Raw genomic sequence first — 49,523 nt, 5'->3', positions numbered from 1 at the left:
TCCGTTCCCCACATTGCTGAGCGGCAAAGTGTGCTTCGCTAAGGATTCAGGCAATTCGATATGGCCGAGAATTGACTTTTCAGAGCCAGCATTATCTGAGATAATAGGCATTTAGATGCGATATATGAGTGCTTCGATTCAGAAAGCGGTTTGGGTGGCATCCCTCCTGGCTGCGGGACAGGTCGTTGTTGTGGCACAACCGGCGTTAACGCCTCCGGATGCGGCGGCCGCAACCAATGTCCTGGGGCCAAAGATCCAATTTGCAACCCCGATATATGATTTTGGCAGGGTCAGGGCCGGCGAGCCGGTCAAGTACACCTACGTGTTCACGAACACCGGCGACGCGCTGCTGATCCTCAACAGTGTGCAGCCGCAGTGTGGCTGCACCGCAGCGGGTGAGTGGACCCGGCAAGTGGAGCCCGGCAAGACCGGCAACATCCCGATCCAGTTCAACACCACCGGCTACAACGGGCAGTCTCTCAAACAGGTGACCGTGCAATGCAATGTCACCAACCAGCCCACGGTGTTCCTGCAAATCAAAGGGACGATCTACAAGGCGATTGACCTGAATCCGCCCCTGGCCGTGCTCAACGTGTTGCCGGATACGGAGAAGGTTTCCGTGATGGTCACGATCACGAACAATACCGGCGAACCGCTGCTGCTCTCTCCGCCGGAGAGCAATAACCGCATGTTCGCCACCGAGCTTGCCACCAATACTCCGGGCAAGAGCTACCAACTGAAGATTACGACGGTGCCCCCGCTGTCCATGGGGAGTGTGCAGGGCCAGATCAGTCTGCGGACGGGCTGGACGAACCCGCCGACGCTGAGCGTCCCGGTCGTGGCAAACGTGCAGCCGGCCATCGTGGTGGTTCCTTCGTACATCACGCTGGCTCCGGGACCGTTGGCAAACGCGTTAACCAACTCTGTCTCGATCAGGAACCAAAGCACCAATGCCGTGCTTTTGACCGAGCCGACCGTGAACGTCCAGGGTGTGGAAGCCGAGATAAAGGAAATGCAGCCCGGCAAGGCTTTTGCCGCGCTGGTGGCCTTCCCGCAAGGATTCGAGCTGCCTCCGGGCCAGCAGGTCGAGCTGAGGGTCAAGACAAGTCACCCGAGGTTCCCGGTGCTCAAGGTGCCCATCATGCAGATGCCGCGCCCGGCGGTGCCGCCCGGGCCGGTTGCGCCGGCGGTGAGGCCGGCCCCTCCGACGGTGGGCAACCCGCCGTCCAGACCGGCTCCGCCGCCGTTGCCGTCGCCAGCCGGCCGCTAGTGAAAAGTGTCTTGCAGGAAGGCGCGCTGGTGGCAGTGATCGGCGCGGCCCTGGCCTTTGCCGCCAACGGTCTCTCGCCGCGCGGCCTTGAGCTCGCCAGGAACTACTTCCCCGGCACGAAACTGTCCTTGCAGCCTGCCGCCGGGACGAATGTGGCGGGGACTGCCGGCACCGGCACCAACTCCCCCCTGGAGATCCTGGCCGCGCGCCTCCGGGAACACGGCCTGCAACTGGCCAACAGCAATCAAGTAACGCAGCTTTTTCACGACCCCCGCCGGGAACGGGATGAGGTCATCTTTATTGATGCCCGGGACGAGGCGAACTACCGGGCCGGCCATATTCCGGGCGCTTACCTCTTCGACCGGTTCCACCCGGAGAATCACCTGGCCGGCGTGATCGCCGTTTGCCTGACCGCGCAGCAGATCATCTTCTACTGCAACGGCGGGGATTGCGACGACAGCGAGCATGCGGCGATCATGCTGCGGGACAGCATCGACCTGCCGCAGGAGAAGGTGTTTGTGTATGGCGGCGGCTTCTTCGAATGGATCACGAACGGGCTGCCGGTCGAGATCGGGCCGCGCAACAGCGGCCAGTTCACCAATGTGACCCACACCGCGGTTCCCGCCGCCGGCGAGGGCTCGAAACGATGAGCGCCAGTCACGCCACCGACCAGCGCAAGCCCTGGCGGATCGCTGCCCTCCTGGGGAGATGGCTGTTGGGCGGGCTGTTCATCTGCCTGGGCTTGATCAACGTCGTCCACGGGGCTGAGTTCCTGATTTTTGTGCGCCAGCAGCTGCGGGTGACGGACCCGGTGCTGTCGAGCCTGTTCGCACAAATTGCGCCGTGGCTGCAAGTGCTCTATGGGCTGCTGGTGTTGAGCGGCATCGCGCGGAATGCCGCCGCCGTGATCGCCCGCTGGTGGCTGGGCATCCTGTTTATCTTCATGGGTTTGAACAAGGCGTTTCCGCACCCGGAGGCCTTTCTGAAGCTGGTGCGGCAATACGACATGGTGGCCAACCCATTCCTGCTGAACGCGATCGGGGCGGCGCTGCCGTGGTTTGAAGTCTATTGCGGGGCGCTCTTGTTGCTGGGGGTAGCCGTCCGGGGAGCCGCGCTGAACGTGGTGGCAATGCTGGTGCCTTTCACACTCATCGTGCTGAAACGGGCGCTGGCCATTGCCGCGACCACAGGCATTCCCTTCTGCGCGGTGAAGTTCGATTGCGGTTGCGGCGCGGGTGAGGTCTTCATCTGCCACAAGCTGGTCGAGAATACGGTTTTGCTCCTGCTCTCGGTCTGGCTCTTGGCCGGACATGGCCGGAAGTTTTCCCTGCGATTCAGCCTGGTTCGGGAGAAGGAAGAGCCCGTTGGGAAGGTCGGGTGAGTTGTCTTGCGGTCGGCCGGGGAGCGGGAACCCTTCAGCCAATCACGATCAGGTGCATGGATTCGGGCAGGTTGGCGGCGACACGGGTCACGACGTTTCCCTTCAGGAGATTGACCAGGGCGGCCCGGCGGCTGCCGCCGAGCACGACGGTGTCCACGCCGAAGGTCGCCGCAATGTCAATGATGGTGTCCGCCGGAGAGTCGCTGACGCTGTAGAGCTTGTTGACCTTCAACCCGCCCGCCTCGGATTCCAGCCGGGTAAACAGCACCCTGGCGTCGGGGTCTTCCTGCCAGTTGCTGACCATGGCAATGTTCACGGCGACTTCCCGGACGTAGAGCACGAGCAAATGCGCGCCGCGCACCCGGGCTTCCTCCAGGGCAAACTGCAGGGCCGGAGTCCAGCCGCGGGCGGCGACGAGTATAGATTGGCCGATGAACTGGCCCGCGGCGGGGCTGGGGACGGGCGGGGACGCGCGAGCCGGCACGGCGGGGGCTTCCGGATGCAGAAAATGGCCGCGCGCGAACTGGCGAACGCTGAAGCCCACAACCAACACGACGACCACGAAAATCAAGGCGTGGCTCTTGCTCAAGGCGATCGTGATCCAGATCGCCGCCAGCAGCAGAAGGGTCAGCTTCATCACCAGGCGCTCGCGGCCGCTCAAAGGGAGCGTCCGGGCGAAGGCGCAACTGCCGATATCGAGGATGATGGCGCCGACCACGCCGATGGCGTAAAGGCTGGCCAGGGCCTCGACCGAGTCGTTGAGGTCCAGCACGATGACGGGCAGGATGGTGGCGGCAATCAGCGCCACCCAAGGGACGCCGAAGCGGTTGAGTTGGGTGAAGGTGGCGGGCAACTCGCGGTCGTGGGCCATGACGAAAAGCAGGGAGACCATGCCGCCGATGGCGGTGTTGACGGCCGAGAGCAGCAACAGGGCGAATACCCAGCCGACCACTTTGCCAAACCCGGGCCCGACGAAGATCTCGCCCATAAACCGGAGCATGTCTTCCTTGTGTTCCCGCAACTGGGCTTCCTCCACCGGCAGGCACATGGCCAGCACGCTGAGGCAGGCGGTGGCGAGGACCACCTCGATCATGACGACGGTGACGGCGCGCCGCGAGGTGACGCGCACGGACGGCTTGTCCAGGGTGGCGTCCGGGTCCAACTGCATGACGCCGGTGCTGCTGGCGGCGGCTTCGACGCCGGAGAGGGCGAGGATCATGCCCACAAAAGCCACCCAGTTGGGCAGCAACCCGCCTGTCGGCGGGCGCGCCTGGAAATTGCCCAGGTGCGGCAGACCACCAATGATGAGGATCAGGACGATGGCGAACACCGGCAGCGCCAGCCAGATGGCCATGCTGCCCGTGTGTTTGGGGCCGAAGAAATTAATCGCGCCCATGAGGAAGATGGCGGTAATGGCCCATTTCTTGGCGGCGACTTGGTCGAAGCCAAGATAATGAAAGGCGTCCAGGCAACTGAGCGACGCCGTGACAATGAAGTCGGCCAGCAACAGCAATCCGCCCACCATGGCCAACCGGCGGGAGTGAATGCCGGCCGCGGTATAGACTCCGCCACCGGTCGCAAAGCACCGGCAGACCCAAATGTAATTGATGCCGACAAGGCCGGTGACCAGGCAAACGGCCAGCAAGTGCGGCAGGGCAGTAAAGCCGACGAGCAGGACTCCCAGCCCGATGACGTAAGCTTTGCTGGTGCCCCAATCACCGTAGAGCAGTGCCGCCGCACGCACCCAGCCCACATTCCGTGGGCGTCCTATGGTGCTGATGTCCATGTCGCTGGATTAACACCTCCGCGTAAACCCGCATTCATCATCGGCTTCCATACCAATGGCTTCTCCCGGTGGCAAGCTTGTTCTGGCGGGAGTTAGGCGGTGGCGCCTGCTTCGGTTCTCATTTGGTCCGCATTCGCGCTTTACTAGCAATGAAGGATCGGCTTAAATCCAGTTGCCAGAAGGCAAAAGCGGGGCACAACTGCCTCGCGGCAGACGACGCAAAAGGTGAGCGCAAAGAAACAGATCATCAAAGTGCTGGTAACGGACGATCACCCGGTGGTTCGCAAGGGATTGCAGTCCTTCCTCAGCAAGCAGGGGCATATTCGGGTTGTCGGTGAGGCCGCTGACGGGGATGAAGCATTACGCAAATCGCGCGAGCTGAAGCCGGATGTCGTGCTGATGGACATTTCGATGCCGGGCATGGATGGTTTGACCGTCACCCAGGTGCTGCGCAAGGAAGCGCCGCGAATTAAAGTGCTGGTGCTTTCGGTGCACCGAAACAAAGAGGCCATATTCCGCGTCATCCAGGCCGGGGCGCATGGGTATGTCTCCAAGGAGGCGCCCCCGGAGCATGTGGTCAAGGCCATTGACTCGGTGCATGGGGGTGAACCTTATTTCCCTGAGGAAACCGCGCGTGCCGTGCTCAATGAATTTGTGGCCGGGGGCGGCAAGAAGGAGCCCTTTTCGCAGCTTACCGACCGCGAGCGCGAGGTCCTGGTTCTGATCGCCGAGGGCAAGAGCAACAAGGAGATTGCCGACAAATTGGGAATTGGCGTTCGCACGATCGAGACCCATCGGGAGCGAATCATGCGCCGGCTCAACATTCACTCGGTGGCCGGCCTCACCAAATACGCCATCGCCAACGGGTTGGTCTCGCTCGAAGAAGGCCCTCCAGCGCCCCGGGCTCCGGGCCATTAGAGGCAAGCCGCCAGGCGCTCGCGGCGCCGGGCGCTGTGGTCCAATCTCCGCAAGGGTCAATGGGCCATCTCCAGGGCTTCGGCTTGCCCTGTCCCGATCCCTTTGCCACACTGAGCGCACATGCGTGAAAGGTTTCGGGCGTGGACTGAGAGACTGGAGACCTTCCTCCTGGAAGTGATTGTCGAAGAGCGGCGCGGGACGCGCGAATCGCTTGTTCGGGGCCTGCTCTATGCCTGCTCGAAGCTCTTCCAGGCGGCCATCAAGACCCGCCGGTTCCTTTACAACGTGCGCATCCTGCGCGACACCACACTGGGCGTGCAGGTCATTGCGGTCGGCAACCTGACCGTCGGCGGCACCGGGAAGACCCCGGTCGTGGAGAAATTCGCCCGCGAACTCCGCGATCAGGGCCGCAACGTTGCCATCCTCTCCCGCGGCTACCGCTCCAAGCCGGCCCCGGTCTATGAAAGGCTGCTCAACCGGCTCTTCTTCCGGAGCGACACCACCCCGCCACGCGTGGTGTCGGACGGAAAATCCCTGCTGCTCGATTCCGAAATGGCGGGCGACGAGCCATACATGCTGGCCTCGAACCTGAAGGACGTGGTCGTTTTGGTGGACAAGGATCGCGTCAAGAGCGGCCGTTACGCCATCGAGAAGTTTGGCTGCGACACCCTCCTGCTCGACGATGGTTATCAGTACTGGAAGCTCCGCGGCCGGCGGCTGGACATCGTGCTGGTTGACCACCAGCAGCCCTTCGGCACCGAGCGGCTGCTGCCGCGCGGCACTTTGCGCGAACCGCCCGACCACCTGGCCCGCGCCAGCACCATCCTCATCACCAAGAGCAATGGCGACACCGCCGAGCTGCGCCGGCGCATCGCCCGGTTCAATCCGGGCGCCGGCATCATCGAATGCATCCATCATCCACTTTACCTGGAGGACGTGTTCAGCGGGGAGCGCCTGCGCCTCGAAACGTTGAAAGGGCGCAAGGTCGCCTCGCTGAGCGGCATCGCGCAGCCCGAGAGCTTCGAGCAGAGCCTCGTTCAACTCGGCGCGGAGCTGGTCTATTCCAAGCGGTTTGCGGACCACCACCGGTTCACGCAGCAGGAGGTGCTCAACACCATCAACCGCAGCAAGAAACGGCAGGCCGAGATGATTGTCACCACGCAAAAGGACGCGGTGCGCTTCCCGAAGATTGACCGGCGGGACTTGCAGATTTGCTTCATGCGCGTCGAGATCAAGATCTTGCGGGGCGCGGACGACTTTCAGGACTGCGTGCGCAAAATTTGCTTCCGGTGACCATGGAAACGCTGCTTTATGTTCTGGTCCGCGCCCTGGTGGCCTTGCTTCAGGTGCTGCCGCTCACCTGGGTGGCGCGCCTGGGGCGCGGCGGTGGCGCGCTGGCCTTCTGGCTGGATCGGCGCCACCGGCGCGTCACGCTGCGCAACCTGACCATGTGTTTTGGCGCGGAGAAATCCCGCGCCGAAATCCGGGAACTGGCGCGAGAGAACTTCCGGCGCATCGGCGAGAATTACGCCTGCGCCATCAAGACGGCGGCCATGAGTTTCGAAGAGCTGCGCGCACGGGTGGAGTTTGCCGGCAACCCCCGCATACTGGCGCCTCCTGCCGACCGGAAGCCGCAGAGCGTCGTCGCCGCTATCGGGCATTTCGGGAACTTTGAGCTCTACGCCCGCTTTGGCCAGTTTGCCCCCGCTTATCAATGCGCCACCACCTACCGCGGGCTCCGCCAGCCTTCCCTCAACCGTCTGCTGCAATCCCTGCGCGAGCGTTCCGGCTGTGTCTTCTTCGAGCGCCGTTTCGACGCCCCCGCGCTGAAGGCGTTCATGAACCAACCGGGCATCATGCTGGGACTCCTTTCCGACCAGTCAAGCGGCGCGTTGCGCGTGCCGTTTTTGGGGCGCGACTGCGCCACGTCGGCAGCCCCGGCCATCTTCGCGCTGCGTTACCGTTGCGCGCTGATTACGGGTATTTGCTATCGAGTCGGCCTGGCCCGCTGGCACATCGAGGCGGGCGCCGAAATTCCCACTCACGAGAACGGCCGGCCCCGTTCCACCGCCGATATCATGCGCGACGTGAACCGCGCCTTCGAAGCCGCCGTGCGCCGCGATCCCGCCAACTGGTTCTGGGTCCACAGGCGATGGAAGCCGCCGCCTGCCAGCGCCCGGAAATCCGCGGTTCGCGAGTTGGAATCCACGCCGGCGGCCAACCATGGCGCCATGCCACGAAATGCCGGATAGCCGACTGCGCATATCGCTGTGCCGGACCATCCTCCATCCTCCACCCATTCTCCTGGCCGCGTTCTCATCCGCGGCGTCAATTGGCTTGGTGACGCGGTGATGACCACGCCTGCGTTGCAGCGCCTCCGCGAAGCGCTGCCCGAGGCGCACCTGGCCTTGCTCACACCGGACAAGCTCGCAGACCTTTGGCAGCATCATCCCAGCCTGAACGCGGTGATCCCTTTCTCCCCCGGCGAAAGCCCGTGGTCCGTCGCCCGCCGGCTGCGGGGTGGGGCGTTCCAAAGCGCATTAGTGCTCCCCAATTCGCATCGCTCCGCCTTTGAAGTTTGGCTGGCACGGATTCCCCAACGCATTGGTTACGCCCGGCCCTGGCGAAGCTGGCTGCTCACGCAACCAATCGCCCCGCGTCCCGGTCAGATGCGGATGCCCAAACGCTCCGTCAGCGAAGTAAACCGCCTGGTCCGAATGAGCGCGGGCAATCCGTCTGCTGCACGCCCCCGTTCGCCGCACCGCACCGCCCACCAGATTCACGATTACCTTCACCTGGCTGAGGCGTTGGGCGCGAGCCCGGAAGCACTCCCGCCGAAGCTGGAAGTCACCTCGGCGGAATTGCGACAGGCAGAGGCAATGTTCCTGTCGGAATGGCGGAAAAGAACGCCGAACTCCACTCCGGCTCAACCGCCAATTCTCCTTGGCCTGAATCCCGGCGCGGAATACGGCCCCGCCAAACGCTGGCCTTCGGAGAGCTTTGCCGCGGTCGCGCGTGCTATCGCGCAACAAACCCGACACTGCTTCTGGTTCGCTTTCGGTGGCCCGGGCGATACGCAGGTCTGCGAAGTTATCGCCCGGCTCGCCGGAGGAAGCGTGCTGAATCTCGCCGGGAAGACCTCCCTGCGCCAGCTCATGGCGTTGCTTAAACTCTGCCGCGTCGTGCTCACCAACGACACTGGCCCCATGCACGTTGCCGCCGCCCTCGGCACGCCGGTCGTGGTTCCTTTTGGCAGCACCTCGCCGGAGTTGACCGGGCCTGGTTTGCCGGAAGAGCCTCGCCATCGGTTGCTCAAGGCCACCGTGCCGTGCGCGCCTTGTTTCCGCCGTGCTTGTCCCATTGACTTCCGCTGCATGAACGGCATCACCCCAGACCGCGTTGCCGAATCCATCGCGCAGGTGCTTTCGCCAAGGTAGACCTCGCGAGGCGGTTGGATTTCGGCCCGGGGGGGCTGCGGTGTGTTTTGACTGGCGCCTTCCTCCACTTGCGTCCACCCCCTCGTTGCCGGATACTCATCACATGCCGTTGACTGTTACCCATCTCACCGACCGCTTGATGGCTTCGTACGCCAGCGCGGGCGGCATCAACCACCTGGACGGCAAGAACCTGCCCTCCAAACGCGCCATCGCGCTCGTAACCGCCGATCTGCTTCGGTTGCTCTTCCCCGGCTTCTTCGACGAGAAGCTGGTTCATTCCTCGGCGCTCCGGTCTTCCACCTCCCCGCTCATCGAGTCCGTCCTGCGCAGCCTGGAAGATGAAATCACCAAGAGCCTTGAATACAGCCCACCGCCCGAACTGCCCAGGAAGGGCCTGCGCCCGATTGCGCGCACCCTGACGCTCGAGTTTCTCGCCAGCCTGCCCCGCCTCCGCGAACTGCTCCAGACCGACACCGAAGCCGCCTACAACGGCGACCCGGCGGCCCTCAGCAAGGAGGAGGTAATTGTGGCCTATCCCTGCATCGAGGCCATCGCCGTGCAGCGCCTGGCGCATGAGTTGTATCTCAAGAACGTCTCACTCATTCCTCGCATTATGACTGAGTGGGCGCACACCCGCACAGGCATGGATTTGCATCCCGGCGCGCGAATTGGCTCCCACTTCTTCGTGGACCATTGCACCGGGACTGTTGTCGGAGAGACGACCATTCTCGGCAACCACGTCAAGATGTATCAGGGCGTGGGGCTGGTGGCGAAATCCCTGGCCGCCGGACAGCAACTTCGCGGCCAGAAGCGCCACCCCACCATCGAAGACAACGTGACTATTTATGCCGGCGCCACCATCATGGGCGGGGACACGGTGGTAGGTGAAGGCAGCACCATCGGGGCGAACGTCTTTCTCACCACCAGCGTCCCGCCGCATTCTCTGGTTGTCCAGGAAGAGGCCAACGTCAAAGTTATGCGCAAGAAAGACAAGACCCGTCCTCTCGAAGATTTCCACATCTGACGCCGGCGGCTGCGCTCCGCTAGAACCGGGTCAGACGTTCCAACTCCTGCACGCGCTTTTCAATCTCGGCCTGCGTTACTCGTGTTGTGTGCTGCAGGCCGAAGCCCTCGCAGCAGAACGAGGCCACCACACTCCCGTAAATCATCGCCCGCCGGATATGGCGATCAATTGGCCCCTTGGCCGCCGCCAGGTAACCCATCATGCCGCCCGCAAACGAATCCCCGGCTCCCGTCGGGTCCACCACGCGCTGCAGCGGATAGGCCGGGCAGATGAACATGCCTCGGGGACAGGACAACACCGAGCCATGCGAACCTTGCTTGATAACCACATATCGCGGTCCGAGTTGGTGGATCTGCTTGAACGCGGAGCGCATGTTATCTTCCCCGGTCAACTGCTGCGCCTCGCTGTCATTGAGCACGAACGCATCCACTCGCTTGAGCAGTTTCAACAGGTCTGGCCGGGCCACCTTGAGCCACAAATCCATGGTGTCGGCTGCCACGAACCGGGGGCGTTGCATCTGGTCCAACACGCGATGCTGCAAAGCGGGCGCGATGTTGGCCAGCAGCACGAACGGCGCCGCCTGATACGCCTTGGGCAGCTCCGGTTTGAAGTTCTCAAACACACCCAACTCGGTCAGCAACGTCCGCCGATTGTTCATGTTCGCCTCATATTCCCCCGACCAGTGGAAGGTCTTCCCCGGCACCCGCTGCAGACCCGCCAGGTCAATGCCGTGGCGCTCGTAAAGCCGTAGATAGCGCTGCGGGAAATCGTTTCCCACCACCCCGACCAATTTGACCGGAGCGAAGAAGCTGGCCGCCACGGAAGCATGGCTGGCTGAGCCGCCCAGCAGCCGGGGGTTCTCCGCCTTCGGGGTCTTGATGGAGTCCAGCGCGGTCGAACCGACAATCAACACACTCATATCAATGCAAGTCGCTTTCTCGTAGTGAACGGCGGAACCTAGTGAATCCCGCCGTCCGCGGCAATGTGTAAACACTCCTCTGCCGCGCCTGTCTTGGCGCCGCTGTGAGATAGAGCCAGCCAACTGGCCAACCTCCAGGGCGATGCTGCCTCTGCCCGTCCTCTATCGTCTGTCATCGCCGAGCAGGTCTTTGACCATCGCCCGCTCCTCCTTCAGTTCGTTAATGGTGATTTCAATTTTGGCGCGGCTGAAGTCGTTAATGGTCAGGCCCTGGACAACTTCCAATTCGTGGCCGTTGCTGTGGATGGGGAACGAACTGATGAGGCCCGGCTCGACGCCGTAGCTGCCGTCGGAGCAGATGCAGAGACTGTGCCAGTCGCTGGCGTGGGTCGGGTGAATGATCGAATAGACGGTGTCCACGATGGCCACCGCCGCGCTGGCGGCGCTTGAGGCTGAGCGGGCCTTAAGAATTGCCGCGCCGCGCTGCTGAACTGCGGTGATGAACTCTCCCTTCAGCCAGGCTTCATCGCTGATGACCTGCGTCACGGGCTTGCCCTTGATCTTGGCGTTGTGGAAATCGGGATACTGCGTCGAGGAATGGTTGCCCCAAATGCAGACGTTGGTGACGGTGGTCACGTCTAAGCCCGCCTTTTTGGCCAGTTGCGCCTTGGCGCGATTCTCGTCCAGTCGCGTCATGGCGAAGAAGCGGTCGCGGGGGATTTCGGGCGCGTTGTGCATGGTGATGAGGCAGTTGGTATTGCACGGATTGCCCACCACCAGGATGCGCACGTCCGCGGCGGCGTGCCGTTGCAGCGCCTGGCCCTGCACGACGAAGATCTTGGCGTTGACGCCCAGCAAGTCCTTGCGCTCCATGCCGGGCTTGCGCGGCGCAGCGCCGACCAGCAGCACCCAGTTGACCCCGCGGAACCCCTCCTCGAGACTGGAAGTGACCACGACGCCCTTGAGCAGCGGAAAGCCGCCGTCCTCCAACTCCATCGCCAGGCCCTGCAGCGCCGGTATAGCGGCGGGGACTTCAATCAGGTGCAGAATCAGCGGCTGGTGCGCGCCGAACATCGAGCCCGAAGCGATGCGGAACAAGAGGGCGTAACCAATCTGGCCGGCGGCACCGGTAACAGCAACGCGAATGGGTCTGTTCATAATTTCTTGTGCAGGTCGCCCGCAATATGCGTTGCTCTTGCCTTGGGCGCAAGCCCGGAAGCGGGCCGTTCGCGCAATGCCAGGAGGGGACTGATTCGGCTGTATGGGGTGATTACCCCATATGCGAGCGGACGGGTATGCCTACAATCGGAGGAGCAGTAGATGCAGCCATCTCCGACCTCAGTTATGCGAACAGTTGTACCACGCGCCGGCAGCGCTGGTGTATGCTCAAGGGCGCTCGGTCGGGGAACGGCATTGGCGTCGAAGACCGGCGGGCACAGCAATGCGCTGTTCTGGCAGGCCGAGGCGGTTTATGTTGGGGTGCGAATGCCGATGCAAAACGTGCAATGAGCAGGACAATCACCAGGGTTGCCAAGGTGGCCGCAGTGGCGGCGGCCGGCTGCCTGGGCTATCAAGCAAACGGGCCGAGCTTTCCTGACCAGGCGACCGCTTGGCCCTCGGCGAGCCTGGCGTTCGCCGCGGCGGTTGTGGCCGGACGCCGACAGCGCAAGACGGCAGAGCAGCGCGCGGCGGTCTTCTCCAGTTTGGGCCATCGCCTCGGTGCCGTCCGGACGCCGAAGGAAGCCGGAAGGATCATTCTGGAAGCGGCCGATGCGCTCTGGCAATGGGACGCGGGTGTGCTCGATTTGTGTTCGGCCGATGTGGCGTCCGTCACCCCCGTGCTTTGCCTGGACACGATCGACGGGCAGCGCATCGAGATTGCGCCGGAACCCGGCTCGTCGCGGCTCAGCGCGATTGCGCGGCGAGCGCTCGAACATGGTCCACAACTGATCTTGCGCCCCCCCCTGGCAACAGTTCCGCCGGATGTCTTTCCCTTCGGGGACCGGGCGCGTCCTTCGGCCTCGTTGATGTACGTTCCCGTGCGCAAGAACTCCCAGACCATTGGCATCCTGTCCCTTCAAAGCTACACGCCGAACGCCTATACGGAAGAGGACACGCGCACCCTGCAAGCGCTGGCGGACCATTGCGGCGGGGCGCTGGAACGGATTCGCGCCGAGGCCGCGCTGAGCGAGAGCAACGAGCGCCTGCGGATGGCGCTGACCTCCGGCAAAATGGGGACCTGGACGCGCGAATTGGTCCAGGGACGTATCTTGTTGTCCCCGGAAGTCGAAGCTATTTTCGGGCTGCGGCCCGGCGAGTTCCCGGGAACCGAGCAAGCGCTTTACGAACTCATCCACCCGGAGGACCGGGAGGTGATCCGCCAGGCTTTCGCCCGGTCCATTGAGATCCAGACCGATTACGAAGCGGAGTTTCGTTTTCTGCCGCGCGGCGGGCCGCCCGGCTGGATGCTTGGCCGCGGGCGCGCTTGTCGCGACGCCACCGGCAAGCCCATTCGCATGGTGGGCGTAGTTATTGACGTGACGGCCCGCAAAGTGGCGGAACAGGAAATTCGCGGACTCAATGCCGAGCTGGAGCGGCGGGTGCGGGAACGCACCGCGGAACTGGAGGCGACCAACCAGGAGCTGGAAGCCTTCGCCTATTCTGTTTCCCATGACCTTCGAGCGCCGCTCCGGGCCATTCGCGGATTCAGCGAGGTGCTGCTCGATCGCCACCTCGGCCAGCTGGATGAGGAGGGGCGGGACTTTCTGCGCCGCGCCTGCCATGCCAGCCAGCGGATGGACCGGCTGATCGAAGACCTGCTGAAGCTGTCGCGCGTCGGCCGGAGCGAGTTGCGCTGGCAAAGAGTCAATCTTAGCGCGCTGGCCGAGACGGTTGCCGCCGAGTTGCGGCGCGCCGAGCCAGGGCGCGCGGCGCAGTTTATCATTCAGCCGAACCTGCAGGCTGAGGGTGACGAACGCCTGTTGAAGGTCCTGCTGGACAACCTGCTGGGCAACGCGTGGAAGTTCACCAGGCAACAGCCCGGCGCCCGCATCGAATTCGGCGTCAGCCTCCAGCCGGAGCCGGCGTACTTCGTGCGGGACAATGGCGTCGGCTTCGACATGGCCCACGCCAGCAAGCTTTTTGGGGTCTTTCAGCGGCTCCACCCGGCCGGCGAGTTTCCCGGCACGGGCATTGGCCTGGCCACTGTGCAGCGGATCATCAAACGTCATCGTGGCCGCGTGTGGGCCACCGGGGTTGCCAACCAGGGCGCGACATTCTACTTTGTGCTTCCGGACACGCGAGATTTTGAACTGTGAACCAGCCAATCAAGGTATTGCTCATCGAAGATTCGGCTGACGACGCGGCACTGCTGAAGATCGAGCTGCAACGAGCCGGCTTTGCGCCGGTCTGGCACCGCGTGGAGACGCGCGAAGAGTTGGTGGCCGCGCTGGATCGGCAGGAATGGGACCTCATCATCGCTGACTACCGGCTGCCGCGCTTTGACGGTCTGGAGGCGATGACGCTGGTCAGAGAAAGGGGGCTGGACCTGCCGTTTATTGTCGTCTCGGGCTTCATTACCGAAGAGACGGCTGTGGCGGCCATGAAAGCGGGCGCGCATGACTACGTGATGAAGGACAAGCTGGCGCGGCTCGGCCCGGCGGTCGAGCGCGAGCTGCGCGACGCCCGGGTTCGGCGCGAGCGCCGGCGCTCGGAGCTGCAATTAAGGGCCCAGCACACCATCACTTTGATTCTGGCCACCACCGCCTCGCTCGACGAAGCGGTGCCGGCCATCGTGCAGGCACTGCTCGACAGCTTGCAAATGGATCTGGGAGCGCTCTGGACCGTGGATCCCCAGCAAGCGGTGCTCAAGCCCACCGTGCTGACTTTGAGCGCCCCGTCACCCGCGCTAAACACTTTCCTTGAAGAGAACCGCCGCCGGACGCTTCACTCCGGCGCAAGTCTGGCCGGGCGCGTGTGGGAGCAACGGCGGGCAATTTGGGTCGTTGACCTGGCTCAGGATACCGGGTTTCTCGTGCGCGACTCGGCGGCCCGGGCCGGGTTGCAGAGCGCCACCGCCTTTCCGATTCAAAGCGGGGGCAATTTCTTCGGCGTCCTGGAGTTCTTCGCGCTGCGCCGCCTGGAAGCCGACGTGGCGCTGCTCAACATGATGACCGCCATCAGCAGCGAGATCGGCCAGTTCCTGCAGCGGCGCAACGCGGAGGAAGCCTTGCGCCGCGCCCACGACGAACTGGAAACGCGTGTGCTGCAGCGCACCGCCGAGCTGAAGACTGCCAACGACCGGCTCGAGGCCGCGATCGCTGAGCGCCGGCGGCTTGAATTTGAGTTGCTGGAGATCACGGAGAAGGAGCGGCGGCGCATCGGCCTGGACCTGCACGATGATCTGGGCCAGCAACTATCCGGTCTGGCGCTCATGACCAAGGGGCTGGAACTCAAACTCGGCCGGCGGGGGGTTGCGGAAGCCGCGGATGCCGCCCGAATACATAAACTCGTCCAACAGGCCATGAGCCATGCACGTGACCTGGCTCAGGATCTGGCTACGCTGGACTTGAAGAGAGAGGATTTGACTGCTGCCCTGAAGGGCCTCGCCCGGCACGCTTCGGACCTGTTCAAGGTTTCCTGCGAGTTCAAGGCGGAGGGAACCATCCCGAACCTCGAGACAGACATTGCCAGTCAGCTGTACAAGATTGCCCAGGAAGCAGTGACCAATGCCATCAAACACGGCAAGGCCAAACAGGTCGGCATCGGCCTGGCCAACGGCGCCGCCGAAGTGGTTCTTACGATACATAACGACGGGCTGCCGTTTCCAAAGCTGCAGGGATCTTCCACGGGCATGGGGCTGCGCATTATGAACTATCGCGCGAACCTCATTGGCGCCTCGTTCGAAATCAAGGCCTCCGGCTCGCGGGGCACGCGCGTCATTTGCTCGGTGCCGATCGAGAAGAAGAAGTAATCAACCTGCGCTACTTGATGGCAGCCTTGCCCAGCGTCACGTACTGCGGCTCGGAGGAGAGGTTGAGCACGAGGTTACCCGCTTGATACCTTGGCGCCAGGGTCTCGTCATTCCTGTTAACCGCGGTCGGACTCGTATCCCCCTTGAGACGCAATGGGATGCTGACCGGGTGCTCTTCCTCCAGCGTCCAGGCTGCAAGCTTTTGGTCGCCCGCCTGATTCGTGCACAGCAGCGCGTAGTCTTTGTCACTGGCCAAGGTCAGTCTGCGCGCAATGCGATAGCCGGACAATTCACGAGTCAGGGTCTTGATGGCCACGTAGGCCGGTTTGGGGGCCAAGTCGGGCATTACCGTGCCGAAGTTGTGCTCGTTTTCGTTCGGGTCGGGGCCGTCGTTCTTCCAATCATACCAGATGGACAGGGGCACCCCGTTGAGCAAGTTGGAGAGCTGTTGCCGCGCCGCGAATGCCGCTTGCGTCTCCAGCGAGACGCCCTTCTTGTGCGTGGAGTATCCCCATTCGCCGCTGAGAATAGGCATTCGGTCCTTCCTGGCGGGCGGGGCGCAGGAGTCAATCAGGGCCCGCAATTTCTGGAAATCGCCGGTGGCTGTTTCCGGCGGCTGCTTGGGATCACGATAAGGATGCACGCTTACGGCATCCAGATGCTCCAGCACGCCAGACTTGAAGAAGGCTTCCAGGAACTCCCACGGGAACCCTGCTGAGGCGGGACCGATGATGGTTACCCGCGGATCAGCCTCACGCATAGCCTTGGCCGTGGCCAGCGCCAGTGTCGTGTATTGCTGCACATCGGGCTTGGGACTCCAGAAGTGGCCGTTGGGCTCGTTCCAGATTTCCCAGAGGACAGGGCGTCCCCGGAAATGTCTGGCCGCCGCAGCCGCCCAGCGCGCGAACGCCGCGACGCTTTCCGGGTGCTGGGGCGATGCGGTGGTTTTGTGCGGCTGTCCGGTAATCGGGTGCGGGCAGGCTACTTCCTCTTCGTATAGGGAGTGTGAGTAGTCGAGAATCAGGATGGCCCGCAAGCCGCGCTTCTCCAGGTTCGCCAGCAATTCCTCATAGCCGGCCCAGTTGTATTCCCCCTTGCGTGGTTCGATCGCCCCCCAGTGAAAGTCCATCCGCACGAATCTGAATCCCGCCGCCGCGATGAGGTCCAGGTCCGTCTCATGGCCGGTGACAAAATGAATGTTCACCCCGACCCCCGCTGGCAGAACCGGCTCTGGTATCCCCGCCGCGCCGACCAACAGCGGCAGCAGAGCCATTAGCCCGCACACCTTCAGTTTCATACCTCGCCACTCTTGCCGAAAGCAGACAAGTAGTCACTCGCAAAGCTCTACCTACCCGAAAGGGCGGAGTTGCAGCGCCTTGGTGAACGGCGACAAGCCCGCTCGAAACTACCGGTTACCCAGCACACCTCCTCTTGTGAACCTGGGCAAGCCTAAGACCTACACTTGGGACATAATGGCACATATGCTGTGCCACACTAGATGCAGTGTGTGCCATTTTGGCCCACATTACCATTTGCTAGTGTGGTGCTGTAGATGTGTAACATATTGTAAATAAATGATTTATGTTTATGGATTGGTAATGGCATGGCAAGAGCTATTAGGTCTTTCGACAACCAACAACGACAACAAGTAGAAAGGACTAAACTATGAACAGTCTGATAAGATGGAATAGACCGGAAATGACGGGATGGCCAGCGTTTGGGCGGTTGACCGATTTGCGGGATGAGATTGACCGTTTGTTTGATTCGCCTTTGGCCGAGGTGGCACGTTCAGCGCGCTTATTCAGTGGCTGGACGCCCCCGTTGGACCTGTACGAGGACAAGGACAGCCTGGTGGTCAAGGTGGAGCTGCCGGGAATGAAGCGGGAGGATATTGAAGTCTCGATGCACGAAGGCAGCCTGAGCATCTCCGGAGAGCGCAAGAGCGAGGAGAAGCACAAGGCAGACGATGTGTATCGGACGGAACGCTTCTTTGGGCGGTTCCAGAGGACAGTGGTTCTGCCATCGCCGGTGGCCGCCGACAAGGTCAAAGCGCAGTACAAGGATGGCATCCTGACCGTCACGTTGCCGAAGACGGAGGAAGCCAAACCGAAGCGGATTGACGTAAACGTGAACTAAGTGCCTTACCTGGCGGGTTCGCCCGCCGGGAAGGACTCAAAGAAAGGACTAATGAGATGAAAGCTACAGTTCAAACGGATCAACGGCCGAAAGTGGAACCCCGGCTGAAACCGGACTACGTGCTGCCAGAGGTGGACATCTTCGAGACCAAAGACGGCTATGTGGTGGAGGCGGAGATGCCGGGCGTAAGCAAGGACGGCTTGGAAATCACGCTGGAGGGGAATGAGATCTCGATTGTCGGTCACCGCAAGAACGACGTTGCGGCGGGCACCCCGCTGTTCCGCGAGCGCAGCCTGGCGGATTACCGGCGGGTATTCGAGATGGACCCGGCCATAGACACCAGCAAGATCGCCGCGAAGATGGACCAGGGTGTCCTGACACTGACATTGCCCAAGTCGGAGGAAGTCAAGCCGCGCCGGGTCAGGGTGGATTAACGCAGGATCTGGTAGAGGCTGGCGAAATCGTCAGTCCAGAGCGGGGCCTTGATCGAGTTGGTGCTGACGGTGCTGGCGGCATGGCGGATGCCGGGTGAGTTCATGACCTGGGTGTTGCGCGAGAGCAATGCCCAGGTCGAGCCGTACAGCCACCATTCTTCCTCGTTCTCCTCGTAGTCAATGGAGGCCAGTTGGTAGCCGAAGTGCCGGGCGAGGTTGCGGACCACCGGTTCAAGGTCCAGGTAGTGGTTGGAAATGTGCACGGCGATGACGCCGTTGGTGGCGAGGTGGCGCTCATATAGCTCGAAGGCCTCTTTGGTGAGCAGGTGGACGGGGATGGCATCGCTGCTGAATGCGTCGAGCACCAGCAGGTCGAAGTGCTGCGGCGGTTCCTGTTCCAGGCTCAGGCGGGCATCGCCGGGAGCAACCTCGACGCGGCCCGGGCATTTAGGCAGGTAACCAAACCACTGGTTGGCCACCTCCTGCACCTGCGGATTGATTTCATAAAAGCGCACGTAATCGCCGGCGCGGCTGAAGCCAGCCATTGTTCCAGTGCCCAGTCCCACCACGCCAATCCGTCGGCGACCGGGAGGCAGAGCATTGACGCAGAGCCCAATGCCGCTATCCGGTCCGTAGTAGCTGACGGGCATCATGGCCCGGTCCGGGGCGGCGAATTGCAGGCCATGCGTAATCCGCCCATGCTGGAGGAGGTAATAGTGGGAGTCGGGGTCGTCTTTCTCATGCTCGTAGACCGTCAGCACACCGTAGAAACTGCGGCACTGATAAACGCGGTCGTTGGTGGAGGCGTGGGCGTCTTTCCAGAGGATGGCGCCCAGTCCCATCACGCCGAGGAATAGCCAAGTGCAGGCCAGGAACCGCCAGTAACGGAAGCTCCTGAACTTCCGCCGCGCAATCCAGGAGGACACCAGCAACGCCAGCACCGTCCACATGGTGATGCGGATGCCGATGAAAAAGCCCTTGGGCGCGGCTTTGGAATGCCCCGCCAACTGCGCGAGGCCCCAATCCAGGCCGCCGAAGACAAGCAGCGTGAGGATGCACGTTAGCCAGCGCCATTCATTCCATCGGGCGCCTCGGACGTCGGGATTCAGAGGCGCCTCCCGGGCAGAGACGCAGATCAGGAGGAAGAGCAGCCCGCAGAGGAACAGGCCCCAGTGCAACTCGTAGTAGTCCGTGAACAGCCGTGGCGCGGCAATCGCGACGAATGCACCTCCCAAAGCGCCGCCCGCGGCGATCGTCAGGTAGTAGCCGGTGAGTTGGCGCGGGTCGGGCTTGAGCCGGTAGAGTTCGCCGTGACACACCATGCAGCACACAAAGAGCCCGGCGCAGTAGATTGCGACTTGCCTGGCAAGGGGCAGATCGCCACCGTTGTAGAGGGCCCAGCACAAGCCAGCTAGGGCGGCGACGAGTGCCAGCGTGAAGGGGAAACGCTTGTACCAGCGGGGGCTATCGAAGCAGATGATGAAGCTCAGGAGGTAGAGTGCCAGCGGGGCCACCCACAGAAAGGGGATCACCGCCACGTCCTGGCACAGTTTGTTAGTCACCGCCAACAGCAGTACGCAAGCGCAGGCGGGCAGCAGGAGCCAGAGGAGGTGGTTGAGGAGTGTGGGTTGAAAGTTGAGGGGGGGCGGCTGCGCGGTGCGTGGTGCGTGGTGCGTGGTGTCGGCCTCTGCCTTCTGCGTCTTTCCATCGGCCTTCCATACCCTTAGCGCGCAGAAGGCGCAGCACACCACGTAGATCACCAATCCCCAGCCCCACACGCTGGCTTGGGTGCATCGGGTGAACTGAATCTCGAAGAAGAACGGGTAGCTGACCAGGGCGAGCAGCGAGCCGACATTGGAAAGCGCATAGAGGCGGTAAGGCGACGCGCCGGGCCGGTCCCGGCTGAACCAGTGCTGAATGAGCGGTCCGGTGGCAGACAGCACGAAGTAGGGCAGCCCAAGATTCGCTGCCAACAGCACAAGGATTTGCAGCGTGGGATTGCCAGCGCCGCGCGGCTTCCAGGCATCGTCCGGCGTGATGGGCAGGAGCGCCAGGGCGGCGGCCAGCAAAGCGAGATGCACGGCGGCCTGCACGCGCGGTTTGCGGAGCCAGTGCGCCACAAAGTGAGCATAAGCGTAGCCGCCGAGCAGCAGCACCTGAAAGAACAGCATGCAGGTGGTCCAGACGCCCGGCCCGCCGCCGAACCAGGGCAGGATGTACTTGCCGATGAGCGGCTGCACCTGGAACAGCAGGAATGCCCCGGTGAAGATCGTCAGCGCGTAGGCGGCCATTGGCGGCAGGGTGGCAGAAGAGGCCACCGGTTTGAAGTGTTAAACCGGCAAGCCGAAAATGGGTGTGCCCGCCAAATACCAGTGCCGCAGCCAGCCAGGCTGAGAGTGGGGGTCTTACCGCCTCGGACGCTGCCAGCCGAGAAGCAAACTGCTTGGCGCGACGAGGCCAAGTGCCTCAATCCAATAACACAGCCCCCTCTACCTGGACCGAGTAGCCACCCCGGTGCGACCACGCTGTGACACCCGCTATTGCCCGGTGTGGTTCCCATGGGGCCCGACCCCCATGGGAACCACACCGGGGTCCCGCCGGATTGGCACCGTCCCATCGCCGTAATTGGCTTGGGCGTGGGGGGCCTCAGGCTTGGGGGCGGAGCGAGTCAACTGATACTGGCCAGGGAGATTACGGAAAGAGCCTCCTCAGCCAGCAAGAGGCTGATTGGGTCCACGGGAAAAGGGAGGAACTCCCTGAACCACGAGGATTTAACCACCGGCAGAACCACGCCGGCTTGCGCAAGAATTGTGCCAGGGGCGGTGGGGCTATGACTGGGCCAAGCATCAAGAGCTACTCAAGTCCATCATGACAGGCCGAGTGCGAAAGCCGCGGGTCTTGATGGCGGTGTAGATCAGGCCGAGCGCGCACCAGATGCCGCCAATGATCTTGGCGGGAGCAGGCAGGCTGAGCCATATCCAGAGGCAAAAGAGGAACGCAACGGCTGGCACCGCGAGGTCCGCGAGCCAGTTGCGTTTATGCCCCGGGGGCGGGCGGAGGCAGAAGGAGCGGATGACCGCGAGGTTGACGCCCATGAAGGCGAGGAACGCGCCGAAGTTGATCAGGGTGGCGGCTTTCTCATAATTGAGGGCGAGCGCGCCGATCAGGGCGAGCGCGCCGATGAGCCAGATGTTGAGCACCGGGTTGTCGCGGCGGTTGAGCCGGGCGAAGAAGCGCGGCAGGGCGCCGTCGCGCCCCATGCCGAACAGGACGCGCGCAGCGCCGACCTGCCCGGTGAGCGCGCTGCCCAGGCAAGCGACCGCCATCAGAATCGCCATCCCATTGAGCAGAAGGCGCCCGCCGACGAGGCCGCACACGTCGAAGAAGGCGGTTTCCGGGGTCTGGAAGGTCATGTAATCCGGCCAGACGCGCTGGGCCAGGTAAACCTGCGTGCCGACGCACAGGCCGATGATCAAGCAGACCAGCACCACCGCCAACGGCACGGTGCGCTTGGGCTCCTTGACATCCTCGGCCAGGGTGGTGATGCCGTCGAAGCCGATGTAGGTCAGGGCGGCCAGCGAGGTCGCCGTGCCGATGGCGCGCAGGTCGAAGGTCTGCGGATTGTAGAACGGCGCGGTGGAGAACAGCCCGCCCAGGCCCTGGTTGAGCCAGAGGTAGCGGACGGCGTCCACGACGAACACCGCTATGACCAGGAACATGACCCCAGTGAGAATCTGGTTGGTGTGGGCGGTCCATTTGATGCCGCGCACGTTGAGGAAGGTGGTCAGGGAGACGAGCAGGACGACCCAGAGCACGAACGCGGCGTGCGCGCCTGCCCAGGGCAGGCCCAAGGCCGTGGCCGCCTGGTCCGTCCAACCGGGGGCGAGGGTGTCCACCACCTTCTGGATGCTGATGGCGCCATAGACGACGCTGACGATGGGGATCACGAGGTAATCCAGGAACATGCACCACCCGGCGATGAATCCGCAGTGGGGATTGAGCCCGCGCCCGACATAGGTATATGCCGAACCGGCGGCCGGGTAGAGACCGGCCATCCGGCCGTAGCTCAGGGCCGTCAACATCATCGCCGCCAGCGCGATCAGGAGTGTCAGCGTGACATGGCCGGAGGATCGCTGCTCGGCGATCCCGAAGATGCCGACCGCGCCGACAGGCTGGATCAGGACGATGCCGTAGAAGACCAGGTCGCCGAGGCCAAGCACCCGACGCAGTTGGGGGGCGGCCGGTGAAGCGCCGCAGGCTGCGGGTTGAGCGGGGTTGGCCATGCTCATGTTCCTTGGGTGACAACAACCTTGAGGGACTCGGCGGTGGGATGCGCCGCCAGCGCAACGGCAGCGTCGGCTTGCTCGAGGGGGAACTGGTGTGTGATGAGCCGTTGCGCATCCACCTTTCGCGAGAAGACCAGTCGCGCCACCTCTGCTTGCAGCCGCAAATCGGCGGAATAGCTTCCAATGAGGTCCTTCTCATCCACGCACACAGTGGCGAGGTCCAACGACAGCTCGTCGCCGCGCCGCGTGTGGGAAAAGAGCAGGACCCGGCCCCCGCCTCGCACTAATGACTGGGCCTCGCGCACAACGGCGTTGGAAGGCACCGCGATCACGGCGGCGTCCAGCCCGCGGCCTTTGGTTTGGCGACGGACGATGGTTGACAGTTGCGAGTCTGCGGCTGACGGCGTAGCGCGCGCCAGCGAGGGGCGCTTTCGGACTTTGGATCCGGGGCAATACACGGCCGCAGCGCCGAACGCGCGCGCGATTCGCAGGCGTGGGGGAAGCAGATCGGTGGCCACCACGCGCATTCCCTGCAAGGCCAGCAGGCGTGTAAACAACAGGCCGATCGGCCCCTGTCCCGCCACCAGAACCGTGTCTCCCGCCAACAAGGCGAGCCGCCGGACGGCTTTGAGGACCGTGTTGACCGGTTCGAGCATCGCGCCGTCAAGGAAGGAGTTGCGGTCCGGGATCTTGACCACGCCCGGCAGGACAAACGGCATGACGCGCACGTATTCGGCATAGCCGCCGCCGGCCGGCTCGAAGCCCGCCGTGATCCCCGTGCGCTGGTACTGCTCGCACTGCGCGAAGGCTTGATGGCGGCAGGCATGGCATTCCAGGCAGGGCACATGATGATGCAACGCCACGCGATCGCCGGGCTTGAACTGCCGGACGCGGCGTCCGACACGAACGATCGTCCCCGCCGTTTCATGGCCAAAGATGCGCGGGGGCGGCACGGTGCCATACTGTATCTTCTTGATATCAGTCGGGCAGACTCCGCAGGCGGCCACCCGGACAAGCAACTCGCCCGGCCCGATGCGGGGCACGGGCACGGTCTCTACCCGCAGTTTGTTCGGTCCGCGATAAACCACCGCCCGCATGCTCTTTGGAATCACAAACATGGAGCGCATTGAGCCACAGGAAGCGCGGATTTCACAGACTAAAAGCGGCGCTTCGGGATTGTCTCCCGCCCGCCTTGAACTAGCATGACGGGATTGGCGATGCGACGCGACTGGCGAATCATGGCACTGCTGGCGGCTGCAACGGTGGCAGTCTTCTGGCAGGTCAGCCGACACGAGTTTGTTAACTTCGATGATCCGGCCTATGTCACCTACAACTCGGTGGTTCAACAGGGACTGACGTGGTCGGGCGTGAAGTGGGCCTTTGGGCAATTGCGCGGAGAGGCAACCTACTGGCATCCGGTGACCTGGTTGTCGCACATGCTGGATTGCCAGTTCTTCGGGATGAAGCCGGCAGGGCATCACCTGTCCAGCCTGTTTCTGCACACGCTCAACACCGTGCTGCTCTTCCTGGTGCTGCGCCGCATGACGGGGCGGCGCGCCCCCAGCGCGGTGGTGGCCGCCTTATTCGCGCTCCATCCGTTGCAAGTGGACTCGGTCGCCTGGGTCGCTGAGCGAAAGAATGTATTAAGCACCCTGTTTTTCCTGCTGACCGTCTGGGCGTATGCCAGGTATACGGAAGGGCGCAGGATGACCGCAGAAAGCAGAAGTCAGGCGCCGGGAGCCAGTCTTATGGATCCAGCGCGAGGCACCAGGGCTGCATCTACCATCCTGCATCCGTCGCCTGCCAGCTTCTACCTCCTCTCCCTCCTGTTCTTCGCCCTGGGCTTGATGAGCAAGCCGGCGCTGGTGCCGCTTCCATTCCTGTTGCTCTTGCTGGATTACTGGCCATTGCAACGTTTCCAACTCTCAACGCTCCAGCGCCTGGCCGTGGAGAAAGTCCCATTCCTAGTCCTGTCCGCCGCTTCGAGTTGGGTGACGATCCGCGGCCACGCGTCGCTCGGCGCGCTGGCCAGCGCCGACGAATTGCCGCTGCCCTTCCGGTTGGCGAACGCTGCCGTTGCATGTGCGCTTTATGTGCGCAAGCTGGTTTGGCCGCTGGACTTGAGCGTATTCTACCTGCACCCGGGCCGTTGGCCGACGTGGGCCGTCGTTGGCAGCGGCTTGCTCCTGCTTGGAGTCACAGCGCTGGTTGTTTGGCAAGCACGGCAGCGTCCGTATTTGATAGTAGGCTGGCTATGGTTTCTGGGAATGCTGACCCCCGTGATCGGCCTGGTGCAGGCGCACGTGCAGGCGATGGCTGACCGCTTCGCCTATCTGCCCGTCATAGGAATGTTCATTATGCTGGTGTGGGCGGCAGCGGACTGGACTGCGCTGCGAGGCCGGTGGCTCCGCGGTTATGGACTGACTGCGCTGGCTGGCCTGGTCCTCGCCGGGTGCGTGGTGGTAACTTGCCTGCAGTTGAGGCACTGGCGAAACAGCGTCACTCTCCTGCAGCGCGCCGTCCGGGTTGAACCGGCCAACTGCATCGCCCGTGTCATGTTGGGGAATGTCCTGTTTGAGCGGCGTCAACTCGACGACGCCCTGCGCCAGTATGAAATCGCTTTGCGCCTCCGGCCCGACTACGCGGAGGCCGGGTTGCGCGCCGGGGTCACCCTCACCGAGCTTGGCCGGCCGGGCGACGCCATTCCCCACCTGCAACGAGCTGTCCAGCTGGCCCCAGCCTGGCCTGAAGCACAGCGCCGCCTGGCCCTGGCACTGTCACGCCAAGGCCGGACCAGGGAGGCGAACGAAGCCTACCAGAAACTCGTAGCCCTCATGCCTGCCAACGCCCAAGGCCGCCGCGACCTGGCGGACATGCTGGCGGAGGGGCAGCAGTTTGCCGTTGCCATATACTACTACCGGGAGGCTATTCGCCTTAAGCCTGACTTCGCGGAAGCCATGAACAACCTGGCCATGCTCCGCGCTTCATGTTCGCAGGCCGAGTTCCGCAACGGGAATGAAGCCGTCCAGTTGGCCGAAGCCGCCTGCCGGTTAAGCGGGCGCCGCAATCCGAGCTTCCTTGGCACGCTGGCCGCCGCATACGCCGAGGCAGGCCGATTCCCCGACGCCGTGAAGACGATGCAGGAGGCTTTGGCCCTGTCCCGCGCGTCCGGTGCCAACGAACTCGTGCCGATCCAGATTCAGATGCTGCAACAATTCAGGTCGGTGAAACCATGGCGGTAGTGGTTATGGCCTTCGGCACAGGGCGATCCAATTGGTTGAAGAGAGGGGAGTGGCTGGTGTGTATCGGCGCCACGCTGGCCGCCGTTGGGCTGCACTTGGTTTATCTGACCCACGCCGGAGGACTTTGGCGCGATGAAACATCCAGTGTGAACCTCGCCACCATGCCAACCATCGGCCAGATGTGGGGGGCGTTGGACGTGCCCGTGCTGTTCCCAGCCATGATCCGTATCTGGTGCGCCCTTGGGTTGGGCGGAGGTGACATCAGCCTCAGGTTATTTGGTTTCCTTGTGGGCGTCGCGATTTTGGGAGCTTCGTGGCTGAACGCCCGTGTTATGGGACTGCGCATTCCGTTCATTGCGCTAGGCCTCCTGACGACCAACATTACTCTGTTGAGATGGGGCGATTCGCTACGAGCCTACGGGCCAGGCTCGCTGCTAATGCTGCTGACCTTGGGACAAATCTGGGCATTGATTAACCAACCCAATCGTCAACGATTTCTTCTGGCTAGTCTTCTGGCTGTCTTGAGTGTGCACTGCCTTTATCAGAATGCGATCCTGCTGGCGGCTGCTTGCGGCGCCGCCGGCGTGGTCTGTTTGTTGCGCAAGAAGCCGCGCACGGCGGGGTTGGCCATGGCTGTTGGCCTGGTGGCTGCAGTTTCTCTACTGCCATACGCCAGCCACTTCACCCAGTTCAGCAACGCCTACAAAGTGCTGAGAACGGGATTCAACGCTCAGATTGTCTGGTCAAGTCTCTCCAGTGGGATTGGTTCACCGCTATTATGGGAGCGATGGATCTGGCTCGGTTTGTTGGTAATGGTTGGCGCCCTCGGGATTGCCTCCCTCGATCATGGCTCCCGAACGCGCCGTGTGACTGCCGCTGATCTGACGTTGTTTGGGGCTGCAGCCACAGGAATAGCCGTGTTCGGCTTCTTCCTGTTCCTGGGGCTGGCCCAACTGCCGACCCAGCCTTGGTACTACCTGCCGCTCTTGACGTTTGTGGCAATGTGCATGGATGCTGCGCTGGCCCAATGGCTTGCGCGACGTCCAGCCTGGGGAGTGACGTTTGTCGGCCTGATCCTGTGCATATCTTTGCCTGCTGCCTTCGGTCAGGCTAAGCAGCGACAAACCAATGTTGACCTCATCGCGGGCTGGCTTCACACGCAGGCCAAGCCGAACGATCTGATTGCGGTCTATCCTTGGTTCAACGGAATCACGTTCAACCGCTATTACAAAGGAGACACGCCCTGGACTACGATTCCCACCCTCGCTGACTTTCGCGTTCATCGCTACGATCTAGTCAAAGAGAGACTTGCCGCCCAAGCCCCCATCCAGCCGGTTCTCGACCGGATTGCCCAAACCCGGGCTTCCGGCAACCGCATTTGGATCGTCGGGGAACTGCCCGCCTCCCAGCCCGGGGAAACCAGCGCACCCACCCTCCCTCCGGCCCCGGATGGCCCGTATGGGTGGTCCGACGTGCCCTATAATTACGTTTGGGGCCGACAGGTAAGGGCGTTCATAACCGCTCACGGGGGGCGGATGGAAAAGGTCTCCACCGGTTCAAGCGAAGAAGTTAGCATTTACGAGAAGCTCGTGTTGACGGTCGTAAGATAACGGTCTTTACACGAGCTGTTCAAACCTCTCCAGCCTGCCACCAGTCGGTAAGCCACTTTTCTGGTTCCGCGTGATACACCTTTGGCTGACTGCGCCACTGGAATCGAACTGTGCGGGCATGCAGTGCGTGGTGAGGTAAGATAAGTCGGCTGCGCTGCTCTGGCGTTAAACGGTCTTCGACCAGGGCCAGGTACAGGTCCTCGTCGCCCCCATACAGCTTGTCGCCTACGATCGGATAGCCGAGGTGCGCCAGATGAATCCGAATCTGGTGTTTCCGCCCCGTCAACGGCCGCACGAGCAAGAGGGTGAAGGGTAGTCTATCTCTGATAAAGTGTTGCTGAACCCAAAACTCGGTCTGTGCGGGAGCGCCATCTGCCCGCACACAGTCCTTAATCGCCACCCGGCTCTGCAGGTCCTTGCCGAGAGGCGCGGTGATGACGCCGCGCGCATCACGCACCTGACCGTGCACAATGGCCAGGTAGTCCTTCTCGACCTGCCGGCTTTCCCAGACCCGCCGCAGTTCACGCGCCGCGCCCAGGCCTTTGGCAAGCACCGTTACCCCGCTGGTCTCGCGGTCCAGCCGGTTCACCAGGTGCGGGTATGCCCCGGGCCCCAGATGCAGACGGGCACGGCCAATTAGACTTGAGTATTCGTCCGTCTTGGTGGGGTGACATACCAGGCCGGCGGGCTTGTTCACCACCAACAGTTCGCGGTCTTCGCAGATGATTTCGAATAACTTCTCCACGCTTGAAGCCTCTATCAGATCATGCCGGGCACCTGCCCAGGCGCAATCCTCATTGTTCAACCTCAAGCTGTTTCCCTTGATCAATTTCCGCACCCCGACATAATGCTCACGTTGACTGTGCCGGTGGTGCGGTCGAACTATAGAATGTGACTATTTCATTGATGCTGCGCATGCCTGCTCTTTGTCGCATCAAATTGGGAACAACTTTCCTGACCGCGTGCGCCCTGGTATTCTGTAATCCGTGTCAATCGTTGAATGAACCCATAGCCCCCAGAGTCCTAATTCCATGAAAACAAATCTGCCCGTATCCCGACGTCAATTCCTTCAAGCCTCCCTGCTGGCCGCCGCCGGCGCTTCCGCCTTTCCTACGATTGTGCCCTCATCGGTCCTGGGCGCCGACGCCCCCAGCAAGAAGATTCAGATCGGCCAGATCGGCTGCGGTCGCATCGCCCGCAGCATGGACCTCCCTGGCTTCCTTAAGCACGACGTCGCCCGTGTTGTTGGTCTCTGCGACCTGGACTCCAAGCGGCTCGAACAAGCGCGCGTCGCAATCGAGGAGGCTTACGCCAAGAAGGCCGGCAGCGACAAGGCGCTTGCCGTCAAGACCTACGGTGACTATCGCGACTTGATCAAAGACCCCCGGGTGGATGCCATCTCCGTCAGCACCCCGGAACATTGGCACGCGGAGACCGTTATCGCCGCAGCCCAGGCCGGCAAGGATGTCTACGTCCAAAAGCCGCTCACTATGACCCTTACCGAAGGGCGCGCGGTCAGCGACATCGTCCGCGCCAGGAAGCGCGCCTTCCAAATCGGCAGCCAGCAACGCTCGGAACCTCAGTTCCGCCTCGCCGTCGAGCTCGTCCGCAATGGCCGCATCGGCCAGCTTCGCACCGTCAAGGTCGGGCTCCCCACCGATCCCGCCGGCGGCAACCCACAGGAGATGCCTGTGCCCCCCAACCTCAACTACGACATGTGGCTGGGCTCCACCCCCAAGGTCCCTTACACCGAGGACCGCGTCCATCCGCAGAACAGCATCAAAGACCGCCCCGGCTGGCTCCGCATTGAAGCCTACAGCCTCGGCATGATCACCGGCTGGGGTGCCCACCACGTGGATATCGCCCATTGGGGCATGGGCGCCGAGTACACTGGCCCAATCCTGGTCGAAGGCAAAGCCGAGTTCCCCAAGCAAGGACTCTGGAATGTCCACGGTGCTTACCACATCGAAGCCAAATACGCTGACGGCGTGACCATGATCATTGACAACACATTCCCCGTCGGCGTCCGCTTCGAGGGGGCCGACGGCTGGATTTTCGTTACGCGCGGCGGCGGGCGGGTTACGGCCAGCGACCCCGTTAGCGCCTTCGGCAAGGCCCTGGATGCCAATGACCCCAAGATCCTCCGGTCCAAGATCGGCCCCAACGAATACCATACTCACGTAAGTTCCGATCATCACCTCGATTGGCTTACCAGCATCCAAACCCGTCAACCCGCTGCCACTCACCCGGAGGTGGCCCATCGCTCCACCAGCGCCTGCATTCTTGGCTGGATCGCTATGAAACTCGGCCGCAAGCTCCGCTGGGATCCTTCCAAGGAAGCCTTCGCCGGCGACGATGAGGCCAACACCATGATCTCCCGCACCCAGCGCGCCCCCTACGGTACCGACCGCCTGCTGAAGAAGACATAAGCCTTGTTCGCTGCACCGCACCTATCTCATGCAAACGCCCTCCCGCGGCTTCCGGACCTTGGACTTTGGACTTTGGACTCCTTCACCCCTCTGCTTCCTCTTCATGTGCGTCACCCTTGCCGCCGCCCCGGCCGCTGACGCCGTCCGTCTTGTCACGCTGGACCCCGGCCACTTCCACGCCGGGTTGGTCCAGAAGTCCATGTATCCGGAGGTCAGCCCGGTCGTGCACGTCTATGCGCCCGCCGGTCCCGAATTGCAGGACCACCTCAAGCGCATTGAGAGCTTCAACACCCGCGCCGACCAGCCTACACACTGGGAGGAGAAGGTTTTTGCCGGTCCAGATTACCTGGAGCGGATGCTCAGGGACAAAGCCGGCAATGTCGTGGTGCTGGCCGGCAACAACGCCCGCAAGACCGAATACATCCATCGCTCCGTTTCCAGCGGCTTCAACGTGCTCGCCGACAAGCCGATGGCCATTACTCCCGCTAATTTCAAACTGCTCCGCAAGGCCTTCGACCGCGCCGCCGCGAAGAAGGTCCTGCTCTACGACATCATGACCGAGCGTTACGAGATCACCAGCATGATTCAGCGCGAACTCGCTCGCATGCCGGAAGTGTTTGGGACGCTGCAGAAGGGCACGCCGGAGCAACCCGCGGTAGTTATCGAGAGTGTCCACCACTTCTTCAAGGAAGTCGCCGGCAAACCCCTCATCCGGCCTGCCTGGTTTTACGATGTGCGGCAGGAGGGCGAGTCCATCCCGGATGTCGGCACCCATCTGGTGGATGCTGTCCAATGGATCTGCTTTCCCGACCAGGCGCTGGATTGGCGCAAGGACATCAAGGTGCTCAGTGCCCGCCGCTGGTCCACCAAGCTTACGCCGGAGCAGTTCAAGCGCTCCACCGGCCTGGACCAGTACCCGGGCTATTTTAAGCAGGACATCGGTCCTGACGGCGCGCTGGAAGTGTACGCCAATGGCGAAGTTGGTTATGCTTTACGCGGTGTGCATGCAAAGGTCACAGCCTTGTGGCGATTCGAAGCCCCGCCCGGCACAGCCGACACCCACTCCGCCCTTTTGCGCGGCACCCGCTGCAACCTTGTCGTCCGGCAGGGCGCTGAGCAGAACTACAAACCTGCCCTCTACGCCGAAAACAAATCCGCGGCCACCGCCGCTCAATTCGAGCAAACCCTTCACGCCGCGGTTGCCAAGCTCAACGCCACCTGGCCGGGCGTGGACCTCAAACCCGCTGGCGCCTCCTGGGAAATAGTAATCGCTGACAAGTACCGCGTAAGCCACGAGCAGCATTTCGCGCAGGTAACCGAGAAGTTCCTGCGTTACCTGGCCGCAGGCAAGATGCCCGCCTGGGAAGTGCCCAACATGCTGGCCAAGTATTACACCACTACCGAGGTCCACCGGTTGAGCCACAGCCGGCACTGATCGGTTTGCGACCGAGCCGCCGGCCCCTATCGCCCCCCGCCATTTCACTCTTGACGAATCGGGCAGAATGTGCGACCGTGTGCGCGGATGAAGCCATCTCGCCAATACCGTTGGCAGCTGAAGCAGATCGCCCTCGGGCGCTGCGCTCGCTGCGGCGCCAAGCGCGCTCATTATTCTGTGTTATGTGATTCCTGTCACATCGGCGACCGTATTCGCCAGCAGGAGCGAACGGGGTCCCGGCCCTGGCAAAAAGGGAAGCGCGGCCGTCCGCCCAAAGTCGCGCTGCCTGCCAGGCGGCGGGCGCGGCGCTAGGCCCCGGCTGCCGACTTGTCATCGCGGCGCCGAGGCGTATCCTCGGTGCTGTGAATGGAAAGTGGCACAAGTGTTTGCCTTACGTCTTCCTGCTGATCGCGGCGTTGTCGCGCTGGCCGGGGCTGTTTCCGCCCAACTTCAGCGCGTTCTACGGCCTGGCCTTTTGCGCCGGCGCCTTCTTTCCGCGCCACGTCAAGTGGTGGTTCCCGCTGGGCACGCTGGTCGTCACCGATATCGCCCTGAGTTTCTACTACCAGTCCGTCAGCGTGATGCAGTTGGTCAACTACGCCGCCTTTGCGCTCATCATCCTGCTCGGCACGCGGTTCAGTCACCGGTCGCGGTTCTTGAGCCTGCTGGCGGGCGGTATCGTCGGCGCGATTCTCTTTTACCTGCTCACCAACACCGCCTCGTGGCTGTTTGACGCCGCGTACCCCAAAGACCTCGCTGGTTGGCTGCAGTCGCTGAGCATGGGGAGGCCCGGCTTTCCACCTACGATTGAGTTTTTCCGCAACACGCTGATGAGCGGGGGCCTGTTCACCGGCCTGTTTGCCGGCGCCCTTAAATTGACTCAGGCTTCCGAATCGGCTGAAGAGAAGGAGCCGGAGGAAGCCCCCGCGCAAGCTCCCGCGAGCGACGAAATCCCGGATGAGGGAAAGGCGTGAGGGCATGGCGCGTGTGGCATGTTGTGCGACTCAACGGGGCACGCCCGGCGAACGAAATGCGCACCCCCATCCACGCAGCTTGCGCTATGCGCCATGAGGATCGGCGTCCTTTCCGACACCCATAATTACCTCGACCGCCGCATCCCGCACCTGTTCGCGGGCGTGGACCACATTCTCCACGCAGGCGACATCGGTTTGCCGGCCATCCTGCTTGAATTGGAGCAGATCGCCCCGGTGACCGCCGTCGCGGGCAATACCGATGATCCGGGCTTCCACTACCGGTTGACCGAACTCATCGCCCTTGCCGGCCGCAAGTTCCTCATCCAGCACATCGTCAACCCGCATGCGCCTGCCGATCCCCTGCAAGCCCGGCTCGCGCGGGAGCGCCCGGACGTGGTGGTCTTCGGCCACACGCACAAGCAATTCTGCCAAACCCTTCACGGCACGCTGTTCTTCAACCCGGGCTACGCCGGCAAGTTGCGGTTTGGCCTCGATCGTTCTGTCGCCATCCTGCACTGCGACGGGAAGGCGGTCCGCGCGCATTATTTGCCGCTGTAGCAAAGCGCGGCGCAGCGTCCGGCGGCGGGTGCCTGCCACCTTCAGGCAGAGCTTGGCCCCGTGCTCCGGGCGGCGGCGAAATCGCGCGCTTTGCGCAAATCAACCTTCCCGGTGCCGAGGTAGGGAAGGGCGTCGAGGTGGAAGAACTGGTCCGGGCGAGGCTTCCAGAGGTTCGGCAGGTCGCACTGCGCCAGTTTCTCCAGGCAGGGTTGCAACTGCTCCGGCGAGAGCTTGTGCAGAACGATGAGGCGCTCACCTTTCTTCTCGTCGGGCACGCCGGTGACGATAAACGTTTGCTCGGTCACGCCGGCCAACTCGTGCAGCTTCTCTTCGATCTTGATGTGCGGGACCATCTCGCCGCCGATCTTGCTGAAACGGCTGAGCCGGTCGGTGATTTGCAGGAAGCCATCTTCGTCAATGGCCGCGATGTCGCCGGTGACATACCAGCCGTCGCGCAGCACCTCGGCGGTTTTGGCCGGGAGGCCAAGATAACCCTGCATGACATTAGGGCCTTGCACGAGCATCAATCCGGGCTGGCCGACCGGCAGACGCGTGGAAGTCTCCGGCTCGACGATGCACACGCTCACGCCGGGGAGCGGGTGGCCGATCTTCCCCCGCTTGGCGCCGACCTGCCGGAAGCCGGCGGAGCGGAAGTCGTGCGTGTTGACCGCCACCGCGGGACCGCATTCGGTGCAGCCGTAGCCTTCGAGCGGGCGGATGCCGAATTGTTCCTCGAATGCCGCCGCCAGCCGCTCGGGCAATTTCTCGGCGCCGGTCATCACCACGCGCAAGCTGCCGAAGTCGCCCGCCGCACAACTGCGCAGGTAGAGCTGCAGGAAGGTGGGCGTCGCCAACAGGAACGTCAGCGCGTGGTCCTTGACCAGCGGGCCGATGGCTTTGGCGTCGAGCGGGTTGGGGTGGTAGGCTACCCGCACCCCCAGCACGGCCGGCAGCCACAGCGTGCCCGTGAAGCCAAACGAATGGAAAAACGGCAGCACACCCACGAAGCCGTCGGTGCGGTTCAAACCAAACACCTGTTCAAGTTGCTCGATATTTGAGCCGATGTTGTAGTGGCTGAGCATCACGCCTTTCGGTTCGCCGGTGCTGCCACTGGAGAAGATCACCGTCGCCAAATCGTCCAGCGACGCCCGCTTCTTCCGCCCCAACGCACGCTCCAGCCAGCCGACCGGGAGCAACCAGGCCATGAACAGCGCGGCGAGCTTCTGCCCCGGTCTCCGACTCACCAATTCCTCCAGCAGCAGCGTTTCTCCGGGCACCTTGAGTTTCACCTTCTCGAGGAAAGCCCGCGACGTTAGCACGGTCTTGATGCCGCACTGCTTAATGCAGGAGCCCAGCGTTTCTTCGGACACGGTGTAGTTGAGGTTGACCGGCACCTTGCCCATGAGCAGCGCCGCGAAGTTGGCCAGCGCGCCTGGCGCCGACGGCGGCAACAGCAGCCCCACCATTTGCTGTCCCGCCCAGACTTTCCTGAGCCGCCGCGCCAGAAAGATGGTTCGCACGAGCACCGCGACGAAGCTCAACCTGGGTGAGGCCGCATCCGCCATCGCAGTTCGGAAGGGATGGTGCCGGGCCGTCCGGACGAATGCGCGGTGCAGCGGTTTGAGGTGTGCCTTGCGGCGTTCCCACGCCACGGCCATGAGTTCCTGCACGCGCTCCCGCACCTCGAATGGCGTGGCGGTATGCGGCAGGGCCTGGCCGAAGCACACCGTCACGCGATACGGAATCCGCCGCGGCAGCTTCCAGAGGAAGCGCCCCCGCTCGAAACTGAAGATGCTTCCCCACACGCCGTCCAGCGCCACCGGGATGATCGGCGCTTCGACGTCTTTCATAATGCGCTCGAAGCCGCGGCGGAAAGGCAGCAGGTGGCCGATGCGCGTGATTTGGCCTTCGGCGAAGATGCAGACCACCTCTCCGGCTTGGATCGCCTCGCTAGCCGTGCGCAGAGACTGGAGCATTTCGCGCGGGCGAAGCTCCGAGGAGATGGGGATGGCGCGCAGGATGCGCGCAAACGGCTTTACCCACGGCTGCTCGTAGATGCCCTTGAACATGATGAACCGCACATGCCGGTCGGTGGACGCCAGCAGCAGCAGCGCGTCCACCAGCGAAAGGTGGTTGCAGACAAACAGAGCACCGCCTTTGCCGGGAATGTTCTCGCGGCCATTGACCTGGATGCGATACACTGTCTGAGTCAGCAGCCACAGGACAAACCGCAGCAGCGCGTCCGGCAGCAGCCACACCAAGTACACCGTTGCCGCCAGCGTCATCAACGCGCCCATGACGAACACGCCGCGCGGCCCAAGCTGCAACCCCACCGCCAGCACCCAATACACCCCCGCCGCCACAAACAGCCCCGCCGACGACAACAGGTTCGCCGCCGCCAACATCGCTCCTTTCTCTCCTTTGGCCGGTCGATGCTGGAGGATCGCCGCGATGGGCACGATGAAGAAACCACCAAAGAAACCCAGCGCTGTCACTGTGGCCAGGATTTGCCCGAAGCTCAGCTCCGGGTGCCACAGCACCGCCGCAAACACCGTGATTCCCACCGACCCCAGCGGCACCAGTCCATACTCGATCTTCCCGCCCGACAGATATCCCGCCGCAAAACTCCCCACCCCGATCCCGATGGCCAGCCCCGTGAGCAGGTAGGTCGTGCGCATCTCGCCCAACTCCAGCACGTTGGCCCCGTAATCTATCACCCCCTGCTGCAGCAACTGCCCGATGAACCAGAAGTAGGTGTTCCCCAGGCAGGCCAGCCACAGCACCTTGTCCCGGCGCATCGCCTTCACTTGCTGGCAGAGGTCGCCCAGGAAGTTGGCCCGGAACACCTTGCGCGGATTTGCCGCCGGCAGCCGCGTGATGCCAAAGCTGCACGCCAGGCCGAGCACCGAGAAACCGATCAGCACCGCAGCGGACCAAACCTGCTGCCCTTTGAACTGGCTATAGAGCAGCCCTCCCGCGGCCATGCCGGTGATGATCGCGAGGAACGTCCCCAGCTCCAGGATCCCGTTGCCCCACGAAAGCCGCCGTTGTGGCAGCAACTCCGGCAGCAAGCCGTACTTCGACGGGCCAAAGAACGCGCTCTGGGCGCCCATCAGGAAAATCGCCGCCAGCCCCATCGGCAGGCTTCCCAGCCACAAGCCTCCCAACGCAAATGCCATGATGAGAATTTCCAGCAACTTCAAGCCGATCGTCACCGTCCGCTTGCTGAATCGATCCGCCAGGAAACCTCCCGCCATCGAGAACAATATGAACGGCAGCGAGAACAACCCCGCCGTCAGCGGCACCAGGGCGTTGTGCATCGCCGGCGCGAGCGCCATGTTCAGCCCCACGAACGTCACCACGATCTTAATTGCGTTGTCGTTGAACGCTCCCTGGAACTGCGTGACGATCAAACTCCAGAACCCCCGCAATGGCGGCTGGGGCGGTTCCGCGGCTCCCGCGCGATATTCCGGCTGGTCCATGGTCAGATCAAAGTGTCATGACAATTCTGCGCTGCCTCAATTTCAGCCGCAGGTTAACTCGTCCCGGGCGCCCCGGCCTAATTGATAAAAATGCGCGCGGCATCACTTCTATCGAACCCTTTCCCCCGGCCAACTTCACGACACGGACTTCCGTTCCTTTGCCGATGCTGCAAGCCTCCTGCCGGCGAGCCGCAGGCGAAGGCGGCGCCAAGCCTGGATTAAGAGACTTCCTCTCGGGGGCGCTTCCGGCTGGCCAACTGCCTGGCCAACCGGATAGCGGCCAGCATGCTGGAAGGGTTCGCTTTGCCCTGGCCGGCGATATCGTAGGCGGTGCCGTGATCGGGGGATGTGCGGATGAAGGGCAGGCCGAGAGTCCAGTTCACGCCCGACTCGAAGGCGACCATCTTGAGCGGGGCCAGGCCTTGATCGTGGTACATCGCCACCACGGCGTCGAACTCGCCTTTGAAAGCGTGGTAGAAGAGCGCGTCAGCGGCCAGTGGCCCCGTGACATCCATCTGCCGGCTGCGGGCTGCGTTGACGGCCGGGGTGATGGTGGTCTGCTCTTCCGTTCCCATTTCGCCTCCTTCACCCGCGTGCGGGTTCAGGCCGCAAACGGCGATGCGGGCGCGCGGCAGGCCGAGATCGCGGCAGGCTTGCGCCGCCAGTTCGATGACCATTTCGATCTTGGCTTTCGTCAGATGATCGGAGACGTGTTTGATCGGCAGGTGAGTCGTCGCCAGGGCGACGCGCAGCCAGCGGCCGCGATCGTCCTGCCCGAGCAACATCATGGCCGTGTGTTGGGTTCCGGCAAGCTGGGAGAGCATTTCAGTTTGCCCGACGAAAGTTTGTCCGGACCGCACGATTGCTTCCTTGTTTACCGGCGCGGTGACCAGCGCCGCCAACTCGCGGCGCAAACAGCGCTCCGCGCCTTCGCGGACCCAGGCGACGGCTGCCCGCGCGGCTGCCGGTGAGCCGGGAGCCGGATTTTCCGGCAGGACGTCCGGCAAGGGTTGGCAGAGGGCAAAACGGCCGGCCTGGCGCTGGGCGGCGCAAGGTTGCAGCGGAAGCTTCAGCCCGAGCTGCTCATTGAGGCGGAGCGTGTGGCGGGTGTCACCAATCAACAGATAACTTGTGTCGCCCTCCTGTGCGTCAAGCGCCAGGGCTTTGAGGGTAACTTCCGGGCCGATGCCTGTGATGTCACCCAGAGAAATGCCAATCCGCATTGCCAGTTGCGAGTTAAGGTCCAAGGGGCCGACGGGCGATTCCCTCAAACCCCGGTGATCCAATGGTTAGAAGCGCTTGATGAAGGTCTTCTTTTCGAGCCGGTCAACATACTGCTTTTCGAGGCGTCGTTGCTCCGCCGTCTGCAAGTCCTTTTCAATCTGCTCGCGCACCTCGGCCAGCGTCTTGAACCTGGCGGGGCGCTTATCTTCCACGAACATCAGGTAGAACTCGATTGGGGGCGGCAGGTTGGTGAGCGCCGAAGCGCCCTCCAGCCGGCGCTCCTCCACCATGGCGTGCTTTTTTAATGCCACATCCGCCTCGTAGCGGCGGGCCAACGTGGGCACGCCATTGTCGTATTGATAAACCCAGTGATTATCGCCGGCCGACCGGCCCAGCACTCCGCTGTACTGTCCCGCTTGCAGCGAAGCCGCGGTGTCGGCCAGGCGTTTGGTCAACCGCGATGGCTCCCACCAGCCCAAATCTCCGCCCTGGTTGCGCTGCGACCCCTCTGAATGAATCGTGGCCATCTCGGCAAAGGTGGCCCCTTGCTTGAGCTTCTGCAGGATGTCTTCTGCCAGTCTCTCGATTCGTGGGGCCTCGCTCTCGCTGGGACACCCCAGCACGATCATCCGCAGCTTGACCTCGTCTTCGACCTTGAACTCCTCACGGTGCGCCAGGTAGTAGGTTTCGATCCGGTGCGGGGAGACGATGATTTCGGATGAGACGTTCTTCTGGCGCAGATCGTTAATGATAAAGCGGTCGCGAAGTTGCTGCCGATACCGCTCCAGCGTGATGCCTTGCGCCTGCAGTGTGCGGATGAAAGATATGCGGCTGCCGCCGTGGCGCGAGCGGATTTCCGCTTCGATCGCCTGATCAACATTCTTGCGGATCAACTGTTCAATCTTGGCCATCTGATCGGGGTTGCCGAACATGGTCCTGAAATCGTGCAGGACCAACTGCCGTTGCAGCAATTCTTCCCGGCTGTCGGTGCGGGCAGCGATCACCTTCTGCTGAACCGTATCGGGCTGAAAGGAGTGTTGTTGCCGGATTAATTGCTCTGCCGGCAGCGAGAGGTTCATCACTTCGCCAAAGGTGATGGGGGAATCATGCACCACGGCCGTAATCCCGTTCACCATCGCGGACTCCGCGCGAAGGGACAGCGTGGAGGCGGCGACCGCCCCGGCGATCAGCATGGTCCAGATCACTCTCATCTGAAATTGGGCAGAGTGTAGGCCCCGGCTTTGAATCGGGTCAAGCCCGGCGCGCAGGAACTTCCGGGACAAACGCCCGGGCGGCGGCGGCCGCGCACTCAATCGGCCGCAGCCTGATTTCCGGCGGCGCCGCGTTTCAGCCAGACCATGAGAATCCCGATGTCCGAGGGAGATACCCCCGAGATGCGGGAAGCCTGGCCAAGCGTGGCTGGACGAATCTTCATCAACTTATGCCGCGCCTCGTTTCGCAGGCTGGGGACCTGGGTGTAATCGAATCCTTGCGGGATTTGCTTGTCCTCGAGGCCCTTGAGCCTGGCGACCTCGTTCTCCTGGCGGGCAATGTAGCCCTCATACTTGATGGCGATCTCCACACCTTGCATTACGTTATCTGATAACAATGTATTAGTATAAATGATATCAGTGTATCTGGTTCCTGGCTGGCGCAGCAACTGGGCAAGGGACTGTGAGTTGCGGTGCGTGCTGTGCAAGCGTGCGACTTCGGTTTCGATGGCCTCCTGTTTGGCTTTGAATTGGAGGTAATGGCGTTTTGGCAGCAGGCCAACTTCATAGCCCAGAGCGCAAAGGCGGGCATCGGCGTTATCCTGACGCAGGAGAAGGCGGTGCTCGGCACGGGAGGTGAACATACGGTAAGGCTCGGTGGTGCCCTTCGTCACCAGGTCATCAATCAGGACCCCGATGTAGGCTTGGTTTCTCCTGAGCACGATAGGATCGAGATTTCGGGTGCGCCGTGTTGCGTTTATCCCGGCCATCAATCCTTGAGCGGCTGCTTCTTCATATCCTGATGTGCCGTTGATCTGGCCAGCCAGGTAGAGGTTGTGACAGGCCTTAGTCTCAAGCGACGGGTAGAGTTGGGTTGGGTAGCAGAAGTCGTATTCTACGGCGTAGCCAGGGCGCAAAATCTCTGCATCCGCACAGCCGACCATTGTGCGGACCAACTCTACCTGAACATCGAATGGCAAGGAGGTGGAAAGCCCGTTAACGTAAATCTCGTCTGTGCTAATGCCTTCGGGCTCCAGGAATACCTGATGAAATTCCTTGTGCGCGAACCTGACGATTTTGTCTTCTATGGACGGGCAATAACGCGGGCCGATTCCTTGGATTGCCCCGGCGTAAAGTGGAGATCGGTGCAAATTGGCCCGGATTAGGTCGGCGGTTGCTTTGGTGGTGTGGGTGATGTGACATGGGAGTTGTCCGCCAAGGCGCTCCAGCACGGAATTGGGTGGGTATTCCTTGGAATGTTCCACGTGGAACGCGGAAATCTCTTCTGGGGGTTCCTCTGTGCGGGGTTCAATCTCCACGCTTTGTTCCACGTGGAACAAATCATCCTTCCAGTGAGTGAAGAAGGGTACTGGAGTGTCTCCGGGCTGCAATTCAGTTTGGGAGAAATCAATTGAACGACGGAGCAGGCGCGGTGGGGTGCCCGTCTTTAGTCGGCCAAGCTCCAGCCCTGCATCTCGCAAAGAATTCGACAAATCCTCCGCAGTCGCTTCTCCGGAACGTCCGCCATGTTGTTGATTCTGGCCGATGTGCATCAGGCCATTCAAGAATGTGCCCGTGGTGAGAATTACGGTGGTGCCGTGATACTGGACATCCAAGTTTGTCTGGACGCCGTAAGCCTGGCCGTCTTTATGGAGGAGCCTGGAACATTTGGCTTGCCTTAGATCGAGGTTCGGCTGCCGCTCGCAGACCCATTTCATCCTGAACTGATATGCCTTCTTGTCACACTGCGCGCGCGGTGCCCAGACAGCCGGTCCCTTCTTGCGGTTAAGGACTCGGAACTGTAATCCGGTTACGTCGGTCGTCTTGGCCATCTCGCCGCCGAGCGCATCAATCTCTCGGACCAGATGGCCTTTAGCGATGCCACCGATCGCGGGGTTGCAGGATAGTTGGCATACCGTATCCGCGTTTATCGTGAGCAGCAGTGTCTTGCAGTCCATCCTAGCTGCGGCTAGTGCAGCCTCAACTCCGGCATGGCCAGCCCCGACGACTATGACATCATAATGTTTCGGGAATACAAACATCTAACTTGGTGGATTCGATGAACGAGATCACACAAATTTTGTTTCGGTAACGTTAACTAAAGCTGTAGTGTGTGATTTCCAGCCAAATGAGCGCATTTATTGATGAAATTCACACCGTTTACATGATTACCTACCAGTATTATAAGCACAAATACGGTCAAAACACATACCTCTCATCTCCCAAATGACAACGCAAGCCAGCCTTGAATTCACAATACTCATTAGAATCACAAGAAATGAATATTCCGCGAACTACAACGTTACCGATTGAGACAAATTGATCAAACTAGCGGCTCTGTCACCCTTTTCTGAATCTATCCACAATGTGGAAATCCTCATGCGCATAGTCATTACAGCTTGTGTATCCCAGCTACCCGAACATGGTGCCAGTCTATTGGAACCCTGCCACTTCGAGGTCGGCCTGCAATTGCAAACATACAGTTCTGCGGTGCTGGTGCTGTTCACGAGTGATGTTCGCGTTTATCACTCCAATCCAAGTCCACAGCTGCATATGCACTTACGGCTATCGTGTTTACTACTGTAGTCATAGCTGGCACAAAGTAAAGCCGTCGCTTTTGCCTGACGGGGCGCTATTCTGTTGTAAGTGGACAAACGACAGCGACTTAGCTCCAGGAGTTTCCGAGATGTTACGTTTGTATCTACGGTGTGTATCTGGTGTGGATCCGGTGAGGATACGGTGTGTCTCGGGTGGAACACCCGACTTGGGCTGGCGGAGTGGTTGGGGTTCCCAAAAAAGAAGTTGTCCGGAGGCGGGAGGCATTCCATCATGCACACGAGTACAGCTAATGCCACATGAGTAACCAACTGGCCCTCCGCATCCTAAGGCACTTCTATCAAGAGCGGGTGTGTCGTGACTTGCGAGGCGGTTGGTTGGGGTGGAAGTCAGAGGTCCGATGGAAAGTTGTCCCTGACAGACCGAGGTCTCTTCTATGAGTTCCCACTCGGCATTGGTCAGCATTTTGGTGCCGGCATACAATGCGGCCCGCTATCTACCCCAGTTATGCGAGTCCATCCAGGCCCAGACCTACCCGCACTACGAGGTGCTCATCGGCAACGACGGCTCAACCGACGACACCGCCGCCGTGGCGGCTCCTTTCCTTCGCGACACGCGTTTTCGTCTGCTGCAATGGCAACCGAACCGGGGCCTGAACGTGGCGTGGGGCCTTTTGCTCTCCGCCATGAAAGGAGAATACTGGTGTTGCCCGGGGGCGGACGATGTGCTTCATCCTTCGTTCCTGGAGAGGCGGGTGGAGGTTATGGAGTCAAATCGTCAAGCCTGTCTGGTGCACGGTCCGCCGGAGTTGATTGACGAGTCCGGGAACCCCCCTCAGCGTGGCCCCGGCTTACTAGATCTCCCCACGCAACTCTGTCCGCCCCGCAGCCTGGAGGTGCTCTTGGAGCACAACGTCATCAACCAGCCATCCACGCTGGTGCGCGCCAGTGTGACCAGGCAGGTGCTTTCCTTCTACCGCTGGGAGTGGGCCTATTCGCCCGACTGGTTCCTCTGGGTTCTGCACGCGGCGACGGGTCTCGATTTGATATGGGACCCGCAGATTCTGATCAAATACCGGGTCCATTCCAGTTCGCTGAGTTGTGCGCCGGAAAAAGACTTCGTGCGCCGGGCTGAGGTGCGGTTGGTGCCAGTGGTGGCGTTGCGGACGGCAGCGCAGTTCTCACAGTGGGCCGCGAAGAGTTGGAGCTGGTGGGGACGGACTCTCTACCGGCGCTGGCTGCGGCAGGCGGCGGCGCTGAAGTGGAAGGGCGGGCTAAGGGACGAATGGCTGCAATTGGCCGCGCATGCGTACTACGGCGCAAGAGGAAGACGGGCTTCGCTTGGGATCGAGTTGGCGAGGCATGCGGTGGGATTATTGGCGGCGGATTTCAGGCACCGCCGCGCTCAGGGGCGGCAGCGATTCATCGTTTCCGGCTTGGCGCAGATCGAGGACCCGATATTCAGGTGATCTCGGAGCCAGCCTGCAGGGGCCGTGGTGGAAGACACAACTCAGGGAGATATTGGCCAATGCACGGTGCCGACATCGAAATGCGCACTGCGAGAAGGAGCGGGATTCATGCTTTCCGCTCAGAATCCCTAATTCCAAAATAAAGCCCCGCACTTTTACGGTCCCAGCGGATGGTCTTAAACCCGCGGCTTTCGATCAGTTCCGCGAAACTCTCGACAGGTTGTTGCCTCTCGGGATCTTCGTGGATCTCAGCCGCCACCGCCCCAAAACGCGCAAGTTCAGAAGCTGGAGTGTTGCGCACGATTTCCCACTCGGCTCCCTCGCAGTCCATCTTGAGCAGGTCGAACTGATCCGGTGTCTCGCGGAGCCATTCGCTGAGGGCAACGACTTCGATCGAACTGCCGATCGACGCCTGGTTGTCGGCGGGCGTGGCATAGATATTCGTGCCGCCGGGGCTGTGCTCGTCCAGCACCATGCGCGCTGTGCGAGACTTGCCGCCCACCGCCTTTGGAATGGCGCAGGCGCAACTACAACCGTTCTTGGCCAGGTTGAAGCGCAGCAAGCGGAAGGAATCAGGTTCAGGCTCAAAGCAGAATGCCTGCTTCAGGCGGACCTTTCGCGAAAGCCAGATCGTGGTGGCGCCGAGATTCGCGCCGATGTCCACCACGCGCAAGGCCCTGTCGGGCAGGAGTGGAAGCACGTCGCGGTAAGTCTCTTCCGCAAGGACCTCGCGCAGTACGAATAAGTCGGTTGAGGAGCCGGTCCTCGGGCGGCCCAGCAGCACGTAACTGTGGGAGTCTTTGCTGATCCTGTACGGAAAATATTCCATCTTGAGCAGGCCGAGTCTAAGGCCGGCAATCAGCCAGGGATTGTTGAAATGCTGCCGCAATCTCCAGAAGGCGGAGATGTGATGCAATTTCACGCTCAGCGTCGCAAGAATACTCATCAGTTGATTGGGCTCATTGTAAGGCTGGGGTGGAGCGGCACAAGCGACAACTGCTGCGCGCTGGGGGCCCGCTGGAGGAGGGGGACATTCTGGCATTCCGCCGCCGCGCCCGCGGGACAGGACTGGTGGTGGAAAAGGGTTGCGTGCGGGCTCGAACTTTGGTCTCCTGATTCGGCGAAATGGCGAATGCGATAAACATACCCAAGTCCCACCTGATCATGGGATTATCACTGCCGCTCGCGGTGCTGCTGGGCTATTTTGTGGCTGAGCCGATGGAGTTGGGCAGTTTGGCGGTGGTGGTCCTGGTGTTGGTAGTGCTGTCGCTCCCGCTAATGATGAAGTGGTATTACCCTATGCTGGTACTGGGCTGGAACGCGGCGTTCTGCCTGGCATTTCTACCCGGTCGAATTCCCATGTGGTCCTACATGGCGTTCATTGCTCTGCTGTTTGCTGTGTTGAGCCGGGCTGTCAGCCCCAATGCGCGGTTTGTCATTGAACCCTCGATAACCAAATCATTGCTGGCTCTGACAGCAGTGGTGGTCGTGACCGGCGTGAGCACTGGTGGATTCGGCGTTCTTACGTTAGGCGGTAACCAGTACGGCGGAAAGAAGTACTTCTTTTTCCTGGCGGCAGTCGCCGGGTATTTCGCCCTTACCAGCCGGCGCATCCCACTGGGGCGAGCCGCAGTGTATGTGGCCTTGTTTTTCCTTTCGGCTTTGACTTACGCGGTGAGTGAGTTTGCGGGCCTGGCCGGCCGACAGGTTGATTACTTATGGTTGTTTCTTGCACCTCAGACCTCGCTGAATTCGTTCGCGCAGGAAGCTCCGCTAAGTTTGTCTCCGACCCCGGTCCGGTTCTATGGGTTCTTTTTGGCGGGGGGGGCTGTTTGCAGCTACTTGCTCGCGCGCGTAGGCGTGCGCGGGTTGCTGGATGTGAGCCGGCCTTGGCGGCTGCTGCTGTTCGTGGTGGCGCTGGGCGCGGGTTTGTCATCCGGGTTTCGCTCCTTTGTTGTGCTGGCCGCGCTGACGTTTACGATCTTGTTTTTTTTGGAGGGGCTGCATCGCACCCGCTATTTGCCGGTGTTGCTGGGAGTGGTGCTCATGGGAGGTCTGCTCGTTTTGCCTCAAGCGCAGAAGCTTCCACTTATGGCACAGCGTGCGCTGAGTTTCCTGCCGGGCAAGTTCGACTATAGGGCAGAGGAAAGCGCTGCCACCACGGTCGAATGGCGTTTGACGATGTGGAAAGAACTCCTGCCCGAGGTGCCCAAACGCTTGTTCCGCGGCAAGGGTTGGGGATTTGATGCGCGTGAATTTTATACAGCGTATGACATTGGAGGCGGCCCCGAGATTCATACCGGAACGATACTCGTCGGGGACTATCACAATGGCCCGCTTTCGATCGCGATTCCCTTTGGCCTCTACGGAGTGCTTGCTTTCGCTTGGTTCCTGATCGCAGCGCTGCGAGTAATGTATCGCAACGCTAAATTCGGCGACCCGGCACTGCGTACTGTGAATCGGTTGTTGCTGGCGGCGTTCGCTGCCCAGGTAGTCTTCTTCATCTTCTTCTTCGGTGCGTTGCATTCGGACATGGCGATTTTTGCGGGCTTGTTGGGGCTAAGTGTAGCCCTGAATGGAGCGGGGGCGCCCGCTGCCCAGGTGGAGCAATCCGCTGCTGGCATGGAATTCAGTACGGAGTATATTAAGGCGTAACGCGCAACGGGCACGGCTGTTCAATGTCTAACGCATCGGCACTTTTTCGTTCGCTCCTCATCTATGGGCTTTGCCTGCCGCTGGCGGTGGTGCTGGGCTACTTGCTGGCCAATCCGTTGGACTTCACCACTGTCAGCGTGGTGGGGGTGGTGTTCTTCATCCTGATCCTTCCGCTGTTGTTGCGCTGGCACCACCCCTGGCTGATTGCCGCTTGGAATAGCACGGCGATGCTTTTCTTCATTCCAGGCAGGCCGCAGCTATGGATGGGGCTGGCCGCGGTCAGTCTTGGTATCTCCATCCTGCAATATACCCTCAATCGCAGGTTGACATTTCTCCAGGCTCCCACGATCACCCGTCCGCTCCTTTTCTTCACCGCCGTGGTCCTGATAACCGCGCGGTTGACGGGCGGCTTTGGAGCCAGGGTTTTTGGCGGGGACACTTACGGGGGCAGGCGATATTTCATGATTCTGGCGGCAGCCATAGGTTTTTTTGCCATCATTCACCGTCGGATTCCCCCGAAGAGGGCAGGGCTTTATGTGGCGCTGTTTTTCCTGGGGGCGGCGAGCATGGCTATAGCACATTTGCCCGGCAAGATCAGCCCGGCTTTTAATTTCGTGTTCCTGATATTTCCGGTGGCAAGCCTCTCCGCCTTTATGGATCAGAACAGTGTGATGGAGCAAACGTCGTCTGTCTTTCGGGGGTTCGGCATTTCCCAGCTCGGCGTGTCGCTCTATTGTCTAATGCTGGCCTGCTATGGCATCCGCGGAATTCTGTTGGCGGGAAAGCCCTGGCGACTGGGCGTATTTCTCGTGTCGGTCGTGTTGGGGATGGCTGGTGGTTACCGCACCACGGCTTTCTTGCTGCTGCTGACTTTTGCCGTGCTCTTCTATTTGGAGCGATTGCATCACACCCGGGTGTTCCTGCCCCTGATTCTCGTTCTGTTCACGTGCGGGGGACTAATCACTCTGCTTGCGCCGAGGCTGCCGTACCAGTTTCAGCGCTCGCTGGCATTCCTGCCACTGCCACTCGATCCCATGGTGCGGTATGATACCCAAGGGTCAACCGAATGGCGTTTGAAAATGTGGCGGGATTTGGTGCCTCAAATCCCGCGTTACCTAATTGTTGGCAAAGGCTACTCATTTAGCGGCAGAGAAGCGCAGCAGATCAGTCAAGGGGGTGCGGGAGCAGAGGGTGCAGAATTCGTTGGCGACTATCACAATGGGCCATTGTCAGTTCTTGTGCCCTTTGGCCTTTTCGGTGCAATCGCTTTCATCTGGCTCCTGGTCGCCGGGCTCCGGGTATTATACCAGAATTACCAGTTCGGCGATCCGGCATTCCATCAATATAATATCTTCCTATTCACCTTCTTCCTGGCAAAGGTCATAAGCTTCTTCCTTGTCTTTGGCTCGCTTTATTCAGATCTGCCTATGATTCTGGGCCTGCTGGCGCTGAGCATCAGTCTCAACGGCGGAGTTGCCAAGCCGGCGGTTGCGCCGCAACCCAAAGTCGTCTTCAACCGGTTCCGGCTGCGCCCCAGCATCCATCGGCCGATCAGCGCCTAATCCCGCGAGCCGCCGTGATTTCATTGTTCCGCGCTGATCAATGAGCTTACACAGCAATCCACTCTTCACCACCCATCGTTTGATCCACCGCGTGCCTGTGCGCCTTTGCTGGTCTGGAACCTGTCTTCCGCAATGAAGACTATGCCCGGGCCGATCCAACTCTCAGTGGTCACTCCGACGCTGAACAGCATCCGCACGATCCGCGAAACGTTGGCGAGCGTTGCTCGCCAAGACTATCCGCACGCGGAACACATCGTGGTGGATGGCGGCTCGACCGACGGCACCATAGAGGTGCTGCGAAACTGGCCCCGCTTACGCTGGATTTCTGAGAAGGACGAGGGCCACTACCATGCCATGAACAAGGGCATTCAAATGGCACAAGGCGACGCCGTGGGGATCCTTAATGCGGACGATTGCTACTGCGAGGGCATCCTTCGGAAGGTCGCTGCGGCCCTGGAGGCGAACGCGAAGTGGGACGCGCTGTTCGGTGACTTCATATTTGTGGATGGCGCCGGGCGCGAGATCTACCGGCGGCAGGAGGCTTGCTGGGATCCGCAAGTTGTGCGCTTCGGCTTCGGCATGGCCCTGCACCAGGCCCTGTTCGTGCGCAAAAAGACATATGACCGGCTGGGATTGTTGCGGCACAAAGACTTCAAGAATGCCTGCGACATGGAATTCCTGATGCGAATGGCGCAAGCCAAGTGCCGGGTCGGCCATATCCGGGAATACGTCGTTCTTTATCGCTACCACCAGTACGGCCAATCGGCCGACCAGCGGATCGTGGCCAACATGGGGCAGGAAACGGCCCGAATCCGGCGAGAATACGGCGTGCCGGGGGGGTGGAGGGGGCGGTTGTTGTTTCATTACGCGCGGGCCAAGCGGCAGGCGCAAAAGCTCCTGCTTCTGGGCAAGTGCGACCTGGTGCCCGGGCGCTGGCTTTTGCGCAAGCACATGCAGCAGCGGACGGAATTTTCCTCGAATATCGAGTTGGACAAGCTGTGAGTTATTGTCAGCTTCGCTTATGAAGAAACGTATCATTCGATTGCTTATCGCCCTGATTGTGCTGGTTATCCTAGCCGTTCTGGCGATTGGTTTGTTTTTGAATGCAGCCATCAAGCGCGGGGTCGAGACCATTGGCCCGAAGGTGACTAAAGTGGACATCAAGCTGCAATCGGTCAGCTTGTCCTTGCTGTCTGGTTCTGGTTCTATCAAGGGTCTCGTTGTTGGCAATCCCGAGGGGTTCCAGGAGCCGTCGGCGATCCGAGTCGGCACCGCAAGCCTCGCGCTCAAGCCGAGTTCCCTGCTTGCAGACAAGATAATCATTAGGTCCATCAAGGTTGACGGACCGGAGATCACCTACGAGACCACTCTAAGGACCAGTAACCTGGACAAGATCCTCGCAAACGTTGAGGAGGCCACCAGCCGCGGAAAGAAGGAATCGTCCAGGCCCCAGGAGCCCGCCCAACCGAAGAAAGCCAAGCCAGCCAAGAAACTCGAGGTGGGCGAGGTTATCATTACCGGCGGTAGGGTTCGCGGCAGTGTGACCGGTCTGGGTGGCATAACGACCCCCTTGCCGGACATCCGCCTAACGGACCTCGGCAAGGGTCCTGACGGTATTACCGCCAGCGAGTTGGCGCAAAAGGTGTTGGCGGCCATCAAGGAGGAGGCTGCCAAGGTTGTCTCCGGCGCGACAACCGACTTCGGCAAAGGCGCGGCGGCTGCCGCGATGGGCGCGGGCAGCAACACTGTCCGGCAAATCACCGACGGACTCCTTAGTCCGTTCAAGAAGAAGAAATAGGTTCTTCTCGGAAATCTGTGAAGAACCGAGAATTAACGTAAAGCGTTGATAGGGCTCCAGTCCCTGCCCTCCGCAGGCTACTCGTCAGGCACAAAAACGGCGCACACAGGCGCACCTATGGCGACACTCTGCCCGGTGGCACTCAGACCTCCACTTTCAGCGTCAACTCGGAACACGACGATGTTGTCCGAACCCTGATTCTCCGCCAGCAGCCACCGGCCCGTCGGGTCAATGGCGAAATGTCGTGGTGTTTTACCCTGCGTGAGCTGATGCTGCACGTAAGTCAACCTGCCACTATTCGTGTCGAATTCCCCAAGCACAATGCTGTCATGGCCGCGGTTCGAGCCATACACGAACCTTCCAGAGGGATGAACCTGCACACCCGCGCACGTGCTTTTGTCGGCGAAACCCTCCGGCAAAGTCGAGAGCGTTTGCGTCTCCTTTAGCTCGCCGCGTTTGGCGTCGTAGGCGAGCACGGTGAGCGTGGAAGCCAGCTCGTTGATCAGAAAGACGAAGCGGCCCGAGGGATGAAAGGCCAGATGGCGTGGCCCCGAGCCGGGTTTGATGGAGACAAAGGGCGGGTTGTTTGCAGCGAGCACGGCTTTGCGCGGGATCAGGCGATAAACAAGCACTTGGTCCAAACCAAGGTCGCAGGTAAGGGCGAACCGGTTGGCTGGATCGGCGGTGATGAAATGAGCGTGAGGCCCGGCCTGGCGCTGGGGGTTCACGCTCGACCCTTGGTGTTGAATGACCGTT

At 61.6% G+C, this 49,523-nt stretch carries 38 protein-coding genes; 23 read left to right on the top strand and 15 right to left on the bottom strand.

What is annotated here, in order from left to right; translation table 11 throughout:
• Nucleotides 1–124 precede the first annotated feature (124 nt).
• Genes P5205_18910 through P5205_18900 form a run of 3 tightly spaced genes read left to right on the top strand, consistent with a single transcriptional unit; the run spans nucleotide 125 to nucleotide 2,651 of the window.
• Nucleotides 125–1,270: a DUF1573 domain-containing protein gene (locus P5205_18910; GenBank protein ID HSA12434.1), complete on the top strand. Its 1,146-nt coding sequence runs from the start codon at nucleotides 125–127 to the stop codon at nucleotides 1,268–1,270.
• Nucleotides 1,270–1,920: a rhodanese-like domain-containing protein gene (locus tag P5205_18905; protein HSA12433.1), complete on the top strand. Its 651-nt coding sequence runs from the start codon at nucleotides 1,270–1,272 to the stop codon at nucleotides 1,918–1,920. Before P5205_18910 ends, P5205_18905 begins: the two co-directional genes overlap by 1 nt.
• Nucleotides 1,917–2,651 (top strand): DoxX family protein, encoded by a 735-nt coding sequence (locus P5205_18900; protein ID HSA12432.1) that lies wholly within the window; start codon nucleotides 1,917–1,919, stop codon nucleotides 2,649–2,651. The genes P5205_18905 and P5205_18900 overlap by 4 nt, the downstream gene beginning before the upstream one ends.
• 34 nt (nucleotides 2,652–2,685) lie before the next feature.
• Here the strand turns inward: P5205_18900 and P5205_18895 are convergent, their stop codons facing one another.
• On the bottom strand, nucleotides 2,686–4,437 hold the full coding sequence (locus P5205_18895) for an amino acid permease (protein ID HSA12431.1): 1,752 nt from the start codon (nucleotides 4,435–4,437) through the stop codon (nucleotides 2,686–2,688).
• 225 nt (nucleotides 4,438–4,662) lie between these two features.
• Between P5205_18895 and P5205_18890 the strand changes: the two genes are divergently transcribed.
• From P5205_18890 to P5205_18870, 5 genes are all read left to right on the top strand, one after another.
• A complete protein-coding gene (locus P5205_18890) occupies nucleotides 4,663–5,355 on the top strand; it encodes a response regulator transcription factor (GenBank protein ID HSA12430.1) in 693 nt (230 codons plus the stop codon).
• 120 nt (nucleotides 5,356–5,475) lie between these two features.
• A complete protein-coding gene (lpxK, locus tag P5205_18885) occupies nucleotides 5,476–6,648 on the top strand; it encodes a tetraacyldisaccharide 4'-kinase (GenBank protein ID HSA12429.1) in 1,173 nt (390 codons plus the stop codon).
• Between the two features lie 2 nt (nucleotides 6,649–6,650).
• A complete protein-coding gene (locus P5205_18880) occupies nucleotides 6,651–7,607 on the top strand; it encodes a hypothetical protein (GenBank protein HSA12428.1) in 957 nt (318 codons plus the stop codon).
• A gap of 99 nt (nucleotides 7,608–7,706) precedes the next feature.
• Nucleotides 7,707–8,792: a lipopolysaccharide heptosyltransferase II gene (gene waaF, locus P5205_18875; protein ID HSA12427.1), complete on the top strand. Its 1,086-nt coding sequence runs from the start codon at nucleotides 7,707–7,709 to the stop codon at nucleotides 8,790–8,792.
• A 103-nt stretch (nucleotides 8,793–8,895) separates the two neighbouring features.
• Complete coding sequence (locus tag P5205_18870; protein HSA12426.1) at nucleotides 8,896–9,816, top strand: serine O-acetyltransferase; 921 nt, start codon at nucleotides 8,896–8,898, stop codon at nucleotides 9,814–9,816.
• Between the two features lie 19 nt (nucleotides 9,817–9,835).
• On the opposite strand, the gene P5205_18865 is transcribed toward P5205_18870, so the two are convergent.
• Together P5205_18865 and P5205_18860 are read right to left on the bottom strand one after the other, a co-directional pair.
• The gene (locus P5205_18865; protein ID HSA12425.1) at nucleotides 9,836–10,735 is read right to left on the bottom strand and encodes a PfkB family carbohydrate kinase; all 900 of its coding nucleotides are present in this window, start codon (nucleotides 10,733–10,735) and stop codon (nucleotides 9,836–9,838) included.
• A gap of 162 nt (nucleotides 10,736–10,897) precedes the next feature.
• Nucleotides 10,898–11,893: a malate dehydrogenase gene (locus P5205_18860; GenBank protein HSA12424.1), complete on the bottom strand. Its 996-nt coding sequence runs from the start codon at nucleotides 11,891–11,893 to the stop codon at nucleotides 10,898–10,900.
• A 347-nt stretch (nucleotides 11,894–12,240) separates the two neighbouring features.
• Here P5205_18860 and P5205_18855 point away from each other — a divergent pair, with 347 nt between their 5' ends.
• On the top strand, nucleotides 12,241–14,052 hold the full coding sequence (locus P5205_18855) for a PAS domain-containing protein (protein HSA12423.1): 1,812 nt from the start codon (nucleotides 12,241–12,243) through the stop codon (nucleotides 14,050–14,052).
• A complete protein-coding gene (locus P5205_18850; protein HSA12422.1) occupies nucleotides 14,049–15,707 on the top strand; it encodes a response regulator in 1,659 nt (552 codons plus the stop codon). The genes P5205_18855 and P5205_18850 overlap by 4 nt, the downstream gene beginning before the upstream one ends.
• Before the next feature lie 10 nt (nucleotides 15,708–15,717).
• On the opposite strand, the gene P5205_18845 is transcribed toward P5205_18850, so the two are convergent.
• A complete protein-coding gene (locus P5205_18845) occupies nucleotides 15,718–17,004 on the bottom strand; it encodes a cellulase family glycosylhydrolase (protein ID HSA12421.1) in 1,287 nt (428 codons plus the stop codon).
• A gap of 368 nt (nucleotides 17,005–17,372) precedes the next feature.
• Here P5205_18845 and P5205_18840 point away from each other — a divergent pair, with 368 nt between their 5' ends.
• Nucleotides 17,373–17,843 (top strand): Hsp20/alpha crystallin family protein, encoded by a 471-nt coding sequence (locus tag P5205_18840; protein HSA12420.1) that lies wholly within the window; start codon nucleotides 17,373–17,375, stop codon nucleotides 17,841–17,843.
• 56 nt (nucleotides 17,844–17,899) lie between these two features.
• Nucleotides 17,900–18,277, top strand: a complete 378-nt coding sequence (locus P5205_18835; GenBank protein ID HSA12419.1) for an Hsp20/alpha crystallin family protein — start codon at nucleotides 17,900–17,902, stop codon at nucleotides 18,275–18,277.
• Here the strand turns inward: P5205_18835 and P5205_18830 are convergent.
• The 3 genes from P5205_18830 to P5205_18820 form a co-directional block, all read right to left on the bottom strand.
• Nucleotides 18,274–20,595, bottom strand: a complete 2,322-nt coding sequence (locus tag P5205_18830; protein ID HSA12418.1) for a fused MFS/spermidine synthase — start codon at nucleotides 20,593–20,595, stop codon at nucleotides 18,274–18,276. The two genes, P5205_18835 and P5205_18830, sit on opposite strands and share 4 nt — an antisense overlap.
• Nucleotides 20,596–21,123: 528 nt before the next feature.
• Complete coding sequence (locus P5205_18825) at nucleotides 21,124–22,566, bottom strand: APC family permease (GenBank protein HSA12417.1); 1,443 nt, start codon at nucleotides 22,564–22,566, stop codon at nucleotides 21,124–21,126.
• Complete coding sequence (locus tag P5205_18820; protein ID HSA12416.1) at nucleotides 22,563–23,681, bottom strand: alcohol dehydrogenase catalytic domain-containing protein; 1,119 nt, start codon at nucleotides 23,679–23,681, stop codon at nucleotides 22,563–22,565. The genes P5205_18825 and P5205_18820 overlap by 4 nt, the downstream gene beginning before the upstream one ends.
• Nucleotides 23,682–23,801: 120 nt before the next feature.
• Between P5205_18820 and P5205_18815 the strand changes: the two genes are divergently transcribed.
• Complete coding sequence (locus tag P5205_18815; GenBank protein HSA12415.1) at nucleotides 23,802–25,805, top strand: tetratricopeptide repeat protein; 2,004 nt, start codon at nucleotides 23,802–23,804, stop codon at nucleotides 25,803–25,805.
• On the top strand, nucleotides 25,796–27,415 hold the full coding sequence (locus P5205_18810; GenBank protein HSA12414.1) for a hypothetical protein: 1,620 nt from the start codon (nucleotides 25,796–25,798) through the stop codon (nucleotides 27,413–27,415). The genes P5205_18815 and P5205_18810 overlap by 10 nt, the downstream gene beginning before the upstream one ends.
• Nucleotides 27,416–27,434: 19 nt before the next feature.
• Here P5205_18810 and P5205_18805 read toward each other — a convergent pair whose 3' ends face one another.
• Nucleotides 27,435–28,160, bottom strand: coding sequence for an RNA pseudouridine synthase (locus tag P5205_18805; GenBank protein ID HSA12413.1), 726 nt, complete (start codon nucleotides 28,158–28,160; stop codon nucleotides 27,435–27,437).
• A 286-nt stretch (nucleotides 28,161–28,446) separates the two neighbouring features.
• Between P5205_18805 and P5205_18800 the strand changes: the two genes are divergently transcribed.
• The 4 genes from P5205_18800 (at nucleotide 28,447) to P5205_18785 (ending at nucleotide 32,811) form a co-directional block, all read left to right on the top strand.
• Nucleotides 28,447–29,844 carry a Gfo/Idh/MocA family oxidoreductase gene (locus P5205_18800; GenBank protein HSA12412.1) on the top strand — a complete coding sequence of 466 codons (1,398 nt, stop codon included), beginning with the start codon at nucleotides 28,447–28,449 and terminating at the stop codon, nucleotides 29,842–29,844.
• Between the two features lie 28 nt (nucleotides 29,845–29,872).
• Complete coding sequence (locus P5205_18795; protein HSA12411.1) at nucleotides 29,873–31,279, top strand: putative oxidoreductase C-terminal domain-containing protein; 1,407 nt, start codon at nucleotides 29,873–29,875, stop codon at nucleotides 31,277–31,279.
• A 362-nt stretch (nucleotides 31,280–31,641) separates the two neighbouring features.
• Nucleotides 31,642–32,253, top strand: a complete 612-nt coding sequence (locus tag P5205_18790) for a hypothetical protein (GenBank protein ID HSA12410.1) — start codon at nucleotides 31,642–31,644, stop codon at nucleotides 32,251–32,253.
• Between the two features lie 93 nt (nucleotides 32,254–32,346).
• Nucleotides 32,347–32,811 (top strand): metallophosphoesterase family protein, encoded by a 465-nt coding sequence (locus P5205_18785; protein ID HSA12409.1) that lies wholly within the window; start codon nucleotides 32,347–32,349, stop codon nucleotides 32,809–32,811.
• Nucleotides 32,812–32,852: 41 nt separating this feature from the next.
• Here the strand turns inward: P5205_18785 and P5205_18780 are convergent, their stop codons facing one another.
• From P5205_18780 to P5205_18765, 4 genes are all read right to left on the bottom strand, one after another.
• On the bottom strand, nucleotides 32,853–36,293 hold the full coding sequence (locus tag P5205_18780) for an acyl-[ACP]--phospholipid O-acyltransferase (GenBank protein HSA12408.1): 3,441 nt from the start codon (nucleotides 36,291–36,293) through the stop codon (nucleotides 32,853–32,855).
• 218 nt (nucleotides 36,294–36,511) lie between these two features.
• Nucleotides 36,512–37,516 carry a 4-hydroxythreonine-4-phosphate dehydrogenase PdxA gene (gene pdxA / locus P5205_18775; protein ID HSA12407.1) on the bottom strand — a complete coding sequence of 335 codons (1,005 nt, stop codon included), beginning with the start codon at nucleotides 37,514–37,516 and terminating at the stop codon, nucleotides 36,512–36,514.
• Between the two features lie 66 nt (nucleotides 37,517–37,582).
• Complete coding sequence (locus tag P5205_18770) at nucleotides 37,583–38,728, bottom strand: peptidylprolyl isomerase (protein HSA12406.1); 1,146 nt, start codon at nucleotides 38,726–38,728, stop codon at nucleotides 37,583–37,585.
• 98 nt (nucleotides 38,729–38,826) lie between these two features.
• Nucleotides 38,827–40,770 carry a tRNA uridine-5-carboxymethylaminomethyl(34) synthesis enzyme MnmG gene (locus tag P5205_18765; GenBank protein HSA12405.1) on the bottom strand — a complete coding sequence of 648 codons (1,944 nt, stop codon included), beginning with the start codon at nucleotides 40,768–40,770 and terminating at the stop codon, nucleotides 38,827–38,829.
• 950 nt (nucleotides 40,771–41,720) lie between these two features.
• On the opposite strand from P5205_18765, the gene P5205_18760 reads away from it, so the two are divergent.
• Nucleotides 41,721–42,752: a glycosyltransferase gene (locus tag P5205_18760; protein HSA12404.1), complete on the top strand. Its 1,032-nt coding sequence runs from the start codon at nucleotides 41,721–41,723 to the stop codon at nucleotides 42,750–42,752.
• Between the two features lie 106 nt (nucleotides 42,753–42,858).
• On the opposite strand, the gene P5205_18755 is transcribed toward P5205_18760, so the two are convergent.
• Complete coding sequence (locus P5205_18755) at nucleotides 42,859–43,698, bottom strand: FkbM family methyltransferase (GenBank protein HSA12403.1); 840 nt, start codon at nucleotides 43,696–43,698, stop codon at nucleotides 42,859–42,861.
• Nucleotides 43,699–44,051: 353 nt separating this feature from the next.
• On the opposite strand from P5205_18755, the gene P5205_18750 reads away from it, so the two are divergent.
• Nucleotides 44,052–45,407, top strand: coding sequence for an O-antigen ligase family protein (locus P5205_18750; protein HSA12402.1), 1,356 nt, complete (start codon nucleotides 44,052–44,054; stop codon nucleotides 45,405–45,407).
• A gap of 97 nt (nucleotides 45,408–45,504) precedes the next feature.
• Here P5205_18750 and P5205_18745 read toward each other — a convergent pair whose 3' ends face one another.
• Nucleotides 45,505–45,648 (bottom strand): hypothetical protein, encoded by a 144-nt coding sequence (locus P5205_18745; protein HSA12401.1) that lies wholly within the window; start codon nucleotides 45,646–45,648, stop codon nucleotides 45,505–45,507.
• Nucleotides 45,649–45,868: 220 nt separating this feature from the next.
• On the opposite strand from P5205_18745, the gene P5205_18740 reads away from it, so the two are divergent.
• The 3 genes from P5205_18740 (at nucleotide 45,869) to P5205_18730 (ending at nucleotide 48,767) form a co-directional block, all read left to right on the top strand.
• Entirely contained in the window at nucleotides 45,869–46,969 is a 1,101-nt protein-coding gene (locus P5205_18740; protein HSA12400.1) for an O-antigen ligase family protein, read from the top strand.
• Nucleotides 46,970–47,110: 141 nt separating this feature from the next.
• On the top strand, nucleotides 47,111–47,971 hold the full coding sequence (locus P5205_18735) for a glycosyltransferase family 2 protein (GenBank protein HSA12399.1): 861 nt from the start codon (nucleotides 47,111–47,113) through the stop codon (nucleotides 47,969–47,971).
• Between the two features lie 19 nt (nucleotides 47,972–47,990).
• On the top strand, nucleotides 47,991–48,767 hold the full coding sequence (locus P5205_18730) for an AsmA family protein (protein ID HSA12398.1): 777 nt from the start codon (nucleotides 47,991–47,993) through the stop codon (nucleotides 48,765–48,767).
• A gap of 77 nt (nucleotides 48,768–48,844) precedes the next feature.
• Here P5205_18730 and P5205_18725 read toward each other — a convergent pair.
• The coding region (locus P5205_18725; GenBank protein HSA12397.1) for a lactonase family protein at nucleotides 48,845–49,523 on the bottom strand (679 nt) is incomplete at its 5' end.

Source organism: Candidatus Paceibacterota bacterium (assembly GCA_035452965.1).
Lineage (GTDB): Bacteria > Verrucomicrobiota > Verrucomicrobiia > Limisphaerales > UBA8199 > UBA8199.
The sequence above is the reverse complement of the archived record's forward strand: the minus strand, read 5'-3'. Positions and strand labels throughout refer to the sequence as shown.

Excerpts from the sequence above, each read along its gene's own strand:
- P5205_18825 (HSA12417.1), bottom strand. The coding sequence starts at position 22,566 with ATGAGCATGGCCAACCCCGCTCAACCCGCAGCCTGCGGCGCTTCACCG.
- P5205_18840 (HSA12420.1), top strand. The coding sequence starts at position 17,373 with ATGAACAGTCTGATAAGATGGAATAGACCGGAAATGACGGGATGGCCA.
- P5205_18760 (HSA12404.1), top strand. The coding sequence starts at position 41,721 with ATGAGTTCCCACTCGGCATTGGTCAGCATTTTGGTGCCGGCATACAAT.
- P5205_18855 (HSA12423.1), top strand. The coding sequence starts at position 12,241 with ATGAGCAGGACAATCACCAGGGTTGCCAAGGTGGCCGCAGTGGCGGCG.
- P5205_18880 (HSA12428.1), top strand. The coding sequence starts at position 6,651 with ATGGAAACGCTGCTTTATGTTCTGGTCCGCGCCCTGGTGGCCTTGCTT.
- P5205_18745 (HSA12401.1), bottom strand. The coding sequence starts at position 45,648 with ATGAAGAAAAGCATCGCCGTGCTATTCCAAGCGGCAATCAGCCAGGGG.
- P5205_18785 (HSA12409.1), top strand. The coding sequence starts at position 32,347 with ATGAGGATCGGCGTCCTTTCCGACACCCATAATTACCTCGACCGCCGC.
- P5205_18755 (HSA12403.1), bottom strand. The coding sequence starts at position 43,698 with ATGAGTATTCTTGCGACGCTGAGCGTGAAATTGCATCACATCTCCGCC.
- pdxA (HSA12407.1), bottom strand. The coding sequence starts at position 37,516 with ATGCGGATTGGCATTTCTCTGGGTGACATCACAGGCATCGGCCCGGAA.
- P5205_18895 (HSA12431.1), bottom strand. The coding sequence starts at position 4,437 with ATGGACATCAGCACCATAGGACGCCCACGGAATGTGGGCTGGGTGCGT.
- P5205_18730 (HSA12398.1), top strand. The coding sequence starts at position 47,991 with ATGAAGAAACGTATCATTCGATTGCTTATCGCCCTGATTGTGCTGGTT.
- P5205_18845 (HSA12421.1), bottom strand. The coding sequence starts at position 17,004 with ATGAAACTGAAGGTGTGCGGGCTAATGGCTCTGCTGCCGCTGTTGGTC.
- P5205_18900 (HSA12432.1), top strand. The coding sequence starts at position 1,917 with ATGAGCGCCAGTCACGCCACCGACCAGCGCAAGCCCTGGCGGATCGCT.
- P5205_18770 (HSA12406.1), bottom strand. The coding sequence starts at position 38,728 with ATGAGAGTGATCTGGACCATGCTGATCGCCGGGGCGGTCGCCGCCTCC.
- P5205_18795 (HSA12411.1), top strand. The coding sequence starts at position 29,873 with ATGCAAACGCCCTCCCGCGGCTTCCGGACCTTGGACTTTGGACTTTGG.
- P5205_18835 (HSA12419.1), top strand. The coding sequence starts at position 17,900 with ATGAAAGCTACAGTTCAAACGGATCAACGGCCGAAAGTGGAACCCCGG.
- P5205_18910 (HSA12434.1), top strand. The coding sequence starts at position 125 with ATGAGTGCTTCGATTCAGAAAGCGGTTTGGGTGGCATCCCTCCTGGCT.
- P5205_18815 (HSA12415.1), top strand. The coding sequence starts at position 23,802 with ATGGCACTGCTGGCGGCTGCAACGGTGGCAGTCTTCTGGCAGGTCAGC.
- lpxK (HSA12429.1), top strand. The coding sequence starts at position 5,476 with ATGCGTGAAAGGTTTCGGGCGTGGACTGAGAGACTGGAGACCTTCCTC.
- P5205_18810 (HSA12414.1), top strand. The coding sequence starts at position 25,796 with ATGGCGGTAGTGGTTATGGCCTTCGGCACAGGGCGATCCAATTGGTTG.
- P5205_18750 (HSA12402.1), top strand. The coding sequence starts at position 44,052 with ATGCTGGTACTGGGCTGGAACGCGGCGTTCTGCCTGGCATTTCTACCC.
- P5205_18780 (HSA12408.1), bottom strand. The coding sequence starts at position 36,293 with ATGGACCAGCCGGAATATCGCGCGGGAGCCGCGGAACCGCCCCAGCCG.
- P5205_18765 (HSA12405.1), bottom strand. The coding sequence starts at position 40,770 with ATGTTTGTATTCCCGAAACATTATGATGTCATAGTCGTCGGGGCTGGC.
- P5205_18740 (HSA12400.1), top strand. The coding sequence starts at position 45,869 with ATGATTCTGGCGGCAGCCATAGGTTTTTTTGCCATCATTCACCGTCGG.
- waaF (HSA12427.1), top strand. The coding sequence starts at position 7,707 with ATGACCACGCCTGCGTTGCAGCGCCTCCGCGAAGCGCTGCCCGAGGCG.
- P5205_18800 (HSA12412.1), top strand. The coding sequence starts at position 28,447 with ATGAAAACAAATCTGCCCGTATCCCGACGTCAATTCCTTCAAGCCTCC.
- P5205_18735 (HSA12399.1), top strand. The coding sequence starts at position 47,111 with ATGCCCGGGCCGATCCAACTCTCAGTGGTCACTCCGACGCTGAACAGC.
- P5205_18870 (HSA12426.1), top strand. The coding sequence starts at position 8,896 with ATGCCGTTGACTGTTACCCATCTCACCGACCGCTTGATGGCTTCGTAC.
- P5205_18820 (HSA12416.1), bottom strand. The coding sequence starts at position 23,681 with ATGTTTGTGATTCCAAAGAGCATGCGGGCGGTGGTTTATCGCGGACCG.
- P5205_18860 (HSA12424.1), bottom strand. The coding sequence starts at position 11,893 with ATGAACAGACCCATTCGCGTTGCTGTTACCGGTGCCGCCGGCCAGATT.
- P5205_18865 (HSA12425.1), bottom strand. The coding sequence starts at position 10,735 with ATGAGTGTGTTGATTGTCGGTTCGACCGCGCTGGACTCCATCAAGACC.